The 57671-nt window shown below is 59.5% G+C and carries 46 protein-coding genes (2 of these 46 cut by a window edge); 14 read left to right on the top strand and 32 right to left on the bottom strand.

From position 1 onward, the window contains the following. Window positions 1-16, top strand: partial view of a LysR family transcriptional regulator gene (locus ACREYQ_RS25725; protein ID WP_432260807.1) — the final stretch only. It extends 290 nt beyond the left edge of the window; 16 of the gene's 306 nt are visible here — the last part of the coding sequence; the start codon falls outside the window, past its left edge; its stop codon occupies window positions 14-16. A 68-nt stretch (window positions 17-84) separates the two neighbouring features. Here the strand turns inward: ACREYQ_RS25725 and ACREYQ_RS25730 are convergent, their stop codons facing one another. From ACREYQ_RS25730 to ACREYQ_RS25785, 12 genes are all read right to left on the bottom strand, one after another. Continuing rightward, complete coding sequence (locus ACREYQ_RS25730) at window positions 85-402, bottom strand: HigA family addiction module antitoxin (protein ID WP_432260808.1); 318 nt, start codon at window positions 400-402, stop codon at window positions 85-87. 11 nt (window positions 403-413) lie between these two features. Further along, complete coding sequence (locus ACREYQ_RS25735; RefSeq protein ID WP_432260809.1) at window positions 414-692, bottom strand: type II toxin-antitoxin system RelE/ParE family toxin; 279 nt, start codon at window positions 690-692, stop codon at window positions 414-416. A 335-nt stretch (window positions 693-1027) separates the two neighbouring features. Next, window positions 1028-1465 carry a PAS domain-containing protein gene (locus ACREYQ_RS25740; RefSeq protein WP_432260810.1) on the bottom strand — a complete coding sequence of 146 codons (438 nt, stop codon included), beginning with the start codon at window positions 1463-1465 and terminating at the stop codon, window positions 1028-1030. Between the two features lie 156 nt (window positions 1466-1621). Continuing rightward, window positions 1622-2872: a formyl-CoA transferase gene (frc, locus tag ACREYQ_RS25745; RefSeq protein WP_316157033.1), complete on the bottom strand. Its 1251-nt coding sequence runs from the start codon at window positions 2870-2872 to the stop codon at window positions 1622-1624. Between the two features lie 42 nt (window positions 2873-2914). After that, window positions 2915-4648 (bottom strand): oxalyl-CoA decarboxylase, encoded by a 1734-nt coding sequence (gene oxc / locus ACREYQ_RS25750; protein WP_432260811.1) that lies wholly within the window; start codon window positions 4646-4648, stop codon window positions 2915-2917. Between the two features lie 560 nt (window positions 4649-5208). Next, window positions 5209-6552, bottom strand: a complete 1344-nt coding sequence (oxlT, locus tag ACREYQ_RS25755; RefSeq protein ID WP_432260812.1) for an oxalate/formate MFS antiporter — start codon at window positions 6550-6552, stop codon at window positions 5209-5211. A gap of 223 nt (window positions 6553-6775) precedes the next feature. Continuing rightward, window positions 6776-8173 carry a Re/Si-specific NAD(P)(+) transhydrogenase subunit beta gene (pntB, locus tag ACREYQ_RS25760; protein WP_432260813.1) on the bottom strand — a complete coding sequence of 466 codons (1398 nt, stop codon included), beginning with the start codon at window positions 8171-8173 and terminating at the stop codon, window positions 6776-6778. A 15-nt stretch (window positions 8174-8188) separates the two neighbouring features. Then, window positions 8189-9751, bottom strand: a complete 1563-nt coding sequence (locus ACREYQ_RS25765) for a Re/Si-specific NAD(P)(+) transhydrogenase subunit alpha (RefSeq protein WP_432260814.1) — start codon at window positions 9749-9751, stop codon at window positions 8189-8191. A gap of 37 nt (window positions 9752-9788) precedes the next feature. Then, window positions 9789-10571, bottom strand: coding sequence for a fumarylacetoacetate hydrolase family protein (locus ACREYQ_RS25770; protein ID WP_432260815.1), 783 nt, complete (start codon window positions 10569-10571; stop codon window positions 9789-9791). 139 nt (window positions 10572-10710) lie between these two features. Beyond that, the gene (frc, locus tag ACREYQ_RS25775; RefSeq protein WP_432260816.1) at window positions 10711-11943 is read right to left on the bottom strand and encodes a formyl-CoA transferase; all 1233 of its coding nucleotides are present in this window, start codon (window positions 11941-11943) and stop codon (window positions 10711-10713) included. Between the two features lie 360 nt (window positions 11944-12303). After that, window positions 12304-13023 (bottom strand): GntR family transcriptional regulator, encoded by a 720-nt coding sequence (locus tag ACREYQ_RS25780; protein ID WP_432260817.1) that lies wholly within the window; start codon window positions 13021-13023, stop codon window positions 12304-12306. 276 nt (window positions 13024-13299) lie between these two features. Beyond that, the gene (locus tag ACREYQ_RS25785; RefSeq protein WP_432260818.1) at window positions 13300-14277 is read right to left on the bottom strand and encodes a 2-dehydropantoate 2-reductase; all 978 of its coding nucleotides are present in this window, start codon (window positions 14275-14277) and stop codon (window positions 13300-13302) included. A 206-nt stretch (window positions 14278-14483) separates the two neighbouring features. Here ACREYQ_RS25785 and ACREYQ_RS25790 point away from each other — a divergent pair, with 206 nt between their 5' ends. The 3 genes from ACREYQ_RS25790 (at window position 14484) to ACREYQ_RS25800 (ending at window position 17781) form a co-directional block, all read left to right on the top strand. After that, window positions 14484-15236 (top strand): TerC family protein, encoded by a 753-nt coding sequence (locus ACREYQ_RS25790; protein WP_432260819.1) that lies wholly within the window; start codon window positions 14484-14486, stop codon window positions 15234-15236. 135 nt (window positions 15237-15371) lie between these two features. Further along, complete coding sequence (locus ACREYQ_RS25795) at window positions 15372-16985, top strand: glucan biosynthesis protein (protein ID WP_432260820.1); 1614 nt, start codon at window positions 15372-15374, stop codon at window positions 16983-16985. A 103-nt stretch (window positions 16986-17088) separates the two neighbouring features. Continuing rightward, window positions 17089-17781, top strand: coding sequence for a GntR family transcriptional regulator (locus ACREYQ_RS25800; RefSeq protein WP_432260821.1), 693 nt, complete (start codon window positions 17089-17091; stop codon window positions 17779-17781). A gap of 24 nt (window positions 17782-17805) precedes the next feature. Here the strand turns inward: ACREYQ_RS25800 and yedA are convergent, their stop codons facing one another. The 7 genes from yedA to ACREYQ_RS25835 form a co-directional block, all read right to left on the bottom strand. Continuing rightward, the gene (gene yedA, locus ACREYQ_RS25805) at window positions 17806-18681 is read right to left on the bottom strand and encodes a drug/metabolite exporter YedA (protein WP_432260822.1); all 876 of its coding nucleotides are present in this window, start codon (window positions 18679-18681) and stop codon (window positions 17806-17808) included. A gap of 219 nt (window positions 18682-18900) precedes the next feature. After that, on the bottom strand, window positions 18901-19086 hold the full coding sequence (locus ACREYQ_RS25810; RefSeq protein WP_432260823.1) for a hypothetical protein: 186 nt from the start codon (window positions 19084-19086) through the stop codon (window positions 18901-18903). A gap of 181 nt (window positions 19087-19267) precedes the next feature. Beyond that, the gene (locus tag ACREYQ_RS25815; protein ID WP_432260824.1) at window positions 19268-20659 is read right to left on the bottom strand and encodes a TniQ family protein; all 1392 of its coding nucleotides are present in this window, start codon (window positions 20657-20659) and stop codon (window positions 19268-19270) included. Continuing rightward, window positions 20628-21641 carry an ATP-binding protein gene (locus tag ACREYQ_RS25820; RefSeq protein ID WP_432260825.1) on the bottom strand — a complete coding sequence of 338 codons (1014 nt, stop codon included), beginning with the start codon at window positions 21639-21641 and terminating at the stop codon, window positions 20628-20630. Before ACREYQ_RS25820 ends, ACREYQ_RS25815 begins: the two co-directional genes overlap by 32 nt. Before the next feature lie 19 nt (window positions 21642-21660). Beyond that, the gene (locus ACREYQ_RS25825) at window positions 21661-24498 is read right to left on the bottom strand and encodes a hypothetical protein (RefSeq protein ID WP_432260826.1); all 2838 of its coding nucleotides are present in this window, start codon (window positions 24496-24498) and stop codon (window positions 21661-21663) included. Beyond that, window positions 24499-25332: a hypothetical protein gene (locus tag ACREYQ_RS25830; protein ID WP_432260827.1), complete on the bottom strand. Its 834-nt coding sequence runs from the start codon at window positions 25330-25332 to the stop codon at window positions 24499-24501. It abuts the gene before it with no gap. Window positions 25333-25482: 150 nt separating this feature from the next. Then, complete coding sequence (locus ACREYQ_RS25835) at window positions 25483-25785, bottom strand: hypothetical protein (RefSeq protein ID WP_432260828.1); 303 nt, start codon at window positions 25783-25785, stop codon at window positions 25483-25485. A 1820-nt stretch (window positions 25786-27605) separates the two neighbouring features. Here ACREYQ_RS25835 and ACREYQ_RS25840 point away from each other — a divergent pair. Further along, window positions 27606-27911, top strand: a complete 306-nt coding sequence (locus tag ACREYQ_RS25840) for a hypothetical protein (protein ID WP_432260829.1) — start codon at window positions 27606-27608, stop codon at window positions 27909-27911. 844 nt (window positions 27912-28755) lie between these two features. On the opposite strand, the gene ACREYQ_RS25845 is transcribed toward ACREYQ_RS25840, so the two are convergent. Next, window positions 28756-30312 carry a phage integrase family protein gene (locus ACREYQ_RS25845; RefSeq protein ID WP_432260830.1) on the bottom strand — a complete coding sequence of 519 codons (1557 nt, stop codon included), beginning with the start codon at window positions 30310-30312 and terminating at the stop codon, window positions 28756-28758. Window positions 30313-31188: 876 nt separating this feature from the next. On the opposite strand from ACREYQ_RS25845, the gene ACREYQ_RS25850 reads away from it, so the two are divergent. Beyond that, complete coding sequence (locus tag ACREYQ_RS25850) at window positions 31189-31545, top strand: hypothetical protein (protein WP_432260831.1); 357 nt, start codon at window positions 31189-31191, stop codon at window positions 31543-31545. 261 nt (window positions 31546-31806) lie between these two features. Here the strand turns inward: ACREYQ_RS25850 and ACREYQ_RS25855 are convergent, their stop codons facing one another. Continuing rightward, window positions 31807-32214, bottom strand: a complete 408-nt coding sequence (locus ACREYQ_RS25855; RefSeq protein ID WP_432260832.1) for a helix-turn-helix domain-containing protein — start codon at window positions 32212-32214, stop codon at window positions 31807-31809. 374 nt (window positions 32215-32588) lie between these two features. On the opposite strand from ACREYQ_RS25855, the gene ACREYQ_RS25860 reads away from it, so the two are divergent. The 4 genes from ACREYQ_RS25860 to ACREYQ_RS25875 all read left to right on the top strand — a co-directional run bounded on the left by ACREYQ_RS25860 (window position 32589) and on the right by ACREYQ_RS25875 (window position 34457). After that, window positions 32589-32918, top strand: coding sequence for a hypothetical protein (locus ACREYQ_RS25860; protein WP_432260833.1), 330 nt, complete (start codon window positions 32589-32591; stop codon window positions 32916-32918). A gap of 41 nt (window positions 32919-32959) precedes the next feature. Then, window positions 32960-33532, top strand: a complete 573-nt coding sequence (locus ACREYQ_RS25865; RefSeq protein WP_432260834.1) for a transposase — start codon at window positions 32960-32962, stop codon at window positions 33530-33532. A gap of 86 nt (window positions 33533-33618) precedes the next feature. Continuing rightward, window positions 33619-34128, top strand: coding sequence for an HAD domain-containing protein (locus ACREYQ_RS25870; protein WP_432260835.1), 510 nt, complete (start codon window positions 33619-33621; stop codon window positions 34126-34128). A 44-nt stretch (window positions 34129-34172) separates the two neighbouring features. After that, complete coding sequence (locus tag ACREYQ_RS25875; protein WP_432262657.1) at window positions 34173-34457, top strand: helix-turn-helix transcriptional regulator; 285 nt, start codon at window positions 34173-34175, stop codon at window positions 34455-34457. Between the two features lie 258 nt (window positions 34458-34715). On the opposite strand, the gene ACREYQ_RS25880 is transcribed toward ACREYQ_RS25875, so the two are convergent. Beyond that, window positions 34716-35432 carry a hypothetical protein gene (locus ACREYQ_RS25880; RefSeq protein ID WP_432260836.1) on the bottom strand — a complete coding sequence of 239 codons (717 nt, stop codon included), beginning with the start codon at window positions 35430-35432 and terminating at the stop codon, window positions 34716-34718. Window positions 35433-36699: 1267 nt separating this feature from the next. Here ACREYQ_RS25880 and ACREYQ_RS25885 point away from each other — a divergent pair. Further along, complete coding sequence (locus tag ACREYQ_RS25885; protein WP_432260837.1) at window positions 36700-37578, top strand: DNA adenine methylase; 879 nt, start codon at window positions 36700-36702, stop codon at window positions 37576-37578. A 414-nt stretch (window positions 37579-37992) separates the two neighbouring features. On the opposite strand, the gene ACREYQ_RS25890 is transcribed toward ACREYQ_RS25885, so the two are convergent. Further along, window positions 37993-38805, bottom strand: a complete 813-nt coding sequence (locus tag ACREYQ_RS25890; protein WP_432260838.1) for a hypothetical protein — start codon at window positions 38803-38805, stop codon at window positions 37993-37995. Window positions 38806-38814: 9 nt separating this feature from the next. Then, on the bottom strand, window positions 38815-39894 hold the full coding sequence (locus ACREYQ_RS25895) for a ComEC/Rec2 family competence protein (RefSeq protein ID WP_432260839.1): 1080 nt from the start codon (window positions 39892-39894) through the stop codon (window positions 38815-38817). A gap of 415 nt (window positions 39895-40309) precedes the next feature. Between ACREYQ_RS25895 and ACREYQ_RS25900 the strand changes: the two genes are divergently transcribed. Next, the gene (locus ACREYQ_RS25900; protein ID WP_432260840.1) at window positions 40310-40648 is read left to right on the top strand and encodes a hypothetical protein; all 339 of its coding nucleotides are present in this window, start codon (window positions 40310-40312) and stop codon (window positions 40646-40648) included. A 110-nt stretch (window positions 40649-40758) separates the two neighbouring features. Here the strand turns inward: ACREYQ_RS25900 and ACREYQ_RS25905 are convergent, their stop codons facing one another. The 8 genes from ACREYQ_RS25905 to ACREYQ_RS25940 form a co-directional block, all read right to left on the bottom strand. Continuing rightward, window positions 40759-41202, bottom strand: a complete 444-nt coding sequence (locus tag ACREYQ_RS25905; protein WP_432260841.1) for an HU family DNA-binding protein — start codon at window positions 41200-41202, stop codon at window positions 40759-40761. 449 nt (window positions 41203-41651) lie between these two features. Then, the gene (locus tag ACREYQ_RS25910; RefSeq protein WP_432260842.1) at window positions 41652-45497 is read right to left on the bottom strand and encodes a hypothetical protein; all 3846 of its coding nucleotides are present in this window, start codon (window positions 45495-45497) and stop codon (window positions 41652-41654) included. 1397 nt (window positions 45498-46894) lie between these two features. Next, entirely contained in the window at window positions 46895-47929 is a 1035-nt protein-coding gene (locus ACREYQ_RS25915) for a Wadjet anti-phage system protein JetD domain-containing protein (protein WP_432260843.1), read from the bottom strand. Then, on the bottom strand, window positions 47926-52278 hold the full coding sequence (locus ACREYQ_RS25920) for a hypothetical protein (RefSeq protein ID WP_432260844.1): 4353 nt from the start codon (window positions 52276-52278) through the stop codon (window positions 47926-47928). Before ACREYQ_RS25920 ends, ACREYQ_RS25915 begins: the two co-directional genes overlap by 4 nt. After that, entirely contained in the window at window positions 52271-53002 is a 732-nt protein-coding gene (locus ACREYQ_RS25925; RefSeq protein WP_432260845.1) for a hypothetical protein, read from the bottom strand. Before ACREYQ_RS25925 ends, ACREYQ_RS25920 begins: the two co-directional genes overlap by 8 nt. Then, window positions 52992-54473, bottom strand: coding sequence for a hypothetical protein (locus tag ACREYQ_RS25930; protein WP_432260846.1), 1482 nt, complete (start codon window positions 54471-54473; stop codon window positions 52992-52994). The genes ACREYQ_RS25925 and ACREYQ_RS25930 overlap by 11 nt, the downstream gene beginning before the upstream one ends. A gap of 178 nt (window positions 54474-54651) precedes the next feature. Continuing rightward, window positions 54652-55452, bottom strand: a complete 801-nt coding sequence (locus ACREYQ_RS25935) for a hypothetical protein (RefSeq protein WP_432260847.1) — start codon at window positions 55450-55452, stop codon at window positions 54652-54654. Between the two features lie 26 nt (window positions 55453-55478). After that, window positions 55479-56393: a helix-turn-helix transcriptional regulator gene (locus ACREYQ_RS25940; protein WP_432260848.1), complete on the bottom strand. Its 915-nt coding sequence runs from the start codon at window positions 56391-56393 to the stop codon at window positions 55479-55481. A gap of 121 nt (window positions 56394-56514) precedes the next feature. Between ACREYQ_RS25940 and ACREYQ_RS25945 the strand changes: the two genes are divergently transcribed. Together ACREYQ_RS25945 and ACREYQ_RS25950 are read left to right on the top strand one after the other, a co-directional pair. Further along, entirely contained in the window at window positions 56515-57669 is a 1155-nt protein-coding gene (locus ACREYQ_RS25945) for a metallohydrolase (RefSeq protein WP_432260849.1), read from the top strand. Continuing rightward, window positions 57662-57671 carry the beginning of a Mov34/MPN/PAD-1 family protein gene (locus ACREYQ_RS25950; protein ID WP_432260850.1) on the top strand. 2249 nt of this gene lie beyond the right edge of the window, so only the first 10 of its 2259 coding nucleotides appear in the window; it begins with the start codon at window positions 57662-57664; its stop codon lies off the right edge, out of view. Before ACREYQ_RS25945 ends, ACREYQ_RS25950 begins: the two co-directional genes overlap by 8 nt.

Below are 57671 nucleotides of genomic sequence, written 5' to 3' on the forward strand. Positions count from 1 at the left end.
CGGCCATCTCAACTGAGCGGGTCCGATCGGTTCACGGCGAGGCGCGCGAGCGGCCTCGCCCTTTTTGTTTGCTCTGCTAGTCCCTCAGGCCAGGTCCGCCTCTTCTGCCTTGACTGCCGGGCGGACCAGCCGCTTGATGCGCTTGCGCGGCCTTTGCGCCGCGACCCACAGGTCGTATGCCATCTGCATGCCGCTCCACATCTCGCGGCTCGCGCCCAGGGCCTCTTCCAGGCGAATGGCGATGTCCGGCGTGATCGAGGAATGCCCGTTGAGGATGCGCGAGAGCGTTGCGCGCGTCACGCCGATGTGTGCGGCGAACGCCGTGATGGTCATATCGTCCAAGCCATCGAGCCAATCGGCCAGCACCGCGCCGGGGTGCGGCGGGTTGTGCATGCGCGTCATGATGATGTCCTTCAGTGGTAGTCCTGGTAATCGACGACGATGACGTCGATGCCGTCGAACATGAATGTCAGCCGCCAGTTGCCATTGACACTGACGGACCAGTGGCCGGACTTGTCGCCGCCCAACAGGTGCAGCTTCCAACCTGGCACCCCCATGTCCTGGGGTCTTGTCGCCTGATCCAACGCACCGAGCTGATTGCGCAATTTCTGCGCGTGATGCGGCTGGATTCCCGCCTTGGAGCCAGTCTCGAAGAAGCGCCTGAGGCCCGCGTGGGCGAAACTCTTGATCATCGATGTCCAGGTAGCAGAGTGTATAGCGTATAGATACGCTATACAAGCGATAGAAACTTGCTTGTGTTGCGGGGACGGACTCTATCACCTGAATAACACCGGAATCCCTGTCGGCAGCTGCTTTTGAGCCATTGCTCATTCCGCACCTGGGGGATAGTAATGTGCCTGCTGGCATAACTCATTGCCAAGCCGAAGCGATGATCGGCCACGGCAAAGCAGCGAGCGCTCTCTGGCTATCTATTCGGAAAACTCGGGGGAGAAAAACGAGACGTGCGCGGCGGCCCCGGCTGGAACCGCTGCGCAAATGGGGAACAGCGGAAATCGCCGCAGGCGCCTCAGGCCTGTTCCTTGACCTGGTTTTCCAGCTCCACCAGCCGCTTCTTCAGCGCCCGCTCCTCCTGGAAGCGCACGGTCTCGTCACGAATGACCGCGACGATGCCGGTCACGTTGCCGCCGACGTCCTTGAGCAGCGCCACGGTGAAGGCGATCGACATGGACTTGCCGTCCTTGTCTACCGCGGGCACCTTGAGCAGGTCGTGGCCATAGCGGGTAATGCCGGTCGCCATCGTCTTGTCGTAGCCCTCCCAGTGCCGCCCGCGCAGGCGCTCCGGGATGATCAGGTCGAGCGACTGGCCCATGGCCTCGGCCTGGGTAAAGCCGAACATGCGCTCGGCAGCGGGGTTCCACAGCGTGATGGCGCCCTTGGCGTCGGAAATGACGATGGCGTCGCCAATGGCGGACACCAGTTGCGCGTAGTCGATCTGGTCTGTCATGGGGATTCCCTTTCGTTGTCGCCAGCGCCGGTCGGTGCCGGCCTGTCGTTGCCATCAAGGTAGCTTGCCACAGGGCGGCGCCGCAAGCGAAAACGCCGGAGCCCGCTGTGCGCGAGGCCCCGGCGTACGCACCGGCACACGTGCCGGCGGGCAGCGTCAGATCACCTGGGACTCGCGCAGGCGCTTGATGTCGTCCGCACCGTAGCCCAGGCCGGCCAGCACCTCGTCGCTATGCTCGCCCAGCAGCGGCGACCCGGTGATCTCCGGCTTCAGGTCGGAGAACTTGATCGGGCTGCCCACCGTCAGGTAGGTGCCACGCTCCTTGTGCGGGACCTCGGTGATGCTGCCGCTGGCGCGCAGCGACGGGTCGTCGGCGATTTCCTTCATCGACAGCACCGGCGAGCACGGGATGTCGAACTTGCGCAGGATATCCACGGCCTCGTACTTGGTCTTGTCGGCCAGCCATTCCTCGATGGTGTTGAAGATATCGAAGATATGCGGCTGGCGCGCCTTGGCCGTGGCGTAATTGGGATCGGAGATCCATTCCGGCTTGCCCAGCGCCTTGCAGATCGGCTCCCACGCATGGCCCTGGATGGTGAAGTAGATATAAGCGTTGGGATCGGTCTCCCAGCCCTTGCACTTCAACACCCAGCCCGGCTGGCCGCCGCCGCCCGCGTTGCCGCCGCGCGGCACCACGTCGCTGAAGCTGCCGTGCGGATACTGCGGGTACTCTTCCAGGTAGCCCAGGCGGTCCAGGCGCTGCTGGTCGCGCAGCTTGACGCGGCACAGGTTCAGCACCGCGTCCTGCATCGACACGGCCACCTTCTGGCCCTTGCCGGTCTTGTCGCGGCCGATCAGGGCGGTCAGGATGCCGATGGCCAGGTGCATGCCGGTGTTGGAATCGCCCAGCGCGGCGGCGGACACCGTCGGCGGGCCGTCCCAGAAGCCGGTGGTCGAGGCCGCGCCGCCGGCGCACTGTGCCACGTTCTCATAGACCTTCAGGTCTTCATAGTGGTGGCCGTCGCTGAAGCCCTTGACCGAAGCCACGATCATCTTGGGGTTCAGCTCGTTGATGCGCTCCCACGAGAAGCCCATGCGGTCCAGCGCGCCCGGGCCAAAGTTCTCGACCAGCACGTCCGATTCGCGGATCAGCTGCTCCAGGATCTTCTTGCCTTCCGGCTTCTTGGTATCCAGCGTCAGGCTGCGCTTGTTGCTGTTGAGCATGGTGAAGTACAGCGCATCGACATCCGGGATGTCGCGCAACTGGGTGCGCGTCACGTCGCCGGAACCCGGGCGCTCGACCTTGATCACGTCCGCGCCGAACCACGCGAGAAGCTGCGTGCAGGCGGGACCGGCCTGGACGTGCGTGAAGTCGATGATCTTGATGCCGTTGAGTGGGAGGTTCACTTTCGCTCTCCTATTGGATTAGAGGGGTGAAATTCGGGTGAATTACTTCTTGGCCGAGCTTTGCGGATTCAGATTGGTCAGACGACCGCTTTCGGTGCCCGCAGCCGGGTCGATGACGGCGTTGACCAGCGTGGGCTTGCCCGAGCGCAGGGCTTCGTTCACCGCGGCTTCGAGTTCCGCCGTCGTGGTGACGTTGTGGCCGACGCCACCGAACGCTTCCATCATCTTGTCGTAGCGCGCGCCCGGGACGAACGTCGTGACCGCGGGATCCTTGCCGCCGGTCGGATTCACGTCGATGCCCTTGTAGATGCCGTTGTTATTGAAAATGACGATGCAGACCGGCAGGTTGTAGCGGCAGATCGTCTCGACTTCCATGCCCGAGAAACCGAACGCACTGTCACCACACAGCGCCAGCACCGGCTTGTTGGTCTCGACCGCCGCGGCGACTGCGTAGCCCATGCCCACGCCCATCACGCCCCAGGTGCCCACGTCGAGGCGCTTGCGCGGCTCGTACATATCGATCACGGCACGGGCGTAGTCCAGCGTGTTGGCGCCTTCGTTGACGAAAGAGATGCTCGGATTGGCCTTGATGACATCCTTCAGCACACGCAGCGCGGTGTGGAAGTTCATTGGCGAGACGTCCTTGTTCAGCAGCTCGCCCATCTTCGCCAGGTTCTTGTCCTTGCGTTCGTACACCGCGTTCAGCCATGCGGCGGGCGGCTTGGCGAAATTGTTGCCAACCTTGCCGAGGATCGCCGACACACACGAGCCGATGTCACCCACCACCGGCGCGGCGATGGCGACGTTGCTGTCCATCTCGGTCGGCGAGATGTCGATCTGGATGAACTGCTTCGGGCCGCCCCAGGTCTTGCCCTTGCCGTGGGCGAGCAGCCAGTTCAGGCGGGCGCCGACCAGCATCACCACGTCAGCTTCGGCCAGTACATAGGAGCGGGCGGCCGAGGCCGATTGCGGGTGCGTGTCGGGCAGCAGGCCCTTGGCCATCGACATCGGCAGGTACGGAATGCCGGTCTTTTCGACCAGCGCGCGGATGTCTTCGTCGGCACGTGCATAGGCGGCACCCTTGCCCAGCAGGATCAGCGGGCGCTTGGCGTTCTTCAGCAGTTCCACGGCGCGGTCGACCGAGTCCGGTGCCGGCAGCTGGCGCGGGGCCGGATCCACCACCTTGATCAGCGACTTCTTGCCCTTCTCGGCTTCCAGCGACTGGCCCAGCAGCTTGGCCGGCAGGTCCAGATACACGCCGCCCGGGCGCCCCGACACGGCGGCACGAATGGCACGCGCGATACCGACACCAATGTCTTCAGCGTGCAGCACGCGGAAGGCGGCCTTGGCGTGAGGACGGGCGATGGCCAGCTGGTCCATCTCTTCGTAGTCACCCTGCTGCAAATCGACGATCTCGCGCTCGCTCGAGCCGCTGATCAGGATCATCGGGAAGCAGTTGGTGGTCGCATGTGCCAGCGCCGTCAGCCCGTTCAGGAAGCCGGGCGCGGACACGGTCAGGCAAACGCCCGGCTTTTGCGTGAGAAAGCCGGCAATCGCTGCTGCGTTGCCTGCGTTCTGCTCGTGACGGAAGCTGATGACGCGCATGCCGTTGGCCTGCGCCAGACGAGCCAGATCGGTGACCGGAATGCCGGGCAGGCCGTAGATGTTTTCGATGCCGTTCAGCTTCAGCGCGTCGATGACCAGATGAAAACCATCGGTTTGTGCCTGATGTTCTTCCGCGGCGTGACGCTGCAGCTCGTTTCCGACTTCTGCCATGGTTGCTTCCTTCTATACAAATTGACTGGGGTTGGAATTCTTCTGTTTCAGGGGGTCTTCCGCGGTAGTGCTCTCGGCCCGCTTCGCTACGACTTCGGAGAGACTTGTTCCCCTCGGGGGACTCCTGTTCGTAGTACGCGGGGGTGTCCCCTTGCTTCAACCTCTGCCGGTCCGTTCGACCGGTCTTAATGACATACGGTATGTGATATATCAGAACGACGCAAGAGGAATTTCCACTAGGGTTTCAACTTTCGTCGGTGCAGTGCAGCAATCTTGCAGGCAACTACGGCCAAAACAGCGTAATTCCTGAAGGTGCGTTATTCATGCGCAACCGGCAGAGATTTCCAGCTATGCGGAGGCCTGGAAATCTCGTCTGCAAATCGCATTTAGATATATCACATACCAGATTTTCAGCGGCAATACGGCCCTCTGGAACGCCTTGCCAGGTGCTGGCACCTTTCCGGATGCCAACGCCCCCCAACGAGAACAAGAATGTGGGCTGGCCTCAGCCGGAAGCCCGGCCAACTTCACCAGGCTTCCCCCAACCCTTCACACCAGGATTAGTCGCCCTGGCGCGCAGACGCGCTGGCCAGGAACGCCGCGTCGGACACGCGCACTGCCTCGGCATGCCCGGTAATAAAGCGCCTGCGCATGGGCGCCAGGAACACCTTGGCCGAGATCCCTGCCGCAATCGTCACCACGGCCGCCACCGAGAACACCGCGCCCCAGCCGCCATATGCCGACAGGATCGACGCCAGCGGCACCACCATCGCCGCCGTGCCCTTCGCCGTGTACAGAGTGCCCGCATTGGCCGCCGCAAACTTGCTGCCGAAGGTATCGGCGCACAAGGCCGGGAAAATCGAGAAGATCTCGCCCCAGAACAGGAAGGTCAGCGCGGCGAAGAACATGAACCAGTATGGGTTGTGCCCCATCTGCATCAGCCCGAGCAGCGCCAGGCCTTCGCCGATGAAGATCACGAACATGGTGTTCTCGCGCCCGAACCTGTCCGACAGGAAGCCGCACAAGGGCCGCGTAAAGCCATTGCACAAGTTGTCGATCGACAAGGTCATGGTCAGCAGCGGCAGCGTCATGCCCAGCATCGTCACCGGCATCGAGGCGAAGCCGAAGTCCTTGGCGATGGGCCCGAGTTGCGCCGTCGCCATGATCCCGCCCGCCGCCACCGCGACGAAGCTTACATAGATCAGCCAGAACACCGGCGTCTTTACCATCTGCCCCGGCGAGAACTCCACCGGGTTGGTCAGCACCGCCTTGGCCGCCACCGCGCCCTTGGGCGCCTTGGGCTTCACCAGCAGCAGCGCCAGCACGAAGATGCACACGCCTTGCAGGATGCCGAAGGTCAGGAAGGCCTTTTCATAGCCCGAGCTCTGGATCATGTTGGCGATCGGGATCACGGTGATGGCCGACCCCGCGCCGAAGCCCGCGGCCGTCAGCCCTGCCGCGAGGCCGCGCTTGTCCGGAAACCACTTCAGCGCATTGCCGACGCAGGTTCCGTAGACGCCGCCTGCGCCGATGCCGGCAATCACAGCGGCCGTATACAGCTCCGGCAGCGTGGTCGCATAGGCATTCATCACCCATGCCAGTCCGGCACAGATCGCCCCGCCCGCCACGACCGGGCGCGGGCCGAACTTGTCCACCAGCCAGCCTTCCAGCGGCACCAGCCAGGTTTCGGTCACGATAAAGATGGAAAATGCCACCTGGATGGCGGACGTGCCCCAATGATGCTTGGCGTCCATCGGTGACACGAAGAGGGTCCAGCCGTACTGCAAGTTCGCCACCAGCCCCATGCAAACCACGCCGATTGCAAGCTGGATCCAACGGTTCTGCAGTCCACGCCCGTTCACGTTGCCGTGACCGGCAGGGGCCGATACTTCAAAATGCGCCATTTGTCTTGTCTCCTGGTACTGTTTGTTTGCGCCTCGGCGGGCACTTCAGGGTCTCGTGGGAAGCCCTTTTCACAACTGGACCGGCGCCTGGCATTGCGGCACATGAAGTCGTGGATTGATGCTACCTGAAGCTTAATTTGACCTGTCTTAAAGTTTTTTATCGTATCTATTCACGATCGTGTATATCTTGCGGAATTGGCATTAATTGGCCCGGGCTGCCGCCTCAGGCCGGCGTTTCCTCCAACTGCCGCAGCAACGCGTCGACACTGCCCTTGGCGTCGCCGAACCACATCCGCGTGTTGTCCTTGTAGAACAGCGGGTTGTCCACGCCGGCGTAACCCGCCGCCATGCTGCGCTTGGACACCACCACGGTGCGCGCCTTCCAGACTTCCAGAACCGGCATGCCGGCAATGGGGCTGCCGGGGTCTTCCAGCGCGCCGGGGTTGACAATGTCGTTGGCGCCCACTACCAGCACCACGTCGGCCTTCTCGAAATCCTCGTTGATCTCTTCCATTTCCAGCACGATGTCGTAAGGCACGCGCGCCTCGGCCAGCAGCACGTTCATGTGTCCGGGCAGGCGGCCCGCCACCGGGTGAATGCCGAAGCGCACGTTGACCCCCTGCGCGCGCAGCCGCCGCGCGATCTCGCTGATGGTGCCCTGTGCCTGTGCCACCGCCATGCCGTAGCCCGGCACGATGATCACGTCGCCGGCGTCCTTGAGCAGGTTGCCGACTTCCTCGCTGGACACCGGCAGCACCTCGCCCTGCTCTGTCGCCGCGCCCTGCGCCTGCACCGCGCCGAAGCCGCCCAGGATCACCGACAGGAACTTGCGGTTCATCGCCTTGCACATGATGTAGCTGAGGATGGCGCCGCTCGATCCCACCAGCGCGCCGGTGATGATCAGCAGGTCGTTGCCCAGCATGAAGCCGGTGGCCGCGGCGGCCCAGCCTGAGTAGCTGTTGAGCATTGACACCACCACCGGCATGTCGGCGCCGCCGATGGCCAGCACCAGGTGCGCGCCGACCAGCAGCGCAATCACCGTCATCGCCGCCAGCGGCACCAGCCCCTGCTGCGCGTCGGGCGCGCTCAGGAAGGCATAGCCCAGCCACACGCACACCAGCAGCGCGATCGCATTCAAGGCATGCCGGCCGGGCAGCAGCATCGGCTTGCCCCCCATGGTGCCCTGCAGCTTCAGGAAGGCGATGATCGAGCCCGTGAACGTGACCGCGCCGATCAGGATGCCGAGGTAGGTCTCCACTTCATGGATGGCCTTCTCCGCGCCGGTCAGCACGTGCACATCGAGGTAATTGGCATAACCCACCAGCACCGCGGCCAGCCCGACGAAGCTGTGCAGCACCGCCACCAGCTGCGGCATCTGCGTCATTTCCACGCGCTTGGCCAGCATGGCACCCGCGAGACCACCCACCAGCATCGCGCCGATGATGATGGCGATGCCGTCGGGGCTGCCCGCCAGCACGGTGGTCAATACCGCGATCACCATGCCGGCGATGCCCAGCAAGTTGCCGCGACGCGCGGTGTCGGGGTGGCTCAGGCCGCTCAGGCTGAGGATGAAGAGCGCGCTGGCGCCCAGGTAAGCGATACTGCTGATTCCGGATGGCATCCCTGTCTCCCCCCTCTAGTTCCGCTGGAACATCTTGAGCATGCGCTGTGTCACCAGGAAGCCGCCGGCGATATTGACCGTGGCGACCAGCACCGCGCAGCCCGCAATCACCGCCGTCACCAGCGACGGCTTGCCCAGCTGCACCAGCGCCCCCACCACGATGATCCCGCTGATGGCATTGGTCACGCTCATCAGCGGCGTATGCAGCGCGGCGGTGACGTTCCACACCACCTGGTAGCCGACAAAGATCGCCAGCACGAACACCGTGAAATGCGCCATGAAGGCCGGCGGCGCGACCGCGCCCAGGCCCAGCAGAGCCATCGCCGCAATGGCCAGCGCGATCAGCGTCGCCCCGGTGCGGCTGCGCGGCGGCTCGGCTTCGGCCAGCACCGGCGGCGTGGCTGCCGGCGCCTGCTGCTGCGGGATCGCCACCGTCAGCGGCGGCGGTGGCCAGGTCACCGCGCCCTGGTGCAGCACCGTGGCGCCGCGGATCATCTCGTCGTCCATGTCGACCACGAGCTGGCCATCCTTGCCCGGCGTCAGCTCCGTCAACAGGTGGCGGATATTGGTGCCATAGAGCTGGCTGGCCTGCGCGGCCATGCGGCTGGGCAGGTCGGTAAAGCCGACGATGGTGACGCCGTTGTGCCGCACGGCCTCGCCCGGCACGGTCAGCACGCAGTTGCCGCCCTGCTCCGCGGCCAGGTCGACCACCACGCTGCCGGCGCGCATCAGGCCCACGGTGCCGGCCTCGAGCAGCCTGGGCGCGGGCTTGCCGGGGATCAGCGCGGTGGTGATGATGATGTCGACTTCGCGCGCCTGCTCCGCAAAGAGGCGCATCTCGGCTTCGATAAAGGCCGGGCTCATCTCCTTGGCGTAGCCGCCGCTGCCGTTGCCGTCCTCTTCGATCTCGACGGTCAGGAACTCGGCGCCCAGGCTTTCGATCTGCTGGCGCACCACCGGACGCGTATCGAAGGCCCGCACCACCGCGCCCAGGCTGCGCGCCGCGCCGATCGCCGCCAGCCCCGCCACACCTGCGCCGACCACCAGCACGCGCGCCGGCGGGATCTTGCCCGCGGCCGTGATCTGCCCGGCAAAGGGCCGCCCGAACGCATGCGCGGCCTCGATCACCGCGCGGTAGCCCGCCATATTGGCCATCGAGCTGAGCGCGTCCAGCTTCTGCGCGCGCGAGATGCGCGGCACGCAGTCCATCGCCAGCACCGTGGCGCCGCGCTGCGTCAGCCGCTCCAGCATCGCCATCTGCTGCGCCGGCCAGACAAAGCCGATCAGCGTGGAGTGCTTCTTCAGCAGCGCCGCCTCTTCCACGCCCATGCCGGGATGGACCTGCGGCGGGCGCACCTTGATCACCACGTCGACCGAGGCCCACAGGCTGGCCGCATCGACAATGGCCGCACCGGCGGCGCGGTAGTCGTCGTCGGAGAACGACGCTTCCTGGCCAGCGCCGGTTTCCACCGCCACCTGGTAGCCCAGCTTGAGCAGTTCCCTGACCGAGTCGGGCGTGGCGGCAACGCGCCGCTCGCCCGGGTGGACTTCGCGTGGCACACCGATCGTCATTGGCATGGCATTCACCATTAGATAGAAAGAATCAGGCGCCGGCTCAGCCGCGCACGTGGTTGACCAGCGAGCCGATACCCGCGATCGCCACCTCGACCACCGCGCCGTCCTTCATCGACCCCACGCCGATCGAGGTGCCGCACGCAATCACGTCGCCGGGCATCAGCGTCAGGTCCTGCGAGATGCGGCTGACCTGTTCCTCGGGCGAGAAGATCATGTCCGACAGCGGATAGTTCTGCCGCTCGACACCATCGAGCCGCGTGATGACGCTGGCGGCCTTCCAGTTGAAGCCGGTGACGATGGCCGGACCGATGCAGCCGAAGGTGTCGAAGCCCTTGGCGCGCGTCCACTGCGGAAAATTGGGGTCCGCCGTGATCAGCTCGGCCGCGGTCACATCGTTGACCACGGTGTAGCCGAAGATATGCGCACCAGCTTCAGCCACCGATACATTGCGCGCCTTCCTGCCGATCACGATGCCCAGCTCGCCTTCATAGACGATCTTGCCGTCGTAGCTCCTGGGGCGCTGCACCGCATCGCCCGGACCCGCCAGCGACGAAGCCGGCTTGATCAGGAACAGCGGGTGCGTGGGCACGGCCTTTTCCAGCTTGCGCGCGAGCGCATGGAAGTTGTTCCACAGCGCCACCACCTTGCCCGGCGCGCAGGGCGCGACCAGTGTCAGCGACGCGCGGTCATGCACGGCGCCGGTGGGAGTGGGCTCGTCAAAGATGTCGCCGTCATACTCGACGACACGGTTACCATCGGCGCCATCAATGCGGCCATGGCCGATGCTGCCGTCGGCGCGGCGAAAGCGTATCCAGGTTTGCACAGCATGCTCCTTGCGCAGGCAAAGGGAGGCCCCTGCCTGCGCCGATGTCGGTTGCAGGGTCTTGGAAGAAATGGGAAAACGGGCGGCGCGCGCCCCGAATCGTCATTCCCGCACAGGCGGGAATGACGTCAGGCTTGCGTCATACCGCGCCGGCCAGCTTCATCGCGGCGATCTGCGCCGGCGAGCGCCCCAGCCACTCGAGGATCTCTTCGGTATGCTCGCCCAGCAGCGGCGAGCGCTCGATCTCCACCGGCGATGCGGACAGCGTGATGGGGCAGCCCAGCTGCACGTAGTTGCCGCGCTGCGGGTGCTCCAGCTCCTTCAGGTAGCCGCGCTGGTACAGCGACTCGTCCTCGATCAGGTCCTTCATCGACAGGATCGGGCCGCACGGCACATCGACTTCGTTGAGCGCGGCCATCACATCGAACTTGCTGCGGCCGCCGGTCCATTTCTCGATCACGGCAAAGCAGTCGGCCAGGTGCTTGAGGCGCGCCTCCGGCGAAGCGTAGTCCGGGTTGGTGATCAGGTCCTCGCGCCCGCACAGGCGCATCAGCGGCTCCCAGCCCTGCGGCTGGATGATGACGTAGACATAGTCGTTGGGGCCGCCCGGCGCGCAGCGCAGCGCCGCGCCCGGCTGGCCGCCGCCCGAGGCATTGCCCGCGCGCGGCACGTGGTCGCCAAAGTCTTCGTTCGGATACTCGCGCAGCGGGCCGTTGGACAGGCGCTGCTGGTCGCGCAGCTTGACCCGGCACAGGTTCAGCACCGCGTCCTGCATCGCTACTTCCACGCGCTGGCCGCGGCCGGTGTGCTCGCGCTGCAGCAGCGCGGCCAGGATGCCGACCACGCAATGCACGCCCGTGCCGGAATCACCGATCTGTGCGCCGGTGACAGTGGGAACGCCCTCGGCATCGCCCGTGGTGGAGGCCGAGCCGCCCATGCACTGCGCCACGTTCTCATACGCCTTGCAGTCCGCGTACGGCCCCGGACCGAAGCCCTTGATCGAGGCATAGACCAGCCGCGGGTTCAGGTCCTGCAGGTGGTCCCAGTCAAAGCCGGCGCGTTCCAGCACGCCGGGCCCGAAGTTCTCGATCAGCACGTCGCTGCGCTGAACCAGGTCTTCGAGCAGCGCCTTGCCTTCCGGCGTCTTCATGTTCAGCGTGAGGCTGCGCTTGTTGCTGTTGAGCATGGTGAAGTACAGGCTGTCGGCGTTGGGCACGTCGCGCAGCTGGCTGCGGGTGATGTCCCCGCGCCCCGGCATTTCCACCTTGATCACGTCCGCGCCCAGCCACGCCATCAGCTGCGTGGCCGAGGGGCCCGCCTGGACATGGGTCATGTCCAGGATGCGAACGCCTTGCAGTGCCTTGGTTTCCATTTCGGATGTCTCCTAGGGCGATGGTTTTACTTGTAGATGATCTGGTTCCTGGTGCCCGGTGCGTATGCCGCGTCGGCTTCCTTGATGACATACGGTATGTGATATATCAGAAGAGCGCAAGAGGAGTTTCGCGGATGTGGCACAATTTTCTACGGTGCATTGCAGCAATCAGCAGGTTTTGCCCGCGAATCCGGACCAGAAGTGGGAAACGCAGTGGAAACCCGGATCAGCCAGGCACCGTCCCCTTCACATTGATATATCACATACCACAACGCAAAACGCTGGTCCGCTATCCGGAAACGCACAAAAGAAAAACGGCGGACCTGAGTCCGCCGTTTTTCCGCCCTGCCCCGACCGCCTTCAGTCGAGGAAGTCGCAATGCCTTTCCACATAGTCAGCCAGGTCCAGCGAATGCTGCCGCACCAGCCGCTCGGCCAGCTCGGTATCCCGCTTCTCCAGCGCCTCGATGATGCGCAGGTGGTCCACGATCGAACGCGCCGCCCGGTCGCTCTGCGAGATCGTCATCTTCCGGATCGCCCGCACGTGGATAAAGATATTGCGGATCGTGTCCATGATGATCTGCGACTTGGACAGTTGCACGATCGCCTGGTGGAAAACAATATTGGCGTCCGAATACTCTTCGATATGCTCGGCCGGCGTGGAGTCGCGGAAGCTGTCGAACATGCTGCGCAACTGCGCGATCTCGGCATCGGTGGCGTTCTGCGTGGCCAGCCGCGCCGCCATGCTTTCCAGCGCGGCCCACATCTGGATCATCTCCACGATCTCGCGCTTGGTCTTGCGCATGATGTAGATGCCGCGCCGGGGCACGGTGCGCAGGAAGCCTTCCTGCTCCAGCAGCGTCATGGCCTCGCGGATGGGCGTGCGGCTCACGCCCATGGCCTCGCTCAGCACCCGTTCATCGAGCCGGATCTCGTCGCGCGACTGGTAGATGTCGGCGTCGGCGATGGCCTGGCGCAGCATGGCGTAGGCCTGGTCGCGCAGGCTGGCGCCGGCGTTGATCGGTTGCACGGACAAGGCCAGCCCGTTGGGCTGGACGATGGATTGGCTTTGCGCAGACATGAATAAGCTCGTGTGAGACCAGCGGCAAGGCGGCCGGAATGGCTGCCATCCGCATTCCCGCACAGCTTAGCAAAAACGCCTGACCCATTATGAAAACGCATCAAACAATGCGCAGTCCTCATGCATCGGCACAGTAGCGGTGCGCGGTCTGTCGTATATGGTATATCACTATCGCCCTGCCTTCTCGCCTTGCAAGCCAGGCATACGCAATGTTTGCGCGCCTGGCGTGCGTCAGGGGACACCTGAGCCGTCGGTGTCCCCTGCCTCCGGCCCCCGTCAGGCGGCCAGCTTTGCCATCGCGTCGCGCTGCTTGATCAGCCCCAGCACGGCGTCGCACATCGGCGTGGGCTGGGCGATCAGGCGGCCCATTTCCTGCACCACGGTCAGCAGCGGGTCGATTTCCATGGCCCGCCCGGCCTCCAGGTCCTGCAGCATCGAAGTCTTGTGCGCCCCCACGGCACCGGCGCCGTCGATGCGCCGCTCCACGTCGACCCGGAACTTGACCCCGAAGCGCTCGGCGATGCCCTGCGCCTCCACCATCATCTGCCGCGACAGCGTGCGCGTGGCGGGGTCGGCAGTGATGACGTCGAGCGTGGCATGGGTGAGCGCGCTGATCGGGTTGAAGCACAGGTTGCCCCACAGCTTGAGCCAGATCTCGTCGCGGATGTTGTCGCGCACCGGGGCTTCCAGGTCGGCGGCCATCATCATCTCGCTGAGCCGGGTCACACGCGTGGAACGGCTGCCGTCAGGCTCGCCCAGCGGAAATTTCTTGCCATAGACATGCTTGATTACGCCGGGCGCGATGATTTCAGCCGCGGGATAGACCACGCAGCCAATCGCCCGCTCCGGCCCCAGGCCCTTCCACTGGCGCCCGCCGGGATCGACGCTTTCCAGCGTGCTGCCGGCCAGTTCGCCGCCATGCTTGTAAAAGTACCAGTACGGAATGCCATTGACGCCAGTCACGACCGCGGTTTCCGGCCCCAGCAGCGGCTGCATCTGCTCCACCACGCCCGGCACGGAATGCGCCTTGAGGGTGATGAACACATAGTCCTGGTGCCCGAGTTCGCGCGGATCGCTGGTGCAGCGCACCTTGGCCACGCGCTCTTCGCCGTCGATCAGCAGCTTGACGCCATGCTCCTGCATCGCCGCGAGATGCGGGCCGCGCGCGACGAAGCTGACCTCCGCCCCCGCGCGCGCCAGTTGCGCCCCGACATAGCCGCCGATGGCGCCCGCGCCGTAGATACACACTTTCATTGCTGTCTCCTTGATGGCTCGATTGGATGCTTTGATATATCACATACTATATTCCATAAGAGCACATAGCAACCTTGTCAAACGCGCTTTATCTTTCCGCCTCACACTGCGACGCCAAGCGGCGCTGCGCTAACATGACGCCTGCATGCGCCTCCGGAGGATCACCGCCGGGCGCCCGCCGTGCAAACCCGACACCCGGAGCTCTCATGGAAGCATCGTTGGCATTGCTGCAGGACCCCGCCGCCTGGGCGGCACTGGCCACGCTGGTGGCAATGGAAATCGTGCTGGGGATCGACAACCTGATCTTCATCTCGATCCTGACCAACAAGCTGCCCGAAGCCATGCGCGAGAAGGCGCGCAAGATCGGCATCAGCCTGGCGCTGGTGATGCGCCTGGGCCTGCTGGCCACCATCGCCTTTATCGTCAAGCTCACCGAACCGGTGTTCACGATCCTGGGCCAGGGGCTGTCGTGGCGCGACATCATCCTGATCGCCGGCGGCGCCTTCCTGGTCTGGAAGGCCACGCGCGAGATCCACCACCACGTCTCGGCTGACGAAGACGCCGAGGACAGCGGCACGGGCAGGGCGGTGCAAAGCTTTGCCTCGGCCATCGGCCAGATCCTGGTGCTGGACCTGGTGTTCTCGATCGACAGCATCATCACCGCGGTCGGCATGACCGAGCATGTGCAGATCATGTTCGTGGCGGTGATCGCCGCGGTGCTGGCGATGCTGTTCGCGGCCACGCCGCTGGCCAACTTCATCAACCGCAACCCGACCATTGTGATGCTGGCGCTGGCCTTCCTGATGATGATCGGCATGACACTGGTCGCGGAAGGCCTGGGCACCCATGTGCCCAAGGGCTATATCTATACGGCAATGGCGTTCTCGGCAGCGGTCGAGGGGCTGAACATGCTGGCGCGGCAACGGCGTCAGCGGCGCCGGGCCGGGCAGGCGCACTGACGTGCCGCGGAGGCCGCTTGCAGAGGGAACTGTGGGCGGCCCGCCTGTAACAGAGGGTGTCCGAACTTTTCCCGGGCGGCGGCGTCTCTTACAGTTCTGCACAACCCCGGACAGATGAAAGGACGCTCTCGCCACATGATGAACCGCCGAACCCTGCTGGTCTCCGCCACCGCCTCGGCCGCGCTTGCCGCGCTGGGCCTTACCCCGTCGGTGCTGGCAGCCAGCCGGATCAAGCTCGGCGAGCCTCAGCCGTTCGGTTTCGACGCCCTGATCGACCGCGCCCGCACGCTCGCCGGCAAGCCCTACGCGCCGCCCCCGTCTCCGCCCGCGGACGTGCTGTCGCGCATCGACTACGACGCCCACGGCAAGATCCGCTTCCGCACCGACGACGCGCTCTTTGCCAACGGCCCGGGCCAGTTCCCGGTCACCTTCTTCCACCTCGGCACCTACTTCCGCACGCCCGTGCGCATGCACGTGATCGAGCGCGCCAAGGACGGCCCCGGCAAGGCCCGCGAGATCGTCTATGACGACGCCTATTTCGACATGCCCGCCGACAGCCCCGCGCACAAGCTGCCACCGGGCAGCGGCTTTGCCGGTTTCCGCTTCCAGGAAAGCCGCCTGGGCGACCAGAAAACGCGCGACTGGCGCAAGAACGACTGGGTCGCCTTCCTGGGTGCATCGTATTTCCGCGCCATCGGCGAGCTGTACCAGTACGGCCTGTCCGCGCGCGGCATCGCCATCGACGTGGCCGAGGCGGGCAAGCAGGAAGAATTCCCCGCCTTCACCCACTTCTGGTTCGAGACGCCCGAAGGCAACACCGATACCGTCACGGTCTATGCACTGCTGGACGGCCCCAGCATCGCCGGCGCCTACCGCTTTGTCATGCAGCGTGGCAAGGCCGTGATCATGGACGTGGAATGCGCGCTGTTCCTGCGCAAGGACGTGGCCCGGCTGGGGCTGGCGCCGCTGACTTCGATGTACTGGTTCTCGGAAAGCATCAAGGGCACCGCCGTCGACTGGCGCCCGGAGGTGCATGACTCCGACGGCCTGGCGCTTTGGAACGGCGCCGGCGAGCATATCTGGCGCCCGCTGAACAACCCGCCGCAAACCACGGCGTCGGCCTTCTCCGACGAGAACCCGAAGGGCTTCGGGCTGCTGCAGCGCGACCGCCTGTTCGACCACTACCAGGACGGCGTCAACTATGAGCGCCGCCCGAGCCTGTGGGTCGAGCCGCGCGACGGCTGGGGCGCCGGTTCGGTGCAGTTGGTGGAACTGCGCACCGACGACGAGATCCACGACAACATCGTCGCCATGTGGGTGCCCAAGGCCCCGGCCAAGGCCGGCAGCACCTACCGGCTGCGCTACCGGCTGCACTGGCAGGCCGACGAGCCCTACCCGTCGCCGCTGGCGCGCTGCGTGGCCACACGCCTGGGCAACGGCGGCCAGCCCGGCCAGCCGCGGCCCAGGGGCGTGCGCAAGTTCATGGTCGAGTTCAAGGGCGCGCCGCTGGAGAAACTGCCCTTCGGCGTCAAACCCGAAGCGGTGCTGACGGCCTCGCGCGGCAGCTTCTCCTACGTCTTCACCGAAGCCGTGCCCAACGGCGTGCCCGGCCACTGGCGCGCCCAGTTCGACCTGACCGCCGACGGCAGCCAGCCGGTCGACATCCGCCTGTTTCTGCGCCTGAACGGCAAGCCGCTGTCGGAAACCTGGCTGTACCAGTACCACCCGTTCCAGTCGCCGGCAGGCTGAGGCGCCGGGCCGTTTACAGCATATTGCGACGCCGTGATGTCATGCGCGCACGAGCGGGTATGATGGCTGGCTACGACAGTCCAACTGCATCAGCCAGCCTCACATGATTTCTCAAGAGTTCGCCGGCGCCGCCGAAGGCGGCCAGGCCGCATCGCTTCCGCGCTCGGAGCGCGCCTACCAGCAGCTGCGCGCCGCCATCCAGGCCGGCCAGCTTTCCCCCGGCACGCGGCTGCGCGAGGTGGAACTGGCTGAAACCCTGGGCCTGTCGCGCACGCCGGTGCGTGAAGCGCTGTCCAGGCTGGAGTCCGAAGGGCTGGTCGTCAACGAGCCCAACCGCGGCATGATGGTCACCCAGCTCGACGCCAGCATGGTCAGCGAGCTGTACGTGATGCGCGAAGTGCTGGAAGGCACCGCCGCCGCGCTGGCCGCGCGCCACGCCACCGACGTCGAGATCTCGCTGCTGCGCGATATCGTCGAGCGCGACCTGGCCATCGCCGACGACCCCGACCGGCTCGCGCTGAACAACCGGCTCTTCCACGAAACCCTGCACCGCTGTGCCCACAACCGCTACCTGCTGAAGAACCTGCGCTCGCTGCATGAGTCGATGGCGCTGCTCGGACGCACCACGCTGGCGGTGCCGGGGCGCGCGCGCAGCTCCTACGAGGAACACATCTCGCTGGTCGAGGCGCTGGAAAAACGCGACCCGGCACTGGCCGAGCAGATCGCGCGCCGGCATATCCAGCAGGCCTACAAGGTGCGGCTGTCGCTCTGGATCCAGGAACAGTCGGGCAGCTGAGTTGCCCGGCCGCAGCCCGCGGTATCAGGCCGCGTGGCTCCGCGCCCTGCGCAGCGTGCCCAGGCTCAGCACCGTCAGCGCCACCAGGATCAGCGCCACCGCGCCCAGCGTCTGCGGCGCGATCCGCTCGCCGCCCAGCCAGGCGCCCATGGCCAGCGCCACCGGCGGGTTCACGTAGACATAGCTGGCCGACAGCGTCTGGCTGACCGTCGACACCAGGTACATATAGGCGGAGAACGCCACCAGCGACCCCGCTACCACCAGGTAGACCCAGGCCCAGCCGGCCTGCGCGCTGACCGACGCCGGCCACGGCTCCTGGCGCAGCACCGACAGCACCATCAGCACCGCCCCGCCGATCAGCATCTCCGCCGCAAACGCCGCCGCGCCCTGGGGCAGATCCAGCCGTCGCGCCAGCTGCGAGCCAAATGACCAGCTCGCCACCGCCAGCATCAGCGCCACCACGCCCCCGGTACTGACGCGGAATTCCGCGCCCGCGGTCAGTACCAGGATGCCCAGGCTGCCGATCGCGATCGCCACATACTCATACCACTTCGGCCGGTTGCCGAAGCAGGCACTCCAGATCAGCGCAAAGATCGGCATCGAGCCGATCATGACTGTGGTCGCGCCTGAGGAAATGGTTTGCTCGGCAATTGCAGTCAGCCCCATCCCGCCCACCAGCAGGAACAGCGCCGGCACGGCGCAATTGCGCAACAGCCGCCACGACGGCATCGGCGTGCCGCGCCAGGCCAGCCACGCGGCCAGCAGCAGGCCCGCGCACAGGAAGCGCGTGCCCATCATGAACAGCGGCGGAAAGCTCTCCAGCGTAAAGCGGATCGCCAGATAGGTCGTGCCCCAGACCACGTAGGTGATCAGCAGGCAGAGCAGAACAAGCGGAGGCATAGTCGGGGCAGGCGTTCAGGGGAAGGCATCCACGATAGCCTCCTCCACCGCCGCGACCAAACGAAAAGCTCTGGCAAGTCTTGTGAAAATTCTTCACAAGTTACGCCATGGTTGCGCACCAAACAAAAACCGGCCGCGTTCCGCCGGACGGGCGCACGTATGGCCGGTTCTACAACGCAGCCCGCGAAAGGCCGCAACTACTATGCTGCAAGCCGCACTTTAGCCGTTGGCGTAAACCACCTTGGCCTTGCGGGCCTGGCTCTGCAGGCGATCGATCACGTTCTGGGCGAAGGCAACCGCGCGCTTCAGATCGTGGGCGAAGCCCAGGCTTTGCGTACCGAGTTCACGGTCGATCAGTTCGCGTTCGAGTTGGTCAGTCAGCTTGATATCGGAGTGGGTGTTCATGGCGTCCTTCCTTTCGGGATTACCCTTATGGGGTTTTCCCTGATTGTAGCAAAGGAATTGTCGCAATGCAGCATTAGGTGAAAGTACGTATGTGGGAAAGCAACGGTCAGCTGAGAAACGCAACCATGAGATGTCGCTTCGAGCCTCTCGTGCCTACCTAAAAAAAACGACACGTTATGCCTTACAAAGCGCTACCAAAATGCTCTTTTAGCCACTTTCTGATTGCTGTAGCGACTTCCCATTCACCAAACCGGCGAGATACGTGCCCCATTGCATGTCTGATTTGCCGCTCTGTGATGGCCTCACCCATGTCCTCTAAGCGAATTTCAGCCGCTGACGCCACCAAGTTAGCAAGCTCCTGAGTCCGCTTCAGGGACCCACGCATCCTTGCGTCATTTCGCACTAGCTGACACGCGCTCCAGATGGCTGGAAACCGATCAACTAGATACTGCGAAGAAACATTGAGCCTGTTCGCCAGCCTCATGCCAGAAACACACTCCGTGCCCTCCCTGAGCATCTCCTCGAAGGCGGCCTGCACTACGGCATCATCTACCGGCAAATCTTCGATTGGAGCCCGCCGCACGCTGCGATAGACATACTTCTCCGGTGTCGAGCATGCGGCGCTTGTCGCCGCATCTCGAAAGAGGCCAACTAGTCCCCAACTGCAAACGCTCGCGAGTGCCAGCAGGCCTGGCAGGTTCGGGCGTTGTTTGCCCAATATCCAAGACTGAATGTACGCGGGTGAGAGTCCAACCTCTTTAAGCATGTTGCACTTGGCTGCCCCGAGTGACTCAAAACTCTCCGCGATTCCCCGACGTAATCCTTCCGCCGAAAGCTCGCCTCCGCCCGACGCGAAGGCCACCAGTTCCCCTATTTCTTTCGCCGCCCATAGCTCTTCGTCGCTGGCGTCTACTGGCTGCCCTGCTTGACATCGCATTCCCAACCGGCCACAGCGATGACAAACCCCGTTGAGTTGTATCGCGAACGATCCTGGTACGCGCTTAGAACTATCGCTTCCGCAATTGGGCTGCATGAGACGGATGCGATGCACGGGGCAGGCCCGGACCGCCGCGAACTCCCACAAAACGCGACCGTACAGAGTATCGAGCCTTCCCTCAAGACAAAATGGACAGAATTTATTGTTTCGATTAGCAAGGCCGGTTCGACTTAACAGAGCTGTCAAATTTATCAGGCTTGCCGCCTCGGCATCAATTTCCCCAGTGAGGTCCGCAATTCGACATGCTATATGCTGCACGACAACACTGTCTGTCGAAATAGAAAATGATTTCTTGGTCCGTAAAATTGGATGACTGACCCCTGTCAGCCCTAAGAACGCCAAACCAGGCTTGAAGTAGAAATCGAAGAGAGTGCCGACGCGAACGTGATGTGCAAAGGCGATTCGCCGATATGCACTTTGCAGCGACTCGGCCTGGGACGTTCCTTTCCCTGCCCACACAAACGGGAAGAGCTCTGTGTTGAAAGACGCATCATACAGATATCTCGACATTTGATACCACGCCAAATACAGTGATTCATCTTCTTTATACTTCAGCAGCAAGGTGACCGTCGTCAAACCCACGCACCTTCATCTCGCCCTCTTCGAATTCCTCCTTAATTCTTGCAATCTTCACCAACGATAATCTAGTATCCTCTATGAAACCATCATCCCATTTTCCATTATTTCGATTTTGCAATTGGAGGATAGCCTCACTTCTTTTTTTTGTCATTCTCATATTTCCAAGACAATTATCATAAAAATGATTCAGATTCCCCACAAACTTTGGAGCATCTGGCCACGGCCACTTACCCTCCATTGTTTGCAAAATTTCCCCATATAATTTCATCTCCTTTTGCTCATATGATTCGATCTCTTTTTTTTTGGCTTTTGCGGGGTAGCCTGAGATTGCACCATATCGCGGAAGGTAGAGATCCATGCTCCGCAATTGAACCTGCGCATATCCCGTCACAGCCTTTATCATTTCGAATCCGCTTATTAGAATAATCTTCGGCCCATCATCTTTAGCAAGGGACTTAATGGTGTCCAGAGTCGCGTGCAAGTTTCCCATTCTAAAAAAATGAAATGCCTCGTCGATTGCGAGCGCAAGTACTTTACGCATCCTCAGAACATGAAGCATCTCCCGCCTCCTCACATCAACTTTCCGGGCATCTCGTCGCGGCACCATCAAAACCCTGTCATCCATCTCCGACACGCCATATTTTTTTTCATCCATCACTTCCCTTGAGAGCCAAATAACGTTGTCGTATAAAGCACTGACCTCCATCGGCCTTCCGATGGTTGCTGGAGCCTCTACAAAAAAAATTCCGCCGGGATATCCAAAGTCGTCTGACTCGAGCAACGCCGGCACCAACTCCTTGACCAGAGTTGTCTTCCCAGCACCTGAAACACCGGATAGAGAAATAATCGACACATCATTATGAGGATGTAGAAATTCAATCATCCTATCTGCAACCCGCTCCAGATTTCTGTGATGAACTCTAAGGTTATTGAGATAACGAACCTTCTCCAAACCGGAGAACCCATATATCTGTTCCATTTGACCTTCCTATTTATCATCATCTATAGAAATTGGTTCGTCGCCACGCTTCTGGAGTTACTGCCGGAAAATCATTCCGCACTCCACCTTTCTTGAAAACTTCCGTTAATTTCCGTGTCGATGAAGGGTTCGATTCCCTTGACTGCGTGACAATTTCCTCGGCAGAAAACGGCTCCGATGAAGAAGTCAGCGTAGCGTGTGTGGGTGTTATTGGTGTTGAAGCGGCTTCGAGCACCGCGGCCTCCGTTCGGCACGGCTCAACGCGATCACCGTTATTTATATCCATCAAAGGCTTAACAACACCATATCGAATCTGATGGGTCTCTTCATCCAGCTCGACGCCCAGCCCTAGGCTGTCCAGCAAAGTGGACTCCTCCATGCATCTGATCCGGATAGCCAGGCGCTCATCCCATTCCTCCGCCCGCAGAAGCTTATCCTGGAAGCTCACCGCACTCGCTAACAGTCGTGCTCTGTTGTGCTCCGCGACGGTTAGCGTGTAGTTTTGCCTATCGGCTATGGAAAGCTCGTAAGAAGTGAAGTGCCTGAGGTCTGGATTCCTCGAGTATGCGACCTTCCATTCCTCTTCAATGTAGACGTAAATAACCGCTGCGCATTGTGGCTCAGCTCTTACAGGAACGAAGGTACCAGTCTTTGCCCGGAAAATGGCATTGTTAGTGTAATATTCACCCAATACCCAGATTCCAGACTGCTGAATTTTTCTCTCTCCGCTACCAATAAGTGGTGCCGTCAGGACCAAAAGATCAAAGTCATATTCCGCAGGAATAAAATTCTCGACCCCACAATATTTACCTTGATGTAGCTCGTAAGCTTCGGGGGTCATCCCAAGATCGACGTCAATATTTATTTTTGTTCGAAAGTGGAAGAAGTATTCCTCGTAAGCGCGATACAATCCAGGAAATGTCCATTCGGCATCGTCTTTTGGGCTAGTTTTTCCGGTGTAAAGTCGCGCAGACTTAAGGTGTGACGTATTTCCATGCATTTGCATGTCAACTTCCTTCTCGCGAGCGCTATTCTGCGACTCAATCGGCGATCCCGAACGCGGATCGGTGCCCTTTCGCTGGCGGATTTTGCAACCAAGAGCGTCCTTAAGTTCATGAACAGATTCAGTACTCAGATCCGTCGCACGGTCAACGACATATTCCTTTGCTATGCACGGCCATCTTCGCGCGTAATCGCGGATTGCCATAAGGCACGACGCAGTATTCGGCGCCCGGAAGCTCATATACATCGCTCGCGCCTGTTTCGTGGCAGGCTCCCAGACTAACGTCAGCCATGGCCGTCCCAAGTTCTTTCTGGTGAATGGATGTATGACTTCGACGTCAGCTTGCGTGTGGTCAATGTGGCAAAGCTGATGTGGCAGCCCGCCATGCGGAGAGTTGTGAAGCCTTATCCCTGCTCTAAGTGAGGCCACCTTGTAGTTTGCACGCTTCCCAAGCTTGTTGACGGAAACGCTATGGATGTCCACACGTATCTCGAACGCTGGACGGCACATCGGTTCGATGCCCTGTTCCCTACACCGGTTCAGGTAGACCCGATACGTCGCAGCTTTGGTCGCAGACGGCGTCCCATCAAACACCTCATGTATCACGTCACGAGCCAAATCCTCATGCTTCTCGGTAAATCTTGGCTCGCGGTTTCCAGGGCGGCGGTCTGTTCCCAGCGCAACAATTTTCCTCGGTCGTGTGTGGGCGGTCTTGATAAGCGCACGCCAGCGTTGTGCAGTCCGCTTGCACGGCCTAAGCCCGGTATCCAGTTTTCCTTCCAGATACTGGAGCCGCGCGATGCCCCGCTTCCGCTCACTGTCGGAAAGCTTAAAAAACTCAGCTCGTAGTCGTGGCTCTACTGAGCCATCGAGACGAATGTCTTGATTGAAACTCTTAAGTTGACTGGCTTCATCAATTCCAACGCACAGCGCATTGCTGCCTTGCCCTTGCAGGATCACTTGGTCTCCAAAGACATGTGCAATGTAGCTCTTCCCTTGATACCGAAGGTGATCGCCTGACTCCACAATGCCGTTACCTGGTAACGGCAACGTCTTAGGAGGATCCTGGGATGATCGCCAAGCCTCCAGTAGGTCGTAATCCCGAAAAACGACGCTTTCCGCGGAATTCAGCCGTTCGTTGATGAGATCAAACGCAACGAGCCCGGAATCAATGGCCTTGCGAATTGTGTCGCCCTGAAAACCGTGGCCGTCGACGCACTCTCGGATCGTCATGAAACCGACTGATTCGAACGCTGCCAGGACGCGACTGCACTCATCAGGCGATAGCGGAGCAGAATCGTCCCGGTGGTAGCGATCCAGGTCATTCACGTTGTCCAAAAGAACATAGGGAATACTCGCCACACTATGGACCTCGTACGCCAAATTGATCTTGTCGTATTCCTGTTCGGCTGTTAGCCAACGCCAATCTTGGGTAGCGTCATCCAGTACGTAGTCCTGACCGGCTCCGAATCGCTTCAAGAGTTCACTGTCGTTGAAGAAGTCGATGACAGAGAAGCCACTTGCCCGGAGAACGACGAACATTGGATGATGGTGTTTGCGTCCCGTAGCCCGGCCATTGCTGTCGTACGTCTTCCATTCATGCTCGAACGGCTGGTGCCAGTACCCAAGCACCGTGGGGTCGCGTTCATAGAGTTCGGAAACGGGGGAAGCAATATTCCTTCCGCTCAATGCGATCCGTCTCCCCATCTTTCTGCTCATCCGATGGTCAACACAACCGCCTGCTGGTCTTGCCAGCTTTGACAAGTCACGCCTCCACATTTCCTTGAGCAGTACTTCCCCAGCCCAAGGAATCCGGTGTTGAACAATCGCGGCGTGAAAGACATCTTCTCGCATTCACGGCTCCTTGTTGCCCGGTCGAAGTGGCGTCTTAGCGGGTTCCCGCAATAACCGCCAAGCCTCCAGTAGCTCGTAGTCCCTAAAAACAACGCTTTCCGTGGAATCCAACCGGTCATTGATAAAGTCAAATGCAACGAGGCCACAATCAATAGCCTTACGGACGATGTCGGTCTGAAGACCATGACCATGGACGCACTCTCGGATCGTCATGAAGCCTACTGAATCGAAAGCTGCCAGGACGCGACTGCACTCATCAGGCGATAGCGGGGCGGAATCGTCCCCGTGGTAGCGACTCCTGTCCTTCACGTTGTCTAGTAGAACACGTGGAAGACTCGCCAGACTGTGGACCTCGTAAGCAAACTTAACCTTGTCGTACTCCTGTTCAGCCGTTAGCCATCGCCATTCTTGAGTAACCGTGTCCCGCACGTAGTCACGACCGGCTTCGAAGCGCTTCAAAAGCTCACTGTCAGATTGAAAATCGACAATAGAGAACCCGCTTGCGCGGAGAACGGCGAACATCGGTCGATGGTGTTTGCGTCCCGTCAGCCGTCCGTTGCTGTCGTACGTATGCCATTCATACTCGAACGGATGGTGCCAGTACCCAAGCACCGTGGGATCGCGTTCATAGAGCTCGGAAATCGCACAAGCAACGCCTTTTCCCTTTAGCATGCCCCGCCCCCCCATCTTTCCGGTCATCTGATGCTCGCCCCACTCGCTAGCAGATTTTGATACCTTCGCCACGTCACGGCCCCACATTTCCTTGAGGAGAGCCTGCCCAGCATGAGGAATCTGATGTTGGACAATTGCAGCTTGAAAGACTTCTTCTCGCATTCGTAGCTCCTCCTCGGCCGGTAGCCTTTCACGTTGTCCGAAGAATCCGGAATACTCTCCGCAGTGGAACCTCATAGGCTAAATTGACCGTGGTCATACTCCTGCTAAGCTGTTAGCCATTGGCAATCTTGAGTGACACCGTCTAACAGATTAGTCCTGACCAGCTTCTGATTGCTTCAAGTGTTCGCTGTCGGAGCGGAACTCGAAGACATCGAACCCGCTTTCGCGGCCAACGACGAGCATCGGTTGATGGTGTTTGCTTCCGGACAGCCTACTGTTTCTGCCGGACATATGCCATTCAGTCGCGAACAGCTGATGCCAATATCCATGCACTGCAGCATTGCCTTCAAAGAACTCCGAACCCGGCCAGCCGGTCAACGCAATCCGCCCATCCATCGCGCCGCTCGTCCAATGGTCGACGCAACCGCCAGGTGCTCCTGATAGCTTTGCCATGCTGGGGGGCTCCGTAACCGAATCCACGTGACCTCCGCGGCGCCCATTGCTGACTGGTGCAACGTCCCAATTCAGAGCGGAACGACTGGTGTAGTTGCTCGCTTGGCAGTAGCGGCACCACCTTAGCTGCGAGTCGAAATTAGCGACAGATATGCTCCTTGTACCGTGACCCCCGTGCCGCCACGGTTGGCACACCAATTCCACGAGCGCCGCAAATGACCAAGGAAGCCTTCTTAACCATCTGGAAATGGCCTCTTTGGTCCCTCTGTGGATTTGTCCCGATTTTCCAATGCCACTGACTGCATATCGGCTCAATTGCGGGCTGGCGTATGTGGCGCACAGTTTGGCGCACAGATGGTTCCATCGGCTGGACCGACCATACCTGGACAAGTGATATACCTCATTGAGATTTGCACCTCGAGAAGAGCTCGGAAATTCCACCGACATTGGAGCAAACGAGTTCACCTCCCGCTGTCGCTCCAAGGAGCGTAGCTGGTATGGCGCAGGGTATGTCGCTCGCACCGCTTGACCTATCGCCTTTGGCTCCAAGCGAACACGCAGTCCTTCCAACCGCTGAGTCTGTTGACGTGCTACTACATGCATGGCTTACCTCCCTATCAATTCATCGCCCATCCGGACCCGCCGGCCATCGCCCTTCGCTCGAGCTAGCTCCCTACCACTATCTCCTCCGAGGGTTCACCCTAGGTGCCGCAAGCCGCACACCGGACAGAAAACGGCCGTTGGCCTGCACCCTGTCTCCAGTCTTCAATTCCGTTCGCCACGCGCCGAAATTCCAACTCCTAAATGAACCGGGCTGACGCTGAACTTCGGAGTTCCACGTCAGACGAGACATCAGGTCCTCCGGCGATTTCGTGCTGATGGCACGAATCCTTCTCGTTGCTGGGTCATAGGCGATGATGAGCATGAGCGTGGGTGCCACGGCGCGTCTGTTGGTCACCATCTTCACCGCGAACTCCGAGCAATCGATGAGAACGGGATCAGTGCTGGCAGCTGCGTCCCGACGACGCAATGGCACAGCAGAATGTGTATATCCAACCGTACCGTAAGACCGAGACGTCATAGCGCCCTCCGATACTCTGCACTTGCTCCCCGGCAGTCAGAGTGGAGTTCCGAGTTCAGAGCCCATCCGACACGCAAATCTAAGAGAGAGAGAGTCATACACAAGCCCAGGAGCCTAGCGAGGACTTCCCAGGAAGCGTCGCAGACAGCCTTGCAAGCGGCAAGCGTCCCATATCCAAAGACCGATCACCGCGCTTAATCTCTTTCCGCCTTCCAGCAGCCAATGCAACGTGTCCCAAACGCTTGCCGGGACATTGGCGTGATACCTTGCTGACTGCACCGGTACAGGTAGACCGTATATGCCATGATCTTGGTCGCAGCCGGTGACACGTCGAACACCTCACGGACCACGTCACGAACCAAATCTTCATGCTCCGCAGTGAATCTAGAGCCGCGGTTGCCATGACAACTACCTGAGCCTGGCGGAAGCTTTACATCAGTCAGTGCTACGAGTCCTTTCATGTGACTCCCCGCAGCGGCGTACGCAGCCTTCCACGCGACGAGCTTTCTCTTGTCCAAGGACGGATTACCGTTCGTTATCATTTCCCATCTCCTTTGAGCCAACTCAACTTGAGCCTGGGTATGTTCGTATAACTTCATTCCCTGACTCGGGTCGACAGGACACTTCTTGTGCCTCTGAGCAGCGTTTCCTGCTAGTTGCGCACCTTGCTTCCCGCAATCAATTGACCTTGCTTTCATCATCCACCTCCGAGAGCCGTTGCCTAAGGTTCGCACAGTCCATGATGAGCATCATCGGAATGCCTGTGGGGAAATTCTTCTTCATCCAAATTCGGATAGCCTCCTTGACAATCTCGCGACTCACCTGGCGTTCAACTTCATTTCGCCAGGGCGGCGGCAATATGAGATTCCCGATCCCTTTCGACGAGATCTCTCCGTTCCTCAGCGGTTTCGTGGCAATGCAGTTCCTTTGCGCCCTTGTCATCGCCTACTCCTTTGTGTTGTGCGGGATGTCGACATCAACTGCCAGACAGACGCCTCAGCGGTTCGGCCTTCTTTGTCGATCAGGTGTATTCAACGCTCTTTAGCCCGAACGCTTCCGCAGGTCTATCAAGGAATTTCCAACAAGGTCGAAGACGCAGAACGAACCCAAGAAGCCATAGAATGAACGACCCACGCGCAGAGCGTGCAACGACTGTCGGAAGAGGAAGTTAACTGCCACGACCATGCTGCGCTTCCCCAAACCCCAACATAGCCTCGTGGTGCCTTCATGCAAGACGAAGCAGTGAGGAACTCGAGATCAAGGGCTGCACGAATATGTCTTCTCCGTCGTGGTCCGTGCCGAAAGAGACACTCGGTCTCACTATGGTGCTCGTCCCGCCAACCGGCTATTTGCGCTGAAGTTGGTTGACGCACGCCTAGGCCATCCTCGCAATTTCTCCGAGCCTCTACGTTGCATCGCGCAGGTCCGTGCGCTCCGATTCGTGACCGTACTGGCACCTGTTGACCAATGCTGTCGGGCTGCCACGTTAGACATTCCGATGGGAGGGCTATGACGATGCGGCCGCTTTCGTTCTGGTTGCCTTGCGCTGACAGTTGCTTGCTCATTTCCCACTCCCTACCGACCACCCCACCGCCTGCACCATCGCCCTAAAACTTCAATCGTCCATCGGGGTTTACGGTACATCATGAAAAATTTTACGCAAGGAAATTCTTGACTATTTCTCCGGCGAATACAGCAGAGTCATGCTCGCAAATTTTTTGACGTGAAATCCTTATTCTTTAGATATATTGTTGAATATCACTATTCGCTACTCGCGAATTTCTTGATTTTCGATATATCAAATCCACTAATTACGTGTGATATTGCATCATGAAGAGCCGCCGCCAGGTCCTCTAGTACCAGCGGCGCAGCCAGCCTACATGTATATGTTAGAAAAGCCCTGTCCGCTCCAGCTCCTGAGCGCGTCGCCCGGTCTCTGCATGAACGTACACAGACGTCGTCGCGAGTGAAGCATGACCTAGCTGGCTCTGTACAACATCGAGAGCGACACCGTGTGCAACGGCATGGTTGCCAAACGAATGACGCAGCCAGTGCGCGGAAGCCTTTGCGAGACGCTGCGCACTTACCGGATCATCCTTCTCCATCGCATGGGCCGTATCTTTAAAGAAACCCTTGTAGATGGCGTGGAGTTGTCCCGCCGATATATTCCCTGCTTTGCCATCCGCCTTCACACGCCCAATCAATGGCGTCGCGGGATGTAGTCGCCCAATGTCGTCGCCCAACCCCCGGCGTTTTAGATAGCGAGTCAACGCCTGCATGACGGCATGTGACACATGCACTTCCCGCTCAAGCGTTCCCTTCCCTACAAAGACCAGCGACCAGCTCCCGCGCGGATCCTCTGGATGGTCTTGATGCACGAGTTGCCCGACAGCGGCTCTAGCTTGCTCCGCAATTCGAAGTCCGGTCGCATAAGCAAAGCGCAGCATGAATTGAAGACGTGCACTGCGAGGGTCATCGTCCGGTAGCTCCGCGGCATATCGCTGAAGGAATGCCCATTGCGACTTGGTGAAGCTTCGTGAGACCTGGATTCTCGTCCGAGCACTCTTGGGCTTTGGCACCAGGGCGAACGGGTTGTATCGGAGATATTGAGCATCGACCAGCCATCGACAGAGACTGCTTACCACCGTGTAGCTCTGGCGAATGCTCGCCGATGACAACGGTCCTGCAAATGGACGCCAGTCATACCGGAAACGTGGCACGCCTCGTGGCCCAACCCACCGTTCTGCTGGCTGAGGATTGGCAAGGAAGTCCAGAAAGGCGGCGCAATCCTCTACTGTCAAATCGGATAGCGCTTTGCCCTGCGCAAAGACTGCCCACAATAAGAGTCTCTCTGCATGGCAACGATACGTCTTCCAAGTAGCACTCCCCGCCGGCCCGTGGACAGTTAGCCAGGCCTGGATGGCCGCGAGGTCGTTCTGTGCAGATGTTCGTGATGTCGTGCCTGGCGGTGGGCGGTTGTGCCCATTTCGTCCATCACAAGCAAGCGGCAACTGCAGTGCCTCCAACGGAGCCACCATGACAGCAGCAGGACGCAAACTCGCCAACTCTTCATGCGATGCGACTCTTCGAGGCACAAGTGCTGCCGAAGCAATGACGCCTAGCGTTGGTGCCGCTTCGATGAGCCAGGCTGTCAGGCGACGCGCCGTGGTCGGGCCGATTCCTCGCGCTAGCCGGTACCAGCGAATCCCGCGCATGACGACCTGCTGTTTGAGGTCGTCGAGAGTCGCCAGACCCGCCCGCGAGAGACGGGAAGCCACCGCCGGGGCAAACCACGCCGCAACGGAATCTTCCGGTGCAGGCGTCCGGGTCAGATACGGCCTGACCAGGTCAAGCGCCAGCAACTGCCGGGCGCGGCGCCTGCGTTGATCGCGTGAATGCTCGCCGACGGTGGTGAACAGCTCCCGCCACGTCGTCTCGTCGAGCAACTCGGCCGCCTCAGTTGGCGTCCCAGAGACGCCTCGTTCCGACTGAAGCCTCTGCACACCCCGAAGCAGCTCAGCCTCTATTACCCGGACCTCGGCGCGAGCCGCCCGCCGGTCGGCTCCCGTCTCGAGGTAACGGTCACCGAGTTCCGCCAGGTCCAGACCTTCGATGACACCTCGATAGAAGGCGAAGTGATGGGCGCCCAGGTACCGAACGGCCGAGATCGGAGTACCTGGCCCACGCCGCCGATTAGCGCTGCCGCCCTCCGCAACGGTCTGTCCTTCCGCCCTTGAGCCCCGTGTGCTGGCACCCATGACGCAGTTCCTTCCGGACCAAGGCAGCGACGTCCGAATTTGGCCTCTTCCGCTCGTCCGCTGATGCAGATATCTGCTGATATCTTGATAGGCGATTTTGGTCGTCAATACGAGGAGCAAAGCTTTAGCGTGAAGCAGAGGGCGCCAATTTCTGCTAATTGCCGGAACTAGCGATCGCCGATGGCATCACCGTAAGAGGCATTCTTCTGCCTCTTACGCGTAGACTTCGATCATAATCGGCAAAAAAAGGGGGCTTATGAATATTGATAAGTCCGCTCTATCCATGTATGACGCCGGCGATCCTGGCCGCTCATTGACTGCGCCAGCTGAATGGTCAGACATCTCAATTTCTTCTCTCACCTTTCCCCCCCCTTGACAACCATTTGTCGTTGAACTCTCTTTAAGGGCGTACTGCGGGAGATTGCTATGGCTTCTCGGACGGCCACCACACACGAACAGATTCAGGCTCTCGTGGGGAGAGAGTTACCGGAGCTTCAACTCGCGGGCTCCTGGCTACTGGTGTCGAAGCGCCTCCCGCTGAGGGCGGCCTCGGGCGTAATGACCATGTTCATCGACCTCCATCGCGGGACCTGCCTCAGTCTCGAGCTCCTGGTCGCGCCTCTGGGATCGACCATTGGGGCGTGGCTGAATTCGGCGCTCCCTGCGCCGGGGACATTGAGCCGCATTTACTTCGATGGCAACAAGACCATTCACCAGGGAGCGCTTGTGGCGTGGGGCGCCGCCCACGGGCTTCCCGTGATCATTCATCCCGGCTGCGAAGCCACAGATTCCGTGAGCACCCTGATGGGCTCGCTAATGAACGCCATAAACGGCTCCACAAGCATCTCCCTGGATGAACTGCGCAATGTTCTCGAAGATTGGCGTATGCGTTACAACGCGCAACTTGGGCGCGACGACTGATCACGTGCGACTGCGGAATTCCGCCACGTACGTCGGGGCAGGGACAATCGGCAGATTTCTGCCGGTTATGTTGGAAACTGCGGGGTAAGCGGCAAATATCTGCCGCTTGCGGCGAATGCGAAATCCACAACGAGCGCCACTGTCGCGGTGCTCCGCCGGACTCCCGCAACGATTACTGCTTCCGACTCGGGCTTGCCCTCAGCTTTGTTCAGTCTGATGAACCAGCTCGGTTACGGCACCGCGGCTGCAAGCTGAGCCTCGTCACAAAGGGCTCTGGTTCGGAAGGAGCAAATCCGCGGCAGACACCCCTAAAGCCGTGGCGACTTTCTCAAGGGTGTCCAATGCAATGTTTGTGGAGCCCACCTCGATTCTCGAGATGTGATTGCGGTCCAGGCCGACCCTGTCTCCAAGTTCTTTTTGGGAGATCCCCGCAGCATCTCTGTAGCGGCGAACCGCCGCACCAACATCCTTCGACGTCGGAGGTGTCACATGGGATGCAGTAAGACTTGCCTCAGACATTTTGGCTGACAACAACTGTCGGGCATCAACACCAAGCGCTACTGCCAACAATCCGACCTTATCTAGCGCCACGTTGGGCGCCGTTCGCTCGATGCGGCTTATGGACGTCCGGTCGGAATCTAGGCTGGTAGCCAGGTCGTCCTGGGACATACCTCGCGCCTCGCGGAGTCGCTTTAGGTTGTGTGCGAAGTTCTGCCGCAGCGACGCCATCCCAGGAAACCGTCAGTTCTAAAGTGACGATATATCCATGATTACAACTCGGACGTCTATAGCATATAAGTTGTAACTACCTGAGTTGTTGTCGTTTACATATACAACGCAAATGCCTACAATGCGACGGTACTAACTTAGGCACGGTACAAGCCTGGGCCGGGAAGTGGCGGATGTTGCTCGCCTTGACGATTCCTTGAGCAGTCATGTCCGGCAACGCTTCAGCTCCTTCCATCCGAGTTTGATATGGCGGCGCCGGCAACTATGGCTTTCCTGGGGAACATGCCCTGCACCGGTCCACTGGAGTGCAAGAAATGAACCTCGATGACGTACCCGACGATTTCCCGCGACACACCCTTCCAGCTGCAGTATCTGGCGCGCAACCCAAACTTGGATTGCGTCAGATTGGAGGCGTCTACGTTGCCGGCCAGACCGCCGAGGAACGATACGAGCGCTGGGTCTTCTGCGAAGACCTTGCCAAGCAATTGCTTCGGGTCGCTCAAAAGGACTCCGCGAAGCATCACCACCATTCGCCAGTCGAGACGCTCAGGCGCGTGCGCACATCCGTTTCACGAAAGGGTTGGGTCTCGGGTGCAGAGCTGGATTGGTTGATGTTGCGCATTAAGGCACTGCTGCAGTGGTAGCGAACATGCGAAGCGACATATTGCCCAGTAGAGAGGACGCTGTGACCACGACGAAATTACCCGCCTACGGACCTTGCGCCTTCGGCTACCGGCCGACGCCGGCCCTGCACCTCGGAAGGATAGTCCAGGACATTCCGCCGGTGGTTCACGCGTTGGGAAAGGCAACCTGCCGCAGCCCCGATGAACTGCTGGCCAGCCTAACGCGCTTTGGCTATCCCACCTATGCAATCGAAGACCCCGACGACAGTCTGACTTGGTACTTCTCAAACGATTTGCAGGAAGCGGTTGCCCTCGGGCTGAAATGGGTCGAGAAAGACTGCGCTCTGATACAGATTCCTGAAGATCAGGATGGCGAGGTTGTCTATGCGTATGTAGCGCGAGGCCTCGACGATGATCCAGACCTCCAGTACCTTTTATATCGCGAAGCCTTCTGGAGCGCTGCGGGTGGGGACTTGAATGAAGCAGCAACACCGGAGATCATGACTCGGTTGCGTATTGAACTCTTCAAGTCCCTAGCCCGATTGGGGGGAGGACAATTCCTCTTGCTCGACTTCTCAAATCCGGCTTCCGTTACACGGCACCTAGAGAACTGGAAGAATGACCTTGAGCCGTAGCACAAATAGGTTGCCGTCCATCTTGCGCAGGTGTCGAGTCGAGCAATGCTTCACCCGCGAGCGGCGCGCACCCCGGCCTTAAACTCATGCTCGACTGTTTCACGCCAACCCTCTTTCTTAACTTTGACGGGACTCTGCACGCCGGCCACGCCCTCATTGCTGAAGATGGACAGATCATTCTCGATTCCGATCGACCGCTGTTCGAGTTCGCCCCCTTGCTGGTTGAGATGCTTCGGCCGCATCCATCCGTGCAGATCGTCCTCACGACGCCCTGGCTGCAGACCTTGCCACTCGAGAGAGTCATTGCACATCTCCCGCCTGAGCTTGCCAAGCGGGTCGTTGGCACTATCAGGAATTTCAGGCCCAGCCTAAGTTACCTGCAAAGTGGAATTGACCGGACGTACAACATCGGCAGCTACGCGTGCGGCAAGCGATTGGAGAACTGGATAGCATTGGACGATGCCGTCTATGGCGTATTCAAGTTCGGCGGAGATCCTGGAAAACTGATGCAGCATTTCATACTTCTCGACTCGGAGCGCGGCATCAGCGAAGAAGGCGCGCAGCAGCGATTCCGAGAGTGGCTGGAACGGCAATGACTCCGAAGATGGGCGGCCCTCATAGATGCCTGACGTCGGCGGAGATGGAAGCCGAACTTGGGGGGCATCTCAGGACATATCGCATACATCGCAACCTGGACCAAGCTACGCTTTCGGAGCGTGCGGGTATTAGCCTTCGCGCGCTACGGAATCTTGAGTCCGGCAATGGTTCAACACTACACACACTAATTCAGGTACTTCGAGTCCTTGGTCGGGAGTCGTGGCTAGACACCATCGCCCCCGTGCCGACAATCAACCCGCTGATGCTGACGAGACAGGCCAAGCCACGACAGCGCGCAAGCAAGCCGCGAGGCAAGAAGCCAGCTTGAAAGGTGAATACAGAATACGACGCGCAGTCTCCAAGAAGCTGTTGGCCATCTTCGCAGACTACTTGCAAACGAATATGCATTCGCGCAACTGACCGGCTCTGAGAAGCTGCCTCACGTTCAATCTACCGCAGGCATCTCCACGCCTGCTGCGAACGCAGTCGGAAGGTCTCGGATGCCGGAGAAACGTGTCCACCTGAGTTCCGCAAACGCAGTTGGCATGAGAATGCGAGCACCGCTGTGCTCGGTACCCGCTAGATTTCATATCAGCGACGGTTCTACCTCGTAGACCGCACCCTCAATTGGGTCGCTTCCGAGCCGAGGCTCCGTGTATTTCCTTCCGTTCCCGTCATACCATGTATAGGGAAAGAACACCGCACCGTTCTCTTTCACAGAACCAAAACACTTGCGCATCATGCGATAGAACTCGTAGAACTGGAAGTCTCCGAGTGACCACGCGTATGGCTCCCACTTGTCGAAGTCCGCGGCCAGCTTCCTGCATGCCACAGGCCCGAACGGCACACCCCGTAGTCCGAAGCGAAGAAACTCCCAAAATGGACCCTTCCCCTCCGATTCAGACCACGGCCCATGCCGCTCGACCAAGCCCGACAACTCGTCGCACCAGTCGAATGGCTTGTACGTTCCGTCTAGTTCTTTACCTGTAGTCAACTTTACCAGCGCCTCACAAAAGAGCGCGACGTGATAGCCCGATTTACTCCGGTCGCGATACCAAGATGATTCCTCGAACTTGTACTCATAGACGGCACCAATTTCGAGTCCATCCGCCAGCTGTGGGTATGCCGGACTGGCCTCCATCAGCACGACATTCTCCAAGACCTCTCCCGTGATGGGGCACAAATCGAATTTCTTTGGGTGGCGCGGCTGGTCACGCTTCTTCAAGTCGTTATAAACGATAAAGTTCTGATAAGTTGGCATAATACGTTTTACAAACAGGTTTTTTTCGGTGCAAGACATCATTTATGTAACACCATACTATCTAGTCGACGCAGCACTCGGTTCTGAGCGGCATGAATATATTTATAACGCGGGCTTGGGGAACACCGCAAGCACCTCTATGATGGTTTTCTGAAGGTCATCCGCGATGAATATGGAATGTCCCCTGAAAATATGGGCACTCTTTCGAAAAAACTTTTTTGTAACAGAGCTGAGAGTCGTTACGGTTCTTTTTGAAATCTTCTTCGAAAATCAATTCTTGCGTTGGCTGATCGCCAATACGTCGCCGGAATTGAGCCCGTGTTCGACGTAATCTCGCGATTCCCGCGCTTAGAGTCCAGGCGAACTCGGCCAATGCGCTGCGCCATTGCCCTCCCCGCCGACAAGCGCTCTCAGCACCACCACGCGCGCCAGAGCAGTACGGACGAACCGTACTTTCCTTATCCTTCGACTATGAAGCGGGCCACTGCCCTCAGAACTGATGGATTGCGCCGCCAATCAAGGGAGCTTGCCATCCGCGACGGCCTCGGAGGAAGCCAATGCTGGTATGACTTCGGCGCCGAATTGCATGTGGCAACACCGTCGGCATAGAACTGCAAGGAGCGTAGCATTCGTCGGTCGCAGCACATCTTCGCTCTCTATCAGCATGTCCATCTGATAAACAGCGAGGTGCCAGGCGGTCATGTCAACCGGCGCCCCACACCGGGCGCAAGTTTCAACGGGACCCGACCCGGGATATCGCACCGGGATGGCGTATTTGGCGAGCACCGACTGTCGCGCTGCAGCGCGACAGTCGCAAGAGCAGAACTCCTCGATCCAGAGGTAGTCACCGACATCAGCTACCGGATAGGTGTCAGCAGGGAAGCTAAGCTTCTCGAAACATGCAGAGAGCTCATACATTACCGCCTCGCACCACGTTCCGCACTTCCTGCAGGGACCCATATCGCCTCCTGTTTGCGACGATTCCGTCAACATTCGTCGCGGACGCTGCCGTACTGCCTGCGCCCCCATTCATGAGTAGCGCCCAAGCGCCTGAGAACGAACGGCAGCGCAGCATAGTGCAGCGGCCTTGGATCGAGCGATTACTCATAGGCTGTTGCCTGCAGCCGCCAAGAAGCCAGCCGCCCGCGCTGTGTTGCCCCTGCTCGCCCGTTGTGAGTGTACGCTCATGTAAGCTGCAGAGTGGACGTCAGGGTTCCGGTGATTCCGCCGCATTTGCTTGGCTGTCATCACGGTCGGCAGCGCATTACTTTCGTGCGCGTCATGCATACGCAAATCGGCTATACCGAGGATGCAAAAACATCCTCGACTTCAAGCCGCTCACGAAGGCTCCCCTGCCCCTGTCAATATTTCGGCCTCGGCTGGTCCGATTTTGAAATGGCCCGGCGGGAAGACACAACTGTTACCCTTGCTAAGGAAGCTGCTGCCTGCCGGCAATCGGCTCGTGGAGCCGTTCCTCGGAGGCGCAAGCGTGTTTCTTGGCACTGATTACTCGAGTTATCTCCTGCTCGACGCGCACGTGGACCTCATCTGCATGTATAAGCAGATGGTCCAGCGTCCCGAGCGAATCATCGAGCTGGCACGCCCGCTGTTCTCCGACCATGCAGCCAACGAAGCCATCTACCTGGCTGTCCGGGACGCGTTCAACCGAGCGGCGCCCGCTGACGTTCGGGCCGCCTACTTCCTGTATCTCAACAAGTTTGGCTTCAACGGGCTGTCGCGATACTCGGCAAAGGGCAATTTCAATGTGCCGTGGGGCCGGGCCGCGCAAGCCCCGACGTTACCGGAAGACAGCATTCGAGCGTTCAGTGAACGCGCGCGGAGCAAAGCAGTCATCGTGCAAGGCGATTTCACGGACGCGTTCAAGCTTGCAACGCCGGGAGATGTCATCTACTGCGACCCACCGTACGTGGACCTCGCTGATGCACCGTCCTTCACCAAGTACACCGCAGAAGGCTTTCCACGAGAACGTCAACAAGAGCTGGCAGATTTGGCCCGCGCCACTGCAGCAAGGGGCATCCCGGTCGTCATCTCGAACCATCTGACAGCCGAGACTCGAGAACTGTATCGAGGCGCAGAATGCCACGAGGTGGAGGTGCGAAGAAGCGTCGCAGCGCAAGCGGGCAACAGAAGAACAGTCGCCGAGGGCATATTCGTCTTCGAGCGTTAAGCTGTGAAAGTATCTCGGTGACGTAGCCATGACCAGCGCGGCAGCGCGGCAACGCTGCAGATCGCCTCGCGACAGCTGCGGCGCGAGTATCCAACAGTTTTCGGACAGGCCGGGGGGAGATTTCTACACAAATCGGACAAACCACCTCACTTCATGCCCCGGAATAGCTCTGGATTCGGTCAAGAGATTCCAAAGCTGCACGAAAACAGCTGCGGCCACTGCCAACCGTCGTGACTCTAGGGACGAGACTTATCGCACAGAGCACGACCGCGCCGCAAACGCCCAAGCCGTTGTCGTTTTTGCTGCGGGATTACAGGACACCGGCGGTGCACGGGCCGCTCAGGCCCGCACGACTTTTGCGATCAGGCGCCGAGGCCTCGGTGCAAAAGCCCTTCCGCGAGGAAGGGTCTGCATTCACACGGCGGCTTTGGGCTGCGCCGCAGGGGCTGCGGGCGCCGGCTGGGGGTCATTGAGCTTCTCGCAGGTCAGGATGAGCGAGCGGGCATAGGTGAAAGCCGACTGTTTTACGATCTCCTCAGTGAAGAAGAATACCCAGGTCAGAAGCATGACCAGCGCGATCCCCACCGTGGCAAGCTCCTCGCCGCTGAGCAAGGCCTCGATGTTGGCTGCTTCCTGATACCGGGACGCCCAGATCGTCAGGCCATGGCGGATGGCCACCCAAACCAAGGCACACAGGCTGATCACGATGCCGATGGTGCGCAGCCCGTAGCCGTTGCGCCGGAAGCCGTACGAGATGAGGTCCTTGAAAAGCAACTCGTACTTGGCCTTGTCCCGGGTGGCTTCGCGCAGCTTGTTGCCCGCGGCCGTGTATAGCGCGTCGGCCAGGTCGGGCGCGGCGCGCTCCTGCTGCACGGCAGGGAAGGGCTTGCCGACCAGCTTCGCGCAGACCCCGTGGTAGTGCTCCTTCGAGATCATGTCGAAGGTGTCATCCGAGTGCCGCAGGACCTGCGTGCTCGGCGCGCCTCCCCACTTGGCCCACAGCGCCTTTTCCTTCGACTTGCCGCGCTGGCGGGCCAGCTCAGCCAGCAGCCCCAGCACCCCGCAAGCCACGGCCGCCGTGCCAATGGTGCTCCAGAAGCCGAGCTTTTCCCGGTAGAGCGCGACGATCAGCACCAGGGCGGGCAGCAGGGCCAGCAGCGCCGGCACAAGCCGGGCCTCCCGCTCGTACTTGTCCCCGAACTGGGTGACAGATTTGACGAGATCCATGACGGCCCCTTAGTCGTCGAGTTCGGCGTAGAACGGGACGTAAGTCAGCGGCCCCCAGCCCACCCGGCGTTCGGCACCACGGAAGTGATAGATCGACTGGCCTTTGGTCTGCGCGACATTGAAGCCACGCCTCAGGAAGGCGTTCGTCACCACCCGCTTCGGGTGCGTCGGCGCTGCCTTCGCCGCGGAAACGAATGCCGTGCGCGTGAACTTCTCCGGCTTGATCGCCAACGGCTTGCCCACGATCAGGTCGAGCGTTTCCGTCGACACGTTGTGGCGCCCGCCGTGATGTGGGATTTGGACGAAGGTGACCTGGCTGGGGAGGTCGTAGCCCATCGCCTGCGCGTACTCGGCCGCCGCGCGGAGCGTCTCGATGCCGGCGTCGCCCGTCAGCAGGTAGCCGTGGGCCTCCGTCTTGGCAAACAGCACGGCACTGCTTTCGTTCTCGGCGCTCGTCGAGACGGTCTCGGGCAGGAACTCCATGTCCCAGCGGTCAGCCGCCTTGCTGAGGACTTCCACCGTCTTGTCGACCGCCTTGTCGAAGAAGGACTCGAGCGTGGCTGCAGCCTTCTTCAGCTCCGGCGACTTCTGGAACTCCGGGATCAGCTGGTCGATGTAGCGATTCCGGGTGGGCGACAGGACATGGAAGATGCCGATCTGGCTGCCTGCGAACGGCTCGCGGATCGTGATGTTGCGCTCCTGCGCAACCTTCTCCAGCGCATGGGCCGCAGACATCTTCTCCTGCAGCCGGCGCGCCAGGCTCTCATCGGTCATGCGGCCGTCGTGGAAGTAGTCACGGATCTGCGCGCTGTATTGCCACGGACGATGCATCCACAGCTCGCCGACGGTCATGTTCTCCAGGACGTAGAGCAACCCGCCCGCGTGGTCGTTGTCGGGATGGGAGTTGACCACGTAGTCCACGTGGGTCGTGCCGTAGTGCCCCTTGACGTGGTTGACCAGGGCCTCGCCGTAGTCCTTCGTGCCGCCGTCATAGATCATGACCTTGTACCGGTCGCTTTCCTTCCAGCGGATCGCAATCGCGTCGCCGCTGCTTTCTCCCTTCCCGACTGGCAGGAAGTCAATTTCCATTGCTTGTACCACCTTGTTTCCTCCAGATTCGTCCGCCTGTTCGGGCTTTGCCGTTGGCTCTCGGCTTCGCGCGTCGAGAGCAAATGCGGATCAGAACGCATATCTCAAGGATGTTGTTGTAAAAGAGATGTTTACAACGTCAAGACAATTGCACAAGCTACAAAATTGCTCAAAATGTTTGTCCGTAGGCAAATTAGCCCCGAGTTTCGGCCAACCGAATGAACTTGGCCACCCGACGGGTGAGAAGAAGGAGACAAACGCTTGAAAGAAGGTCTCAAGGGCGGAGACCAAAGCTACCTGCACTAAAATCTGGCCTTGGTACGTCGTGGGCCCGCTCCAGACACCCCACCAAATAGGGGCGCAGGGCGTTGGGGTGCATGCCGTTAGTGGAGGGCTTACCATCTATGTATGAACGATGATCGCCAAAACACTGTTCGCCGTCGCCGTTGCCTTCGGCTCGCCCCTTGCGATTGCTCAACAGCAAACCCCTACGCAAACCCTTGCTGCCCCTTCGTGCGAATCCGGTTGCCGAGCTGTAACCGGCGACACTCTGATTTACCTGGGCACCAGTCCGAAGACGTACCGCATCTGTCGCAACACTGACTATCGCGCAAACGTCTACGTCGACGGTAACAATGTGGGGGATCTTTCGCCAAACAGGGACGGCGTTCGCTCCTGTTTGGATGTCAGCGGCAGCCGAATTGGCGTGAATACCATCGGCACCGTATATGTGGGCCTGGTCTCTCCCAGCTGAAACGTTTTGAGAACGGCTGGGCGACAACCTTAAAAAGGTTTGGGAAGTCCGGCTCCAAAACGAAAAGGGAGGCAATCGCTCCCCTCCTTCACTTCTGACCACTATCGGTCTTAAATAGCAGCGTCCTTCAGCTTCTTCAGCGGACGAACCTTGACCTTCACGGAAGCCGGCTTGGCAGCAAACCACTGCTCCTGGCCCGTGAACGGATTCTTGCCGAAGCGCTTCTTCGTGGCCGGAACCTGGATCGCCGACACTTTGAACAGGCCCGGCAGGGTAAATTTGCCAGCGCCCTTCTTGTGAACAGCGCTGACGATGGTGTTCTCGAGGTGAGCCAGGACCGTTTGCACAGTCTTCTTGTCCAGTTCAGTCTGGGCGACCAAGTGGGCCAGCAGGCTGGACTTGTTGAACGCCTCCTTCAGCGGCTTGACCACAGGCGCTGCGGCTGCCTTCTTGGCTGCCGGCGCATCCTTCTTCGCTGCGGGAGCAGCCTTCTTTGCCGGTGCTGCCGCCTTATTTGCCGCAGTCTTCTGGGCGGCCGTCTTCTTCGTTGCCATTTGGCTCCTGTTGCAGAACTACCGGCACTATTACCGGGAATTCGCGCAGCATAGCGAAGAATCCGGTGCACATGCAATGGGGGAGTCCGAGGAATATTGCGGCTTATTACGTAGGAGTACTTAGGCCCAGCTCTTAGCCAAATCCCTGCCCTTCCCGCACCCAGCGCGGCACGCCGCAAGCTGAGGGCGAGTAGGATGTTAGCCGGCCAGGCCCTTGTTCGGGTTGATCAGGCCTTCAGTGCGTTGACCCGCTCGCTCAGGAACGGGAACAGCAGCCAGCTTTGACCAGGCATTCATCCAGACTGGTCAACGATTGTTCCTGGCCGAGTTCAGGCGCCCAAGGGATGGCGTCGGTCGGCGTTACCCGACCATTCTCCGCGGATTGGGTTGCACCTTCATGCGGGGGATGACCCACTATGAACACGAAAATCCAATAACCCATACCCACATCAGGAGCGCCCGTCCCAGTTCTCGAGCCTTGACGTATGCCTTTCCGGACGCTTGTGGGCCTGCTCAATACCGAGCGCGCGACGCTCCTCCAACTTCTTCTTCAGCGCCTCGTCAGACGACTTGGTCAGGTCCAAGAACTTTAGGATCACTTCATACGTGCGCCAATGCTTAGGGGGCTGGCCTTCAATCATGGCATCAATCAGCTCGGGAACCTTGGACTTCAGCAGCGAGTGCGCGGATGACGGTTCTTCCTTATCCTTTAGCAATTGCAGCAAGACGCCCAGTAATTCCAACTGTTTCAGCTCCTCCTTGAAATGCGATAAGAACTCTTCCCGCTGCGACTCAGGAATCCAGCTCTCGTGCTCTTCCAAGGAATCGAGGGCGCCGGGCGCCAGGGCCGCCATCCGGGCTAGCCAATCCGACTTCATCTCATCGCTAACGGGAAGGCCAAAGAGTGCCTCCCAGACTTCCGGCATGAACTCACCGGAGGTGTGCTGTTTGCGCTCAAGCAGTAGCCCTGCCAGGCGCTCCGCTTGTTCCGGCCCAAGTTCACGTGCGACCTCAGCCAACTCCCCGGACTCGCCGACGCAGGACAGCCACTCCCAGGCCACCTCGAACAGGGGGTGCTCTGGCTTCCGAACGACTCTTCGAAGAACCGCATTCCACGCAGCGTTTCGCGATCCATGGGCACCAACGTAGTAGATGACAGGATGGTGGCCAGTGAAAACCTCCACGCAGGCAGCAAGCAATTGAGGCGGCAGTCTGTAGAGGATTGTCTCTGGCGGCGATTCCAGATCGACTCCTTCGGGAAGCAGAGCAGTTTGAATTTCAGTCGGAGCCGAGGCGCGGGTCAGAGCGGCTGCTTGCAGCCACACCTCGTCTAGCGCTCCAGTCGTCAGATGCTGAAGCAGACGCGTGCGTTCTCCAGCTGAGAGGCCGTCCCAAGCATCCACGAGGTCCGATACCACCCGGATCCGACTGGCAGTGCCTGGTAGAGCAAGCAGGTCCTCTACGCGTGCTTCTCTTTCCCCGGAATCGCTCGGAACGCCGGACATCAAGATGTCCGAAACCCCGAGCATGTAATCGCTTGGAGTGCCTGACAGCGAGTACTGCCGAACAAGCTCTATCCAACGGTCCACAATTTCCAGCAAGCTCGGCAGAGAGATGTTTCCGACGGCTCGATCCATCACGTCATACAGACGCTCGTCTCTGAAGGATGCCCCGGGTGGCAGCTGGAGAAGAACTCTAGGCATCAGTGCTTCGAGCAGTGCCCATGGGGTCTCCTGACCGCCAAACTCGGCGCGGGCAATGACCACCAGGTGGTCGATAAGAACAGCGGCGGAAACTGGCGAATCTGCCATCGCTTGCAGTCCGCTGGTCAGAGAAGCACGGCGCTCCTCATCACACGAAGACCAAGCATCCAACACCCCCTGATACGCAGCCTGCGTAATCGCTGGGTGTTGTTCGCTGAAGATACGCTGCAGCAGATGTTGGTCACCACTGCGTGGCTCGCTTAGCCACAGACGCACAACTGGTGCACGGACCATTGAAACGTCAATGCTGAGAAGTCGGGCGGTCATCTGCGAAGTCAGTTGATGCGGCGACTCTTCTAGGAAGGTGACGACCTTCGCCGCATCCCGAATTGAGAGCGAATCTGGTCTGTCGCTATTCAGGAGCTCCAACGCGCCTTTGACCTCGGTCGAAGAAGCGGCTGCTGGGAACGCGTCGACCTCTAGAAATTTCGCAAATGTCGCTGCAGGGATCCTCGGTTGGTCTCCCGACCACTCGACATATGAGAGATTAATCAGCGTCACGTCACGAACCCACGCAGACACGTCAGACTGCAGTTCAACAGGCAGCGAGCCCAGTCTCCTCGCGAGGAACTCAAAGCACAAATCACGCACCACAGGGAAAATCGAGCGCAGTCCACGAATAGCTAGAGCAACCACCCTCTGCCGGCCTTCTTGGCCGCCCCCGAGATTCTGATGGATCCAGCCGAGGTTTGTGGCTGCCGCTCGCGCGGTGTCAGCGTCAATAGTAAATAGCGCTCTCTCCAAGAGAGATAGCGCCGCCTCCGTCGACCGGGATGTAGCTGCATCCAGGAGTGACTCTGCACTTGCTCGGTAGAACGGATGGCTGAATGTGTAACGCCGAGACGCCCCGCTCACCATCCGGCGAAGTTCAAGTTGATCCAAAAAGTCACTTTGACGGCTCGACAAGACCGGCAAGGGAACGTAGCCGGGAGGCGGCGCCGGCGGAGCCGTCGAGGTCCGACCAATCGAAGACATCAGGCCTCGGACGTCTGATTCGCCAGGGCGATCAGTCCGCGCATCGTCCAAGACGAATGCCAACTCAGGTTCCGCGGTCCGCAAGGTGGGAGTTGAGGCGACAGCAAGCGCACTCATGAGCGGCGCTAGCTGCTCCTGCCGAAGGGCCTCTCCGAGGGACTTTGAGTCCCGACGCGCGTAGCGGATCATCTCCTCAAGGGAAGCACCGCCATCCAACTGATCATGGTTGGCGGCAAGGTACACGAGACAGCCCGGCTCCAGGTCCAGCTGCCCAGCCTGGACAGCATCTGCAACTTGAGCTTTCAAACCCGCGGGAACGGCATAGTCGGCAGCCAACGTTGCCCATAGAGCGCCTAGGAAGCTTCCATCGCCAATTCCCATTTCCACCCAAGACAAGTTTCCCGTGCGGACTTGATTGATGGACTTGCATCGAGAGACTTCCAGGAGCCGGTCCTGAGCTTGAGAAACGATGAGGCGTCTACCGTTCACCAGTTTTGGAATCAACGCGCCAAGCAGCATCAACTCACGAGACGCGTTATCTGCCGCGTGCGCTCCTCCGAGCGGGTCGTCTACAAGGGCGGCTCGGTTGCCTGTAACCGGCTCGGACAAGTAGCGATCTGCCTCGGCGACGTCGGAGCAGACTCGAACGCTGTAGCCCTGCATCTGCAGTGAGGAAGCCAGGCTGCGAGCGCAGAAGGTCTTGCCCACCCGAGGGGCTCCCGTGAGGAGGAGCGCAGAGTCGCCCGCCAGCTGGGACAGTAATGCCTTCTCCTCCCCCCTGGGAACATAGGATGCTGCCACCAAAGGATCCGCGGCGGCTCCGGACGCAATGACGCCATTCACTTCGAGCAGCACATCGACGCCGGTCCGCTTCTCGCGCACGACTATTTCTGTAATGCGCCTCGTTACCTCCTCAACACGATCCGGAACTACTCGGTGACGGGACTCAAGCTCGTCTCGAATTCGTCGCAGAATTGTCGGCTCATCGAGCCGCTCCGCAATGAGCACTCGCTGAAGCGATGCTTTCAGGGCAGTCGTCGACGTGAGCGATAGCTGCTTTCCGATATCTGCTCGGCGCTTCTTGGCTAGCTTCTTGTCTGCCTTCGGTGTCGCGTTGGCGTAGTTCTGCAGACCGGCCCGCATCCCACGCTCCGTCTGAACCGTCACTGAGCCCTTCTTCACCTCTGTCGTATGCACAGACAGCTCTACAGCATGAGGCACGACTTCATCATTGCATCGACCGCTGGCCACAAAGAGCACCGACTTCTTCTGGTCGGCGACAAGCCTTTCTAGAAGCGAACCGCTGTCTTCGTGACCGGGAAAGTGCGCGAGCCAGTCGGCCAGCACGTCATGCGTGATACGTCTGCCCGCACCCTTGACCTGAACCTCCAAAAGTCTGACGTTGCCACCATCGGATTGGATTAGCAGAGCATCTTCGCCATCCTTCGGTTCGATTTGCAGTGAGACTCCGGTATTGCCTGATCCAAGCACCGCTAGCAGCGTGCACACATGGTCTTGCAGACGGTACTTCAGTTGTCCAGTGATTTCAATCGACATACCTCGTCGTCGAGACGACGCCTCCCAATCTGGTTAGTTTTCCGCAGTGTCCACCGAGGACGTACCGCCGCCGCACCTCCGCCTTCGCACACCCTCAAAACATGATGGGCCCGGCCGAACCGGTCTATATTAAAGCACTCCGCATGCTGCGGGCGCGTTCACTTAACACCTGCGCGTCGCCATCTACCGAACTTCCGCACAAGCTGGTCGCGACGAATGGCTGTAATGTCGATTGGCGCTGCGTGCTCTCGACAACCATAACGACCTTTCCTTAGCAACGACACCGGCCTCCGCCTATGTTCGTTGACAACAGGCGTTAGCCGATGACGCAACGTCGATAACGTATTGGTGGCTGTACATGTCATGCTTGAGGAAGCTTTATATTCTTCCGAGCCAATATCAAATCCTATTACTTCAAAACTATCTAAATCATTACCTCCCCCGGATATATACTCTCTTGTCACATCTCGGCCGATCCTGAAGGCGCCCGAGGGGAGGGCCGCCCTTTCCGCCTGAAAGGGATCGGTGGTGACCGCCTCGTTGGTCGGCTTGAACACGGCAGCGATGAGGGGAGACCGGTTTCTGCGGGGGAAGAGCTGAGACAACCGGCACGCGGGCGAAGATAGCGCACGGCTCGAGAAGACTGTCAGATCCTGGCAATCTGCCGGGTGGAAGGCAATACCCAAGCTTGCGCACAGGGGGCCTTCGGCTGTCCCTTTCATACCTCAAGAAAGATATCCTCCCAAAAGATTGTAGATATGCTTACGGGAGGATATGTATCTGGTTATTCCTTTGGAAATGCTCAATCGAGCCTATGTACCGGAATAACCTAGCTATCCTCAATCGAGGATCTCTTTTGAGGCCCGCTCGCGAATTGACCGCTACGCGGTCGGGCAGCCAGGCCGAGCACTGTATGACGCGAGGAGCGCAAACGCCTTTTCCGACGACTGGTGGATGCTGCACAACGACGCTAATTGCGAACGACCTTGGTCTCCGGCGATGTACACGTCGCCGCATGGGGCTCGGTAGCTCGTAACGATGCGACCCCCTCCACAAACTGGCTGCGGGTTCACCAACTCACGTCATCTGCTGTGATGCACCCGTCACCGTCTGGCTTTTTAGAGAGGACCTTCCTTTCCTACCTAAACCTCGCAGTCAGCCAAAAACAGGACATTGATTCCGAGTACTCTATGGAGATGATGCTTGTGCCAAGCCACCGCTCCAAATTTCTCGCGGCGCGAAATTGGCTCGCAATGGAAATCGATGAGGAACGTCGCCTGTGGGCGACATGGCGTGCGGAGGCAGCAGACCGGTCTTCGAATCACCTGTTAGTTATCCATCCTGTCCACATGAAGGGCTACTAGGCACTATTTCGAGCGGCGATGGCCCGAGGAGAACTACATCGCTGCGAGTTTGGCCGACTGCGAACCAACGTCGTCCGCGAGCAGCCGCGCCAAAGAAAGCCCTTCCTGAGGTAGCCAAAATCGTTCCCCGAAAAGCTTGACCACGCGGCCACTCAATTCCGGTCCCAACCAGGCTCGGCTAGCGTCCGAGATTACCTGCTCAATCCCAGGCGACCGGCGGATGCCAAACTGCAACAGCTTGTCGTACAGGCTAGTGGCAGGAGCCATGACCGTTCCGCTCAAAGCTAACAAGCGTCGCGACAATAGCATCGCTATTTCAAGCCCTTCTTGGTCAAGGTCTCCAAAATATTGAATTCCCTCGCTTCCGCTTCGCTCAACGGCGACGAGAACGGCCTTCGGTGCGCGTGTCACCGCCGCGCCGGATCCAAACGCAATAGATCGATAACGCTTGGCTGTGCCATTCCAGGTAACGAGCGAGTGGTACGTATGAACATTCTCGACGATCAGCAGTGCCCCGCGGGCTTCGGGAAAATCTTCCCGCGGAAGTGGGGGCTCCGGGTTGTAGGCCCCAATAGATGCCAACGGTAGCCGCCCCCAAAGAGTCTCATCCGACACGGCACCGTCCAAGAACTTCTCATCCCCGAATATCTCCAGGGCTCGCTCTCGATATGGGACGCAAAGTGTGAGGCGGTGTCGGTTGGCAATGATGAACTTATTGACCGCCTCAAGCTTCTCCAACAAGTCGCGCCGCGTTACCGCTACGGCAAACTGTAAGTCGGGGACCCAAACAATGTGATCGAAGCTTCGGCGCTCCGATGCAGCCCGAACGACGGTCACCGTCCGTGGCAGCCGGGGAAAGCCAATCGAGTCCCAGGCCGCCTTAGAGTTCGCAAAGGTCAGTACACCCGAAGCCTGGAGGACAGACAGCATCTCAAGCGCCTTAACCCGCCTGTCAGCAAAGCTGATTTCCGGACATGCCTGCTCAACGCCGCCAAGGAACTCGTCCTGTGAAAGTCGTTTGCGAGGAAAGGCTCCGAGCCATGCCTGGAACCGCTCTAGAGCAGTCATGCAGCCCTCGCCTCAGACTTGAAGTTATAGTCCGCCATGCCAATGTGCATCCGTCCGGTAGCCGTGTTCTGGTGGTTCTTTGCCAGTCTAAGGAATCGCTTGAAGACAGACAGTGTTTCGTATTCCTGAATGCCCGTAGCGATGATCAATTGAAGGTTCATGGCATCCGCCAGGCCCAAGATGATCTCCCAAACTGGCCTCGCGGTTGCCTTCGAGAAGGGGTTGTCAAGAATAAGTACACCACCATCGGCCACACGCGATTGCGCCCTTTGCTCGTAACGCAGACGCGCAATGACAAAGTACAGCAGGATGGCCATCGAAATACTCTCCGCACCAGACTTGGACAGTCTTTCGATAGAAACGTACTGCTCGTCCACCATCTCGACGACCTTAAGCAGCTTCAGTCCAAGCTTATGACCGGCCAATTCCATCACCGCACGGGTTGCCAGTGCGGCTCCCGACTCGGGGATGTTTCCGTCTGCCGCCAACTGGCTCATCAAGGGCCCCAAGCGCTCTCGGCGGGCTTCCTTGCTCAGACCAAAGATTGACTTTTGCATCGTCAGGACCGTCCGCCCGGCAACGCGTGGGACATGATTGGGAAGCTTAAGCGTCTCGGTTGCTCGCCTCAAGAGCGATAGCGCGTCGCCGACCAGCTGCGAGAGTTCAGTGACCGCACGCTCGAAGTCTTCGTCCATCTTCGCGAGCTCATCGGAAATTACAGCCTTGCGCTGGACGATGCCATTCTCGATGCGCTCGTAGTCTCCCAGCGCTTCCTCAAGGGTGTTCCGGCGGAGCACATCCGCCAACTCCACGTCCGATTTTTTGAAATCTTCACTCAAAGCAGTCAACCGCACATTCTCGAAGAGATGCTGTGAACGTTTCCACTGCTTCTGGGAATTCTCTGCAGCCAAGCGGTGCTCGTCGCTCAAGCGCGCTGCCTCGTCAACCGCAACAGTTGCGTCCAAGAAAGCATGGTCCAGCAACTGTGCAACAGTTCCTGTTGATTCGAGATTCTCTGGCACGAGCCCCGCAATGGGCTTCATTGCGTTCGAAAACGAATCGACATACTTCTCAAACTCCACAGCTCGTTGCTTGGCTTGCTGAACGGCAGTCTTGGCTTGCGCGACCTCTTCAGTGGCATTGCTGACAGCGACCGACGCCGCGCTAATTGCCTCCACGAGGCCGTCCTCCGATACTTCGTCAATACCGACAATCGAATGCTCGGGATGCTTCCGATTCCTGCGAAAATCATCCAGCTTCTCGCTTGCCGCCCCCTTTTCGGTAAGACAGCGATCCTTTCGCGCCTTCGCGGTATCGACACTGCCTTCCGCTTTGGCACGTTGCTGATTGAAGTTCACGTGAAGAAACACGCTTACCTCTTGCACGGGCAGCCCCGCCCCTACATCTGTGTAGCGTGCATTGGCAGCCGTCAGGCCTTGCTCAACGGCTTCCTTCTTCGCAAGCAATGGTGCCGTCTGCTTTTTTTCGGCGGCTTCAAGGGCATCCCGGGACGCTCTGTACAAAGTCTGCAGTTCCGTAACCGTTCGGGGCTGGGCGTCCAGAACTGCCTTCGCATCGAACTCCTTGTCAACGTCCTGCAACTCAGCCAGCGACAGATAGATGCGCTGTGCCTCCTGCGCGTGTCCGTTCGCACTTACGTTGTGCGCAAGGATCTCTTTCTCGATAGTTGGTTTGGTCGACAGCAACGCGTTCAGCGAGTCGGTAAGCCCGTTCTCTTCGCGACGTTTAGCCTCAACGATACCTTCCCAAGTCGGGATATGTACGTCAAAGTTGGATCGGAAATCCGTGACTTCTCGAATTTGGCCCGCAACGTCCGCCAGTTTCCTCCGCTCTTCATTGGCTGAGCGACGAGCCTGCTCAGCCTTATCCCGTTCGGACCGAATCAGAACGGAAACCTCTTCGAGTTGCTGTCCGCAAGTTTCAGCTCGCGCACGCTCTCTCGTCGCTTCGGCGCTCAATTCTTCGAGCTTCGCTCGACCAAAGTCCTGCAAATAGCTGTCGAGCGCAGTTTTGGCTTTCTGAGCCTCCTCAAGCACACGTCGAGCTTGGTTACGGCCGGCTTCTTGTGCTACAAGCTCTTCTTCGATGCGCTCGCCCTTCCTGGCGGCCGCTTCCAGATTGAAAAGGCTATTTTCTGCCGGCCCCAAGACGATAGACGTGTCGCCCATGGCAGCCGGCTTATCCGTGACCAACGAGACGACTACAGGCCTTGTCAGCCCGGGAAGCGTTGGGACAAGCGTCCTGACTTGGTCCAACTGTTCACGCGTCGGGACAGCAATTCCGAGGAATCTGGCGGGGTCACTCTCTACAAGCGACCGAGCAAGCTCTCCTTCGGGAAACACCGCCGCCAGGTATTGTGCGTAGGCTTGAGTGTTCTTAATTCCGCTCTCGGCAAGTGCGCGGACGATCTTCGTGACTTCAGCATCGCGTCCTGCGAGCCCGGTATCACGAATACTTTGCGCATCCTCATCCAGACGAGCGTAGTCCAGTTCTGCCTGGGTAGCATCGGCCTGGACCCGTTGGATGTGCGCGTCCAAGAGACCACCAAGAACCTCCGAATCTGGATCAGCAACATCTGCACTGATGGCACGACAAATCTGCCGATTCGTCCGCAGCGCGTCCTGCTGTGTCAGGCCCTTCTCCAATTCGCCCTCGAAGCGGCAGGCCGCTGACACGGCTTCCGCCTGGTTGAGCAGAAGAGCTTCCCTTTGTTCTCCGCAGGCACTCGCAGCTTCGTCGGCGGTTACCGCAATCGCATCAAACTCGCCAGCAGCTTGCTCATGTCGCGCCCTATCCTGCTCCAAGCGCACCAGCGCATCACTCGCCGACTCGTCAGGCTGAATAGCCTTACTGTCCTCAAGGCTTCTGCGTCGCCTGGACGCCTCCGTGAGTGATGCGTTTGCAGTAATTCCTTCTTTCTGCGCTGCGGTCCTAAGGTCGAGAATAGCTTTTTCTTCGCCGGCCAGCGATTCAAGCCGTTGGCTGAGCTTACTCGCCTCCTCCTTAGCCTCACCCTCTTCATTGAGCGCCTTTTGGCGAGCACGGACCAGACCTTCGCGTAGCAATGCAGCGCGCTGCCCGCATTCGACTCGAATGGGCGCAACTTCCCCGTTTGCCTTGTCTATGGCGCTCCTCAACTCTGAAACCTCGAGTTTCCGAGCACTTATTTCCGCCAGTATCTCAGCGGCGTTCAGCAAGCGTACATGCCGTTCTGCTCCCTTAAGGGCGTCCGACGCTTCCTGCAGCGCACCCTCTGCACGCCGAAGACCCCGCAGTCGCTGCTCGTCTTCGTAGGCTTCGCCATTCTTCAATGCGCTGACCTTTTTGGTCTCAGCGCTCTCGGCGACCTCGCTTTGCTTGCGTACGAGTTCTTGCTGCTCCGTCCTCAGAGCGGTCTTTTCGCGGACTCGATGCTTCAGCGTCTCGACGGCGCTAGCGATGCGACTCCCGATCTCGTGTTGCTTCAGCACCGCCTCCCCGTACGCGCGCGCAGCGGCTGAAAAAGGCTGGTACACACCTTCGAACCGAAGAAGCTGCCCCATCGCCTCTTCCAGTGGCTTTCGGGTTGAGATGCGTCGGCAATGCGCCGCCACCGCCTCCCGCACCTGGTCAGCTCGACTCGCATCCATCGTCAGCATAAGAAAGCGACGCACAAACTCCCGCTCGTCTTTAAAGGACAGGAAGGCTTCGTCCATCGCACCTTCCTTGCGGTTAAAATCAACCTGGTGCTTCAGCAGTTCGACGTCCAGACCAACCGCCACCAGAGCCTTGGCCCAGTCCGCCTGATTCTGCGTGAAATAGAAGACCTGCTCTCCCCAATCTGCACGCATCTTGTGCAGCCAGGTTACGACATCATCGCGCGATGCCAGAATCTGTTCCGGCCCACAGCGAAGGTTTGGACCAGGAATATCTTCCAGCGTCACCGGACCGGAACCTTGGATCAGGAAGAACCAACGGTCGAGTTCGACTGGCTCGGATGAACGACGAACAACGACGATTTGGCCCGTTATCACGGTCCGTGTGGAACTGGCTAGATCCCCAGGCATCCGCCATTCGAGTGCGATGATGCCTGGCAAGCCGTCCTTGTCGAAGTAGTCTTCAAAGCGCTGTCCGGGGTTGGAAAGCGTTTGCAAGAACTCATCTCGTGCCGTACGAATGCATGAGAAAATCAGAGACAAGAACGTCGTCTTGCCACCCTGATTGACCAGGTTGTAAATGGTATGTGTAGGGTCGTTAGTCGCGCTGTCCGTAAAATCGAGCGGAATGCCGTCGTACCAGGCCAGCTTATGTCCCGCGTTGGCAATGTAAGCGCGCGATAGTTTATGCATGCGGTTTCTCCTGCTCGGCGTTCATAGCCTCTCTTGTTGCAAGGAACAGCCGGCTCGTCGATTCGCGCAGCTGAACAGTAAAACGCCAGTTGGCCGTGTAGCGAGAATTCACACCGTCATCATCTTCGCAGCGAACCAAGCCGGCATCCTGCAAAAGGCGGAACACCATCGACACAAGCCCCTCCAGCGTGCTGGTCGTACGACGCTGCTGCTCGGGACGAGCCTCGGGCTTGAGCAACACACTTTGCCAGCCGGGTTCCAACTCTTTCGGCAATCCTTGCAGCTCCGCAGTACCGCGAGCCGCGAGATGCTGGCAGACGAGTTTGAGAGCGCCAAGCGCCTGGCGCTCGGTGACGGGCGGCGCGTTGTACATTTCGTCGTCCAGTGACTCGCCAGTTGGGTAAAAGTGCGCCGCAATCGCCGTGTGAATTAGCACCACTAGTGCCTTCTCTTCCAAGGTCAATGCCGTCCGCATGTCACCTAGCCGGAAGGCAAAACGGCTTTCGTCGTCAACGGGCATGAGAACCAGACCGCGTGCGGTGCCCGACAGTACTGACAGCGATAGTCCAAGCGCGATTTCCTGGACTAACTCACGAAAGCTTGGCTGCCCTTCATACAGAGCAAGAAGGTCACGGTACTCTTTATCATTTGCTGGCACGAGACGCGCTTGGAGGCCCTTGGCAACTAGACGCGCTGCGCTGCGTGGTGTGATATCAAGATTCATTTTGGTCTCGCCCAACGAAAACGAGTTTTGTGCCAGCAACCAGACTGGTTTCGAAACGACCATCCGTCGATGCATCTACGGGGAAAGGAGACTCATCCCTTGAGAAGGCCCGATACATCATGAAAGTCATATATTCCTGCACGGTCCGCCCGAGTTTCTCCTCTTCAGCGTGTGCGAGGATCTTCGCGATATCGGTCTCACTTCGCTCCCCGAAATGCCGGCGCAAGAAACTCTCTGCGAGCTCGACCTCGGCTTTGGAAAAGCGCGGAGCGGAACCCTCAAGCGGTACCAGATCGCCGACGACCGCGGAAGCCTCCACACTCTGCGACTGGGGCGTCAGCAGCGTCGCAAACATCTGCTCCAAGTGATAGAGCTTAGGTAGACCCACGCCAAAGAGGGCGTGACCATGCACGTCAGCGAAATTGGCGAGCGTCGCGGTTGGCAAGTCCGACAGTTCCGGAAGAACTACCTCTTCGACATTGGGCAAACGGTGTCGCCGGCGAGTTCGAAACAGGCTTCGGGCTGCATCGCGGTAGCGCTTTCCAGCTTCACCAACCAACTGGAGCAAGCGACCTGTGGTCGTCAGCCCTCCTTCTACCGTTTCGCGTAGACGGACGAATTTGTCCCTAGTTCTGGCATCCGATGTGTTGTTCAGGCTGTCAGTTACAGCCTGCAGAAGTTGGTGCTCCTCTTCCATGCGAGCATCAATATGGCTGCGGGCCTGATCCAAACTAGGTGCTAGGTCTTCCTGCCAGCGAACCACATCGGGAACGCGATGCGCCCGTAGCAGTTGAGTGCTGATTTGCTCAAAGTAACGCCTACCTTCGTACAGGGCTCGCTGCGACGCTTCCATCGCCTGGTCAATGTTGCCGCGGCGAATGAACTCGTGGAGCATTTTCTCCATCAGCGCCTGCATGTCGGCGGCGCCAAAGTCGAGCATCCCTAGATAGACAAGGAACCCCTCGTCGGAGACCCGAAAGTAATACTCATCGTCCTCATCTGAGCGCTCGTACCGCAGCAGGAAAAAACTATGCGCACGGGTCTCCCCGGAAATCGCATCGAAGTAGTCGAAGCTGAACTGCTGTGTCTTGTTTTCCGCGTTGTGTACGGTGTCCAGGACCTCACGAGCAATGGTGCGTGCCTGCTCTTCGACGAGCGATGGCTTCATACGCTGCGCAGTCTCTGCTACGTAAGTAATGATCTCGGCGAATGTTCTGCCCATGCCGAGCGCCCCGCCATCCATCACGAATACCAGCAGCGCGAGCACAAGATAGTTGGTATCAAGGCCAGCCCATAAGGCTTCATTGCCATCGGCACGCCGCGATTTCAGTGCGAACTCGAAGAGCGGGCGCATGAGCAGCAGATTTCGCTGTTGGCGCCCCAAATCCAGGGCGGTCGGCCTCTCAAAGCCGGGCGACACGCCGCCGCTGCCCCCTTCGAGAAGATCCTTACGAGCGTCTACGGCAGACATTTGACGAGCGTCCCAGACCATCCCGAGGAGTGCTGGGGAAAGAAGTTATTCGTAGCCAAGACCATTCGTTACTCGAGGGAAATAATATTGACTGTGGAAAAATAGTGACTAGCGGCTACGTGTCAGTCGGCCAAGGCGCCTGGATCTGATGCTGCAGGGCGATTGGCGAGTCCAGTTGTCAACTAGCGTTGTCCGCGACATCTTGCTGAACAACCTTTGATCGTGGGCGTCGGTTCGGCAACTGGCTCAGTGATTCGAATAAGCGCTCGGCGTAGACGTAACCCATCTGCTTCACCTGCTTCGGAGTGAAGTAGAGCCAAGCACATAGGATTGTCAGTGACGCGACCAGCGTTACACCACCGGCGCCGCCAGGGCTTAACAATGCAGAAGCATTGAAAGACAGTGGCCAAAAAGTGACCGCGTGACTGAGTAACAGCCCAGCCGGGATACCAACGCAGCAGGTAGTGATACCCATGGGCTTCATCGCAAGCATGTTTCGATGGAATCCATACGCAATGTTTTCCTTGAGCAACAGCGCATGCTTGCTACCTCTGGTCGCTTCGCGCAACTGCCGCGTTGCCCCGACATACAGTTGGTCAGCCGAAGCAGGGTCTTCTTGCTCATCCTGACGGCTGGGCATCACGATGCCCAGCTTGGCCGTGATCAGGCTGTGATAGCGCGCGGTGCTGTACGGGTCGAGAAAACTGTCTCGATGTCGGAGGATTAACGTCGTTGGCATCCCGCCCCATTCGGACACCAACCGCTCCTCTAGGCGCTTTCCCCGGCCGCGCGCAATGCTCGCTAGCGCGTAAATCGCCCCGCAGCTGGCAACAAGACCAAGCAAAGCAGTCAAGACGGGGTTGCGCGGTCCGAATATCCACAACAGTGGCACGAGCAAAGGCAACGCAGTCAGCAGTCCCGGGAACACGCGAGCCTTTCGCTCATACGGATCGCGCACCTGATTGAAAAGCGCCAGCATGTCCACGTAGCTCCTCTTTTCTTGGCTTACAGACCTTCAGACTGAGGGTTCAGATACGGCGCCAGTTCAGCTCGGTTTTTGAGTACGATTTGTTGGCGAGACGCCCCAGACTCATCTGCGTCCATAACATGGAAACGCCGAAGGAAGTAAAACACCAGCGCATGACGACACTCCAGTACCACGGTGCCGTCTTGCATGCCGTAATCGAGTTCAATCGCGCGCCTCTGGCCCTCTGTCAGTCCAGGGTGTGGCTCCAGGACCAGCCTGAGTATGCGATGCCATTGGTGATCGTCTTCCGCCCCTTTGCCCGGCGTACGCAATTCCTCTAGCTCGGAAATGCGTGCAATCACGAAGTCTCGATAGTCCTGCCTCTCGGAGCAATAGGCGCGAACGTGCCAGCGCGAACCATCGTGCGCGAGCGCATGCGGGGAAACTGTGCGTTCCCGCGGAGTGGCGTGCGACATGGACTGATATTGCATCCGCACCGTCGTCCGCTCCCTGATTGCCCGTAGAAGCATAAGCAGGGTGTCCAGCGCCAACGTCCGATTCGGGCTGGGTACGACGCCTATTTCTGGCCGACTTCCAAGAAAGGTCGCACCCGGTAGCAACACGCCCGCTTCACTGGCAAGCAGTTCGTTCAGATAGCGGGCAGGAACGTCTGCGCCGAACTGCGAGACGAAATTCTTTCCGACCAGATAGGTCTTGCTACTCCCGTCGTAGTCCGCGTTGTCTGGAGCCAACGCTCGATAGCGCGCGATGTCGGCGGACGCTTGGGGGGCCGAGATTCCAAAAAACTCGGTGAGATCGCTACGGTTGATTCGGCCATCCCACTGCAGGCGAAAGTCGATGAACTCGAGCCTTCGCTCCTGCCCCCAACGAGCCACTGACCCGGAAGGCGAAGGAGCTTCCGCGGAGTTTGACTGGGATTGTAAATTTTCCATTCGGCTATTGTCACATACAGAAAGAAACTTTACTATAGAAACTATACGTAAAGTTAATTTACATATAGTTTGTTGTCCATTGGCTCGGCAGTCGCTGTACAAAGTTAACAAAAAGGCACATATGACTCCTGAAATCACCTTCTTCCCCGTTGGAAACGGCGACATGACGCTCATCAGGCTGTCGAGCGGACGCACGATTCTCATTGACACGAATATCCGTCAGGTCTGCGACGGGGTCCGCGACGTGCTGAAAGATCTTCGCGAGCGACTCCGTACGGACGACGAAGGACGCCCGTACGTGGACGTCATGATTCTCAGCCATCCCGACCAGGACCACTGCCGTGGCTTCGAAGCGCACTTCCATATTGGCCCCCTCACCGATTACCCGACCAAGGGCGAGCCATCGAAAATCGTCATCCGCGAGATGTGGTCTTCGCCGCTGGTGTTCCGCCGCGCGTCTAAGAACCACACGCTTTGCGACGACGCCAAGGCGTGGAATCGCGAGGCCAAACGTCGCGTCGCACTTTTCAAGGAAGAAGGGCTCGGCGAGGATGGCGATCGAATCTTGATTCTCGGCGAGGACACCGGGGGTAAGACCGACCAGCTGGGCGAGATTCTCGTCAAGACCGATGCGACGATTACCCGCGTTGCAGGTCATGCCGAGGAAAAGTTCAGCGCCCTGCTTCTCGCACCAATGAATGCCGATGATGAAGTTGACGCCGATAAGCTGTCCAAGAACGAATCGAGCGTCATCATGAATTTCTCGATTGGCACTGGAGCCGTGTCCGACGCTGTGAAGTTCCTGACCGGCGGCGACGCAGAGGTGTACATCTGGGAAAAGCAGTGGAAGCGACACGAGTCGAAAGCAGAGAACCTCACCTACGACCTGCTCCTGTCACCGCACCATTGCTCGTGGCACACGCTTTCGTACGACAGCTGGAGCGAGAAGAAGGAAGACGCCAAAGTTTCGGCCGATGCGCGCAAGGCACTGGCGCAGGCTCGTGCAGGCGCTTACATCGTAGCCAGCAGCTGTCCGATCCTGGACGACGACAACGATCCGCCGTGTATCCGCGCCAAGCGCGAATATGACAGTATTGCGAACGGCGTGAAGGGGCAGTTCATCAATACGTCGACCCATCCGAGCGAAAAAGCGCCCGAACCGATGACTTTTGAGATCACCTCTGGTGGCGTAAAGGCCAAATGGAAATCGTCGGCTGTCCCGCGCACGGCGACGGCGTCTTCCGTACTCGCCAGCACGCCGCTCTCGCATGGCTGATC

Source organism: Cupriavidus sp. TMH.W2 (genome assembly GCF_050847365.1).
Lineage (GTDB): Bacteria > Pseudomonadota > Gammaproteobacteria > Burkholderiales > Burkholderiaceae > Cupriavidus.

Bases quoted from the DNA above. Each gene is read 5' to 3' on its own strand.
- ACREYQ_RS25730 (WP_432260808.1), bottom strand. From the start codon at position 402: ATGACGCGCATGCACAACCCGCCGCACCCCGGCGCGGTGCTGGCCGAT.
- ACREYQ_RS25735 (WP_432260809.1), bottom strand. From the start codon at position 692: ATGATCAAGAGTTTCGCCCACGCGGGCCTCAGGCGCTTCTTCGAGACT.
- ACREYQ_RS25740 (WP_432260810.1), bottom strand. From the start codon at position 1,465: ATGACAGACCAGATCGACTACGCGCAACTGGTGTCCGCCATTGGCGAC.
- oxc (WP_432260811.1), bottom strand. From the start codon at position 4,648: ATGGCAGAAGTCGGAAACGAGCTGCAGCGTCACGCCGCGGAAGAACAT.
- oxlT (WP_432260812.1), bottom strand. From the start codon at position 6,552: ATGGCGCATTTTGAAGTATCGGCCCCTGCCGGTCACGGCAACGTGAAC.
- pntB (WP_432260813.1), bottom strand. From the start codon at position 8,173: ATGCCATCCGGAATCAGCAGTATCGCTTACCTGGGCGCCAGCGCGCTC.
- ACREYQ_RS25765 (WP_432260814.1), bottom strand. From the start codon at position 9,751: ATGCCAATGACGATCGGTGTGCCACGCGAAGTCCACCCGGGCGAGCGG.
- frc (WP_432260816.1), bottom strand. From the start codon at position 11,943: ATGGAAACCAAGGCACTGCAAGGCGTTCGCATCCTGGACATGACCCAT.
- ACREYQ_RS25780 (WP_432260817.1), bottom strand. From the start codon at position 13,023: ATGTCTGCGCAAAGCCAATCCATCGTCCAGCCCAACGGGCTGGCCTTG.
- ACREYQ_RS25785 (WP_432260818.1), bottom strand. From the start codon at position 14,277: ATGAAAGTGTGTATCTACGGCGCGGGCGCCATCGGCGGCTATGTCGGG.
- ACREYQ_RS25790 (WP_432260819.1), top strand. From the start codon at position 14,484: ATGGAAGCATCGTTGGCATTGCTGCAGGACCCCGCCGCCTGGGCGGCA.
- ACREYQ_RS25795 (WP_432260820.1), top strand. From the start codon at position 15,372: ATGATGAACCGCCGAACCCTGCTGGTCTCCGCCACCGCCTCGGCCGCG.
- ACREYQ_RS25800 (WP_432260821.1), top strand. From the start codon at position 17,089: ATGATTTCTCAAGAGTTCGCCGGCGCCGCCGAAGGCGGCCAGGCCGCA.
- yedA (WP_432260822.1), bottom strand. From the start codon at position 18,681: ATGCCTCCGCTTGTTCTGCTCTGCCTGCTGATCACCTACGTGGTCTGG.
- ACREYQ_RS25810 (WP_432260823.1), bottom strand. From the start codon at position 19,086: ATGAACACCCACTCCGATATCAAGCTGACTGACCAACTCGAACGCGAA.
- ACREYQ_RS25820 (WP_432260825.1), bottom strand. From the start codon at position 21,641: ATGGAACAGATATATGGGTTCTCCGGTTTGGAGAAGGTTCGTTATCTC.
- ACREYQ_RS25825 (WP_432260826.1), bottom strand. From the start codon at position 24,498: ATGCGAGAAGATGTCTTTCACGCCGCGATTGTTCAACACCGGATTCCT.
- ACREYQ_RS25830 (WP_432260827.1), bottom strand. From the start codon at position 25,332: ATGCGAGAAGAAGTCTTTCAAGCTGCAATTGTCCAACATCAGATTCCT.
- ACREYQ_RS25835 (WP_432260828.1), bottom strand. From the start codon at position 25,785: ATGGCAAAGCTATCAGGAGCACCTGGCGGTTGCGTCGACCATTGGACG.
- ACREYQ_RS25840 (WP_432260829.1), top strand. From the start codon at position 27,606: ATGATGAGCATCATCGGAATGCCTGTGGGGAAATTCTTCTTCATCCAA.
- ACREYQ_RS25850 (WP_432260831.1), top strand. From the start codon at position 31,189: ATGTTCATCGACCTCCATCGCGGGACCTGCCTCAGTCTCGAGCTCCTG.
- ACREYQ_RS25855 (WP_432260832.1), bottom strand. From the start codon at position 32,214: ATGTCCCAGGACGACCTGGCTACCAGCCTAGATTCCGACCGGACGTCC.
- ACREYQ_RS25860 (WP_432260833.1), top strand. From the start codon at position 32,589: ATGAACCTCGATGACGTACCCGACGATTTCCCGCGACACACCCTTCCA.
- ACREYQ_RS25870 (WP_432260835.1), top strand. From the start codon at position 33,619: ATGCTCGACTGTTTCACGCCAACCCTCTTTCTTAACTTTGACGGGACT.
- ACREYQ_RS25875 (WP_432262657.1), top strand. From the start codon at position 34,173: ATGGAAGCCGAACTTGGGGGGCATCTCAGGACATATCGCATACATCGC.
- ACREYQ_RS25880 (WP_432260836.1), bottom strand. From the start codon at position 35,432: ATGATGTCTTGCACCGAAAAAAACCTGTTTGTAAAACGTATTATGCCA.
- ACREYQ_RS25885 (WP_432260837.1), top strand. From the start codon at position 36,700: ATGCAAAAACATCCTCGACTTCAAGCCGCTCACGAAGGCTCCCCTGCC.
- ACREYQ_RS25890 (WP_432260838.1), bottom strand. From the start codon at position 38,805: ATGGATCTCGTCAAATCTGTCACCCAGTTCGGGGACAAGTACGAGCGG.
- ACREYQ_RS25895 (WP_432260839.1), bottom strand. From the start codon at position 39,894: ATGGAAATTGACTTCCTGCCAGTCGGGAAGGGAGAAAGCAGCGGCGAC.
- ACREYQ_RS25900 (WP_432260840.1), top strand. From the start codon at position 40,310: ATGATCGCCAAAACACTGTTCGCCGTCGCCGTTGCCTTCGGCTCGCCC.
- ACREYQ_RS25905 (WP_432260841.1), bottom strand. From the start codon at position 41,202: ATGGCAACGAAGAAGACGGCCGCCCAGAAGACTGCGGCAAATAAGGCG.
- ACREYQ_RS25910 (WP_432260842.1), bottom strand. From the start codon at position 45,497: ATGTCGATTGAAATCACTGGACAACTGAAGTACCGTCTGCAAGACCAT.
- ACREYQ_RS25915 (WP_432260843.1), bottom strand. From the start codon at position 47,929: ATGACTGCTCTAGAGCGGTTCCAGGCATGGCTCGGAGCCTTTCCTCGC.
- ACREYQ_RS25920 (WP_432260844.1), bottom strand. From the start codon at position 52,278: ATGCATAAACTATCGCGCGCTTACATTGCCAACGCGGGACATAAGCTG.
- ACREYQ_RS25925 (WP_432260845.1), bottom strand. From the start codon at position 53,002: ATGAATCTTGATATCACACCACGCAGCGCAGCGCGTCTAGTTGCCAAG.
- ACREYQ_RS25930 (WP_432260846.1), bottom strand. From the start codon at position 54,473: ATGTCTGCCGTAGACGCTCGTAAGGATCTTCTCGAAGGGGGCAGCGGC.
- ACREYQ_RS25935 (WP_432260847.1), bottom strand. From the start codon at position 55,452: ATGCTGGCGCTTTTCAATCAGGTGCGCGATCCGTATGAGCGAAAGGCT.
- ACREYQ_RS25940 (WP_432260848.1), bottom strand. From the start codon at position 56,393: ATGGAAAATTTACAATCCCAGTCAAACTCCGCGGAAGCTCCTTCGCCT.
- ACREYQ_RS25945 (WP_432260849.1), top strand. From the start codon at position 56,515: ATGACTCCTGAAATCACCTTCTTCCCCGTTGGAAACGGCGACATGACG.